This window comes from Streptomyces griseorubiginosus (assembly GCF_001514195.1).
Taxonomy (GTDB): Bacteria; Actinomycetota; Actinomycetes; order Streptomycetales; family Streptomycetaceae; genus Streptomyces; species Streptomyces griseorubiginosus.
In genome coordinates, this window is the sequence record NZ_KQ948745.1 from 57107 (window position 1) to 112619 (window position 55513).

Sequence of the window (55513 nt, forward strand, 5' to 3'; positions counted from 1 at the left end):
ACGGCCTGGCCGTGCGGCGACCGTACGACGTTGGCGGCGAGCTCGCGGACGTAGTCGACCTTCTCCTCGGCGAGGACGGGGACGCCGGCCCGGAAGGGGTCGGCGGCCTCCTCGACGGAGTCCACGACCCACACGCCCTTGCCGTCGTAGCCGCCGCGGACGGTCTTGAGGACGACGGGGAAGCCGTCGCCCTCGGCGCCTTCAGGGAGGCCTTCGCGGGCGAACGCGGCCACGTCGGCCGGGTCGCTCACGATCCGGTGCCGGGGGCACGGCACGCCGATCTCGGTGAGCCTCGCGCGCATCACCCCCTTGTCCTGGGCGTGCACGAGCGCGTCGGGGCCGGGGCGTACGGGGATGCCGTCCGCCTCCAGGGCTCTGAGGTGCTCGGTGGGTACGTGTTCGTGATCGAAGGTGATCACGTCGCAGCCCTTCGCGAACTCGCGGAGCGTGTCGAGGTCGCGATAGTCGCCGATGACGACATCGCTCACCACCTGCGCCGCGGAATCCTGAGGGGTGTCACTGAGGAGCTTGAACCTGATGCCGAGCGGGATGCCTGCTTCGTGTGTCATACGCGCGAGCTGGCCCCCGCCGACCATGCCGACTACCGGGAACGTCACGCCCTCAGGGTATCGGTCGCGCCACGGCGGCCGGATTCCGCGCCTCTTCCGGTCCTCTTACCAGCTTGTTTCCCTGTGTGTGAGTTCATCCACAGGCAACCGGTAGGGGGGATGGTTAGCATGGCTGAGTTGACGAAATCACTCGACTGACCGACCCGACTGGGGGACTGTACAACCATGGGACATGGTTCCTCAGGGCTGCGGAGGGTCGTTCGCGAGGTCGCCAAGTTCGGCGCGGTCGGCGGTGCGGGCCTCCTGGTCAACCTCGCCGTCTTCAACCTCGTCCGGCATCTCACCGACCTTCCGGTGGTCCGCGCGAGCGTCATCGCCACGGTGGTGGCGATCGTCTTCAACTACATCGGGTTCCGGTACTTCACCTACCGTGACCGCGACAAGAGCGGCCGCACCAAGGAACTGACCCTGTTCCTGCTGTTCAGCGCGGTCGGCCTGGTCATCGAGAACGGCATCCTGTACGCCGCGACCTACGGCTTCGGCTGGGACAGCCCGCTCCAGAGCAACATCTTCAAGTTCCTCGGCATCGGCATCGCGACCCTGTTCCGGTTCTGGTCCTACCGCAGCTGGGTCTTCAAGACCCTCCCGGCCCGGGAGGCCGTGGCCAGCGCGGAGTCCTTCCTGGAGGAAGCGGAGAAGGCAGCGGCGAGGAAGCTCCGGCCGCGCCAGCGGGTTCTCTGACGCGCGCTTTCGGGTGCGGGCCGGTGGGGGCGGGGGTTTTGCGCCCACGCGGCGGAGCCGCATATCGACACAGCCCCGCGCCCCTGAGAGCTTCGTCCCCGCACCCGAAGACCCACCGCCGCTCTATCTCACCATCGGCTCGTCGTCGTCCACCAACGACGACCTCAGCGGCGTCCGCGACAGGAACAGCCCGAACACCGGCGGCTGAGCCTGGAGCATCTCCAGACGGCCCCCGTCCGCCTCCGCGAGATCCCGGGCCACCGCGAGACCGATCCCCGTGGAGTTGCGCCCGCTGATCGTGCGCTCGAAGATCCGCGCCCCGAGGTCCGCGGGGACGCCGGGCCCCTCGTCGGTGACCTCGATGACCGCCTGGTTGCCGGTGACCCGCGTCCGCAGCGCCACCGTGCCGCCGCCGTGCATGAGGGAGTTCTCGATCAGCGCGGCCAGGACCTGCGCGACCGCGCCCGGCGTGCCGACCGCCGTGAGGTGCCGTTTGCCCGAGCTGACAATGGCCCGGCCCGCGCTGCGGTAGGCGGGCCGCCACTCCGCGAGCTGCTGCTGGATGACCTCGTCGAGGTCGAAGGTGACGGCGTTGCCGGCGCGCGGGTCACGGGAGTTGGTGAGCAGCCGCTCGACCACGTCCGTCAGCCGCTCCACCTGGGTGAGCGCGACGTTCGCCTCCTCCTTCACCGTGTCCGGGTCGTCGGTGAGGGTGATCTCCTCCAGCCGCATCGACAGGGCGGTGAGCGGCGTGCGGAGCTGGTGCGAGGCGTCCGCGGCCAGCCGCCGTTCCGCCGTGAGCATGCGCGCGATGCGCTCGGCGGAGGAGTCCAGGACGTCGGCGACCCGGTCCAGCTCGGGGACGCCGTAGCGCTTGTGACGGGGGCGCGGGTCGCCGGAGCCGAGGCGTTCGGCGGTCTCGGCGAGGTCGGTGAGCGGCGAGGCGAGCTTGTTGGCCTGGCGGATCGCGAGGAGTACGGCGGCGATCACCGCGAGCAGGGCCACCAGGCCGATGATCAGGAGGGTGCGACCGACCTCGCGGGTCACCGAGGAGCGCGGCTCCTGAACGGTGACCGTCTCGCCCTCCTCGCCCTCCTGCGTGGAGCTGATGACCTCACCGGAGAGCCTGGTGCCGACCTCGATCGGGTCCTTACCGGGGATCCGGATCACGGCGTACCGTTCCTGCGCGACCTGGTCGCGCAGGATCTCCCCGGTCACGTCCTCGGCGGCGAACAGCCGGCTGTCCACGATCCCGGCCAGCCGGATCGCCTCGGAGTCCACCCGCTCCTGAGCGCTGTTGCTGATGGTGCGGGTCTCGACGATGACGAGGGACACGCCGAAGACGGCGATCACCACGAGCACCACGGCGAGCGTGGACTGGATCAGTCGACGGCGCATGTCCTCTTACCTGCTGGTCGAGTGGCCGGGGTTCAGCTCTTCTCGAAGCGGAAGCCCACGCCTCGTACCGTCGCGATGTACCGCGGGTTCGCCGCGTCGTCGCCGAGCTTCTTGCGCAGCCACGAGATGTGCATGTCCAGCGTCTTGGTCGACGACCACCACGTGGTGTCCCAGACCTCGCGCATCAGCTGGTCCCGGGTCACCACCCGGCCGGCGTCCCGCACCAGCACCCGCAGCAGGTCGAACTCCTTCGCGGTGAGCTGGAGTTCCTCGTCGCCCATCCAGGCGCGGTGCGACTCGACGTCGATGCGCACGCCGTGCGTGGCGGGCGGCTGGGCCGGCTCCGCGGCGCCGCGCCGCAGCAGCGCCCGGACCCGGGCGAGCAGCTCGGCGAGGCGGAAGGGCTTGGTGACGTAGTCGTCGGCGCCCGCGTCCAGGCCGACGACGGTGTCCACCTCGTCGGCGCGTGCGGTCAGGATGAGGATGGGTACGGCGTGGCCCTCGGCGCGCAGTCGGCGGGCCACCTCGAGGCCGTCCATGCCGGGCAGACCCAGGTCGAGGACGACCAGGTCGATGCCGCCCTGCATTCCGGCGTCGAGTGCGGTGGGACCGTCCTCGCGCACCTCGACCTCGTACCCTTCCCGGCGCAGGGCGCGGGCCAGCGGCTCCGAAATGGACGCATCGTCCTCGGCGAGCAGTACACGGGTCATGAGCTGATGGTAGACCGCTCATGACAGATGCTGCGGTGTGATCGCAACCCCGTGATTCTTACCTTTCACGATTGTGGGGCGAACCTGTGAGTGTGGGATGGCAATCGTGTAGGGACCTTAGAAACCGGGTGTACGGTTCCACCGGCACCTGTGATTCAGGTCTCAAGTCCTTCCATTTCCGGCACTGTCCTGCCGTATGGTGACTCGAAGCCTGTCGCAACGTGGGGACCTTTGGCGCGCATCCGTCGCCAAAGGTCTCTTTTGTGTGCGGTAATCCCCACCAGCAAGGAACGACCATGGCGTCCAGCCTGACGAAGGACTCGGTGACTCCGGGCACCCCCGGTTCCGACAAAGCCTTCTTCGGCCACCCCCGCGGACTGGCCACTCTCTTCATGACCGAGATGTGGGAGAGGTTCTCCTACTACGGCATGAAGGCCCTGCTCACCGTCTACCTGCTGTCCGGCGGCCCCGACGCCGGCAAGGGCAGCATGGGCGGCGGCCTCGCGATGGACGTGGCGACCACCACCGTGATCGTCTCCGTCTACTCGGCGATGGTCTACCTGCTCGCCATGCCCGGCGGCTGGCTCGGCGACCGCGTCTGGGGCCCCCGCAAGACGGTGGCCATCGCCGCCGTCACGATCATGGCCGGTCACATCACGCTGGCGCTGCCCGGCGGCCAGGCGCCGTTCTTCGCGGGCCTGGCGCTGGTCGCGGCCGGTTCCGGTCTGCTCAAGGCCAACATCTCCACGATGGTCGGCCACCTCTACGACGGCCCGGACGACCCGCGCCGCGACGGCGGCTTCACGATCTTCTACATGGGCATCAACGCCGGTGCCTTCTTCGCCCCGCTGGCCATCGGCACCGTCGGCCAGGAGGTCAGCTGGCACCTCGGCTTCGGCATGGCCGCGGTCGGCATGGCGATCGGCCTGGCCGCGTTCCTGCTCGGCACCCGCAACCTGAGCCCGGTCAGCAGCGTCGTCCCCAAGCCGCTGGCGGCCGAGGAGCGCGCGGCCTGGCTGCGCAAGGGCCTGTTCTGGGTCATCGCCGCGACCGTCTTCTACGGCGTCGTCGGCTTCACCGGCCACTTCACGCTGAACTGGGCGATGATCCCGCTCACCGTCATCGGCCTGGTCGTCCCGGCGGGTGTGCTGCTGCGCATCAAGCGGGACAAGGAGCTGACGAACGACGAGCAGTCGAAGATGTCCGGCTACATCTGGTTCTTCGTCGCGGCCGCCGTGTTCTGGATGATCTACGACCAGGGCGCGTCCACGGTCCAGGCGTTCGGCTCGAACGACCAGAAGACGGCGGACTCCCTGCTCGGCTTCGACTTCCCGACCTCCTGGTACCAGTCGCTGAACCCGCTGTTCATCATGGCGCTGGCCCCGGTCTTCGCCTGGCTGTGGGTGTGGCTGAACCGCAAGGGCAAGGAGCCCAGCACCATCGTGAAGTTCTCGATGGGCCTGGTCCTGATCGGCGTCTCGTTCTTCTTCTTCCTGATCCCGATCGCCATGGCGGCGAACGGCACCGCGGTCAGCCCGATGTGGCTGGTCGGCATCTACTTCATCCAGACCGTGGGTGAGCTGTGCCTCTCCCCGGTGGGTCTGTCGGTGACCACGAAGATGGCTCCCGCGAAGTACGCCTCGCAGATGATGGGTGTCTGGTTCCTCGCGGTGACCGCGGGCGACTCGATCACCAGCCTGCTGTCCAACCCGGCGATCGCCGGGGTCGACCTCAGCGGGACGGCGGCCGTCTTCGGTGAGGCCGCGCTCGCGGCTCTCGCCGGGTTCGCGGTGTGGATGTACCGGCGCAAGGTGAAGACCCTCATGGGGGACGTTCGCTAGTACGTCGGCTTGAACCGACAGGGGCCGCTGCGATCCGGGTGGATGGCGGCGGCCCTGTCGGTTTCCCGTACCGTGCGCGGTTCCCCGCGCCCCTGAGGTCGGCTACCGGGTCCTCCTTCCCGGCATGAAGGTGAACACCGCCCCGCCCAGCAGCACCGCCGTGCCCGCCACCAGGCCCAGTGCCTTGAGGGCCGCGTGGTCGTCCGCGCCTGTGGCCGCCAGGCCGCCGCTGGTGGAGGAGCCGCCGGTGCCCGACGTGCCGCCCAAGCCCGAGGTGCCGCCGGACGCGCCGCCCTCCTGTTTCTCCGTGGTGAGGGTGAGGGAGACCTCGGTCTTGTCGGGCTTGCACGTGGTCGTCGTGCCCAGGGCCTTGATCGTCAGGACGCCCGGGGACAGGGTCGACTCCCCCGTCGCCCCCGGCTTGTAGGTGCCCGTCATGTCGGGGATCGCGATCGGGTCGCCGGACTTGATGGGTGCGGAATTGGTGGGCCCCTCGACGGAGACCGAGCCGGTGTCGGCACCGCCCAGGGTGACCTCCATGGAGGGCTTCACCGAGTCCGCGGGGATGTCGGCCGGGCTGTCCATCGGGGAGTTCTTGAACTGCACGGTGATGCCGTAACTGCCGCCGTCCTTCTTGGCGTTGATCTGGATTTCGGAGGTCGCCTTCTTCTCACCGAGAGGCGACTGGCAGGTGTAGGGGATGGAGACTGCCTTGCCGGTGAAGTCGGTCTGGCCGCCGCCCGAGGACTCCGTGGCGCTCGGGGTCGGGCTCTTCGTGGGTGTCGGGGTGGGGGTGGGAGTCGGGGTGGCGGTGTCCGTCGGGTCCGGTGTCGACGTCCCGTTGCCCTGCGCCACGGTGACCGTCGCCGCCTTCGGGACCGTCTCGGTCGGCGTGCACACCGTGTTGGTGCCCATCGCGTTCACCGTGTAGGCGCCCGGCGTCAGCGTCAGCTCCCCGGCCGCCGTCAGTTTCAGGGTGCCCTTCATGTCGGACAGCACCATGTCGCCGCCCTTGGGGATGGCGGGGTTCTCGCGCGGCCCGGTCATCGCGATGTCGGCGCTCTGCGCACCGGCGGCCTTCAAAGTGCCGGTCGGCTGCACCGAGTTGGCGGGCAGGTCGATGATGTTCGGGTTCTTGGACGCGGCCTGGGTGAACTTCCACACCACGGTGATCTCGTCACCGACCTTCGCCGTGGCGGGGGCGGTGACCTCGACCTTCGTGGTGCCGTTGACGGGGTCGAGGCCGACGCCCGCGGGCGGCACGCAGCGGGTCGCGAACGACACCTCGGCGGCCTGCGCGGGCCCGGCCGCCAGGCCCAGCGCCACGCCCGCCCCGACCAGCGCCAGCGCCGCACCGGCCGCACCCGCTCTTCTCGGCCCGGCGGCCGGTGTGACTCTCCTTCGCATGCTCACGTGGATCCCTCTCTGGTGGGAGTCGCAGGACTCGTGGGAGCCGGAGGACTCGTGGGAGTCGCAGGACTCGTCGGGCTGTCGTCGTGCGGTGCGGAGAGCCGGCCACCGGCCGCGCCCGGATCGGCGTCCGGGGTGAACCACGGCAGGGTGGAGGTGCTGGGAGGAGCCGCGTGCGCGGCCGTGGAGGGCTTGAACCCCGGCAGGTGCAGGGCGAGTTCGGGCAGCCGCACACCGCGGTGCCGGACCCCGCCGGCGGGCCGCGGCCGCACCCGGTCCACGACGGCCATGCCGATGCGGAACAGCGCCGCCGGCACGACCAGGCAGACCAGGATCCAGAACAGCGTCACGCCCCAGGGCCGGCCCACGCCCCAGGGCTGCTCGGCGAGCACCTTGCCGCCGTACTTCAGGGACACCGTGTAGTCGCCGTGCGCGCCGGCCGCGAGCTCGACGGGCAGTTCGATCCGTGCCCTGCCGCCGGGCCTGATGGTGCCGCGCCACTGCTGCTCGTCCCACTGCGGGGCGAACACGCCGTGGGCGGTGCCGACTTGGAAGACCGGGTTCCTGACGTCGGAGGTGCCGACGTTGCCGACGGTGAAGACCAGGGTGCGGGCGGGAGGTGCTCCGAACCAGGTCAGCAGTCCACTGGAGCCGTTCAGGGCGGTGTCGGTGAGGACGGACAACCGCCCGCCTGAGGTGTCCGCAGGCAGCGGCTCCACGGCGTGCCCGGCCACCTGGAAGACCACGTCGGCCTCGGCCTTGGCGCCGGTCACCGTGGCCACGTGCACCACGCAGGGGCAGGGCACCGGCGGTTCGGAGACCGGCAGTTTCCTGCTGAAGCCGCCCTTGGCGTCGGTGGTGACGGCCCGGCCGTCGGCGTTGGCACAGGAGTTGGTGCCGCCGGGTACGCCGCGCGAGGGCACGGCCTGTCCGCAGATCAGGATCATCAGCAGCGTCCGCTCCCGCCAGCCGCTGCCGCTCACGGTGATCGAACCCCCGGTCCCCGCCTGGGACTTGGACAGCTCGACATTCGGCCGGCCGGCCGCGGCGGCGGTCCCGGCGAAAGAGGCGAAAGAGGCGAGAGGGGCGATCAGCAGCGCGAGCACCGCCACCAGCACCGCGGTCCGAAGCTTCCGGTTCACGTCGTCGCTCCCGTCAACTCGGCTTCCGTGCGGGGGGCTTCGGAGGGCGCGCGGCCGGCCGTACGGCGCGTTCGTCGGCGTACGACCCAGCAGGCACCCCCGGCCGCAAGCGCCGCCGCGGTCCCGGCGACCCCGCGCCAGGGCACGAACCGCGCGGACGCGCCGGCGGTGTCGTGGGCGCCGCCCGCCGCGGTGACCGTGAGCCGGACGTCGACCGCGTCCAGGGCGGGCGGATCCGGCCAGGGCTCGGTGAGGTGCAGGCGCGAGCCGGGCGGGAGGGGGACGGGGAGGGTGCGTGGGGGCAGGTCGAGGAGGGGGCCGAGGACGCCGTCGGCGCGTACGGCGACGCGCGGGGTGAGGGGCGTCGTACCGCGGTTGACGACGTCGTAGGTGATGCGGTCGGCGTGCACCGTGACGTGTTCGACGGTCAGGGCGGACAGCTCCGGGGCGGTCGAGCGCAGGTGGACCGGGAGGCTCCGGGTGCCGCCGGTGTCGTCGCGCGCGAGGATCCGGGTGCCGCGGTCGCGGTCGGGGACGGTCACCGTGAAGGGGACGTCGGCGCGGGTGCGGGCCGGGACCCGGACGGAACCGCGGGCGAACGTGGCGCCGGACAGCCGTACGGTGACCGGCCGGCTGCCCCGGTTGGTCACGGACACCGTGTCCTGGACGACCGTCCCGGGCGCGCCCTCGGCGTAGAAGGCGGGCCGGCCGCCGCCCGCGGGCGCGAGGGACCATCCGTCGGCGGCGCGGGCCGCGGGGACGGGCCCCAGCAGGAGCAGCAGGGGCAGGGAGAGGGCCAGGGGCAGCGTGCGGGCGGCGGACGGCATGGGCGGCTCCAGCTGTCGTACGGACTGTCGTACGGATTCAGCGGCGCGCGCGGGCCGTCTGGTGGCGGCGGGTGAGCCAGAGGGTGCCGGCGGCGCCCGCGAGTAGCACGGTGCCGCCGAGGGTGCCCAGGGCGATCGCCGAGTCCTCGGGGCCGGTCTGCGGGAGCGCTCCACCGGAACCGCCGGAGCTGCCGCCGCTCTGGGTGCCGCCGGAGGAGCCGCTGCCGCCGGAGGAGCCGGAGGCGGCGGTGACGTCCAGGGTGAGGGAGGCGCCGGGGCTGTTGGTCGGCGTGCACGTGGTGGTCGTGCCGAGGGCCTTGATGGTGAGCACGCCCGCGGTGAAGGTGACCTTCCCGGACTTCTTCGGGGTGTACGTCCCGGTCAGGTCGTTGATCTTGATGGGAGTGTTGGCGGGGACGACGGCCTGGTTGGCGGGGCCGGTCACATTCATCGTGCCGCTGTCCGCGCCGCCCAGTTTGATGGTGGCGCTCGGGTTCATCGCGCCCTTGCCGAGGTCGACGGGGCTGGACGAGACGCCCTTCTGCCAGGACATGGTGATCCTGTATCCGCCGCCGCTCTTGACGCCCTTGATGTCGATGGGCGAGACGGCGCTCTTGTCGCCGATGGGGGTCTTGCACTGGTAGTTGACGTTCACGACCTCGGCATGGGCAGCGGGGGCGGTCATCAGCACCGCCGAGCCGGCCAGGGCCGCGACGGACGCGAGCGCGGCGGTTCGTTTCGGGTACGACACGGTTCCGCTCCCCTTACTCGTTCCTGACGGCACATCAGATCGGCCGTCAAGGTACGCCGGGGTACCGGAGGAAGGAAGAGAAAGGAAGCGCCGGAACTGTGCGGGAGTGCCGGGTGGACCGGGAGGAGCTGAGCGGAGGATCAGTCGGGTCGGCAGAAGGCGGGTGCGGACCTGAACGCCGACCAGGCCGGGGGCCACCCCGGCAGCCGGGCAAGGCGCGGCGCACGCCAGGCGGCCTGAACGCGACCGTCGCAGCGGCCGGCGCCGTCGGAGAGCCCGAAACGGGGCCTGAACCACCCCTCAAGCCGGCGCGACCCGCGCAGCCGTAGGAGTTCAGCAGAAACGTCGACGCGTCCGACGCGGTAGCCCCGAAACATGCCGCTCGCCGTCCCGCCCCCGCAGGGTCAGGCCGGGGCGCCCAGTTCCGCCCACACCGTCTTGCCGGTCTCGCCGGGGCTGCGGACGACTCCCCAGTCGAGGCAGAGCCGCTGCACGATGAACATCCCGTGGCCGCCGGGCCGCCCGGCCCGGTGCGGTGAGCGGGGAGCCGGCTGACCCGCGCCCTTGTCGGAGACCTCGAGCCTGATGACCTTGCGGTCGCAGGAGATCTGGAGCTGGTCCGGCCCCTCCGCGTGCAGGCAGGCGTTGGTGACCAGCTCCGACACCACGAGCAGGACGTCCTCCGCGGCGGCCCGTTGGTCCGCGCCCGCGGCCGGCAGCCAGCCCCACGCGTACAACGCCTGCCGGGTGAAGTCGCGCGCGAGCGGAACGACCGCACTCTCGCCGTCGAAGCTCAGCCGGCGGACCTGCCGTCCTTGCGGCACCTCGGCGGCAGCCTCGGGCTCCGGGTCACGGTCGCCCGGCGGGTAGGGCCGGGTGGTGCTCATCAGCGCTTCACCTCACCGATTCACCGGTTCACGATTCAAAACGTCACTGCATGGTCGTTCACCGAAAACAGTCAGTACGGATGTCTCCTGCCCGAGCGGACCGGTGGAACACCCCTCTATTCGGGACGTATGTCCCGCACGCCGGGTGTGACACCCGATGAGTGCCGGTCGGAGGAGACGAACGGGCACGAGCGGAGGCCCCGGGGCCGCCGCCCGGCTCGGGTCTCAGTCGCCGGCCCCGTCGGCCAGGGCCTCTTCCAGCGTGTCGTGCACGGTGAAGACCGCGTCGGCCCCCGTGATCTCGAAGACCCGCGCCACGACGGGCAGCATGCCCGCAAGATGTACGCCACCCCCCGCCGCCTCGGCCTTCAGCCGTGCCCCCAGCAGCACATTCAGTCCGGTGGAGTCACAGAACTCCAGCCGTGTGCAGTCGACGACAAGCCGGCTCTTCCCCTTGGCGAGGCAGTCCTCGAGTGGCTCACGCAACAAATCGGCCGTGTGGTGATCCAACTCACCTGCCGGAGTCACGACGGCACTGGAGCCCTCTTGCCGCACCTCAACCAGAAGCCGGCCAGACTGTGCGCTGCCGACCGTCCCGCGGTCCATGCCGTCTCTCTCTCCCGACGTCGTGGCTGCTGATGACGCCCTCGAACACTACGCCTTCTCCACACCCTCCGACACCCGAACAATCACACGCAAACGGACATAACCGCACAGAACACACTTGCGGTCGTGTCGGGAAACCGGGTAGGGCTAGTAGACACACGTACTCGACACGGCCGGCTTTGGAGGCGCCGCACACCGCAGTGCACGAATGGCTCCGGCAGCCTTATGCCGAGAACGATGGAGGACATCATGTCACCCCGGCTCGACGCCTCGCATACCCATCAGGCGACGTCGACATCCCCCCCGGAACATCTGAATCCCATCGAGCAGGACAGCGACGACGACGTGCTCGCCGGGCTTCCGGAGATCCCGCCGTTCGAAGAGGTGGGAGCGATGGACGCGCGAGCCCTCTCCAAGACCCTCTTCGCGCGGCTGGAGTCGCTGGAGGAGGGCACGCACGAGTACTCGTACGTCCGCAACACGCTCGTCGAACTGAACCTCGCCCTGGTCAAGTTCGCCGCCTCCCGGTTCCGCTCCCGCAGTGAACCGATGGAGGACATCATCCAGGTCGGCACCATCGGCCTGATCAAGGCGATCGACCGCTTCGAACTGAGTCGCGGAGTGGAGTTCCCCACATTCGCGATGCCAACCATCGTGGGCGAGATCAAGCGCTTCTTCCGGGACACGTCCTGGTCGGTGCGGGTGCCGCGCCGCCTTCAGGAGCTCCGGCTCGACCTGGCCAAGGCCGGCGACGAACTGGCCCAGAGGCTCGACCGCGCCCCCACCGTGGCCGAGCTCGCCGAGCGCCTCGGACTGTCGAGGGAGGAGGTCGTCGAAGGCATGGCGGCGTCCAACGCGTACACCGCCGCCTCCCTGGACGCCCAGCCCGAGGAGGACGACTCCGAGGGCGCGCTGGCCGACCGGATCGGCTACGAGGACCACGGGCTCGAGGGCATCGAGTACGTCGAGTCCCTGAAGCCGCTGATCGCCGAACTGCCGTCCCGGGACCGCACGATCCTCTCGCTGCGCTTCGTCGCGGGCATGACCCAGTCGGAGATCGGCGACGAGCTCGGGATCTCCCAGATGCACGTGTCACGGCTGCTGTCGCGGACGCTGGTGAAGCTCCGCAAGGGCCTGACCGTCGAGGAGTGACGGGTCGGCGCCACTGACCTGCGCGGGTGCCCGGTGTCCATGGGGACACCGGGCACCGTGCGTTCCGGGCGCGCGTCCGCACGCATGCCGGACGCCCCATAGTTACTTGGAGTAACCCTTTCCCCCAGGGTGCACTTCCCTCACTATGGTCGCTCACAGACTGGCCGGTACGTCAGGAGGAGGGGCGCATGGCGCGGGCCGAGGGGGCGGGGGGCGGCGTACCCGCAGGGGGGCACGGCGGCGCGTCCGACGCCCGTCTCACCGAGCTGCTGCGCGCCGACACGACCACGGCGTACGCGGCCCTGCTGGAGCTCCGCGCCCGCCACCAGCCCGCGGTCCTGGCCTACGCCCGCCTGTGCACGGCCGGGGAGAGCGCGGCCCGGCAGCTGGCCGCGCAGACCTTCACGCTCGCGGCCCGGGAGACGGCCCGCGGGATCGACCCCGGCCTCCCCTGGCGCCACCGCCTCCTGCTGCTCACGGCCCGCTCGGCCGCGCAGTGGGCCGGGGACCAGCGGTCGGCCGGCCTGGACGCGAGCGTCCTGCTGCTCCTGAACGCCTCCGGACCCGACGGTCCTGTACCCCCCGTGCTCACCGCCTTCGAGTCCCTTCCGGCCCGCGTCCAGGGCCTCGTCTGGTACGCCCTGGTGGAGGCCGAGCCGGAGGAGCGCACGGCCGTCCACCTGGGCCTCACCCGCGAGGACGTGGTCTACGGCACGGAGGGCGCCCTGAACGCGCTCGCCCAGGCCTGTCTGCGGTCCCGCCTGGCCGCCTCGGACGATCCCCGCTGCGCGGACTTCCGCCGGCTCATCGAGGAGTCCGTACGTCCGGACAACCCCCGGGACAGCGCCGATCTGCGCGCGCACATGATCCACTGTCCGCACTGCGCGGGCGCCCACGAGGAACAGTGCGCACTGCGCGACACCCCGCGGACGGCCCTGGCGGAGGGGCTGCTGCCGTGGGGCGGGGCGGCGTACGTGCGGGCGGAGCGGGACGCGGGGGCGGGAGTGCGGCCGTCGGAGGCGGGACCGCCCTCGCACGGGTCGGGGGCCGGCGGGTCCCGGTCGCGGGGGTCGGGGGCGGGCGGGTCCCGGTCGGGTCGGCGGGCGATGCCGGGGGCGGTCGCGGGGACCTGGCCGCGGCCGCGGCGGCTCGTGCTGGCGTCGGCGGCACTGGGGGTGGCGTTGGCGCCGCTGCTGCTGTTCCTGGGGGCGCGGGACGGTGATCCGGCCTCGGAAGCGGCAGGCACCGCGCTGCCGGGCCCCTCTCAGGTGACGGTGACCACGACGGTCCCACCGACCCTCGCACCCTCCCCTTCCCTTTCCTCGCCCTCTTCGTCCCCGTCTCCGTCCCTCTCCTCGTCGAGCAGACCGCCTGCCGCGTCCCCGAGCCCGTCCCCGCCCCGCCGAACGAGCCCACCCCCGTTCCGCGCGCCCGGCGGCTCCTACGCCCAGGTGGTGAATCTCGCCACGGCCCGCTGCCTGGACGTCTCCGGCGCCTTCGACGACGGCACGGACGTCGTCACCGCCCCCTGCACCTCGGCCGCCTCCCAGCGCTGGCGTGCCGACACCGCCCGCGGTGTCCTCCAGTCCGCGGCGGACCCCGACTTCTGCCTCGACAGCCGCGGGGACGTCGACAAGGGCCTCGGCATCTGGTCCTGCGACTCCGTGGAGGGCAGCCACGGCGACAACCTGCGCTTCACGGTGGACTCCGACGGCGTGATCCGCCCGGCGATCGCGATCGAGACGGGAGTGACGCCGGGCGGCGGGAACGGGGTCTCGCTGGAGCCGCTGACCGGGGGCACGGAACAGCGGTGGCGGGCGGGGGCGTCGTAACGGCGCAGCGGTGCGCTGAGACCGTCAGGCCACGCGTACGCCCCGTCGCCACACCCCGCTCACCAGGGGCACCCCCGGCCGGTAGGCCAGGTGCACATGGCTGGGGGCGTCCAGGAGGATCAGGTCGGCGTACGCACCGGGGGCCAGCCGCCCGATGTCCTCGCGTCGCAGTGCCGCCGCCCCGCCCGCCGTGGCCGACCAGACCGCCTCGTCCGGGGTCATCCCCATGTCGCGTACCGCGAGGGCGACGCAGAAGGGGACGGAGGAGGTGAAGGAGGAGCCCGGGTTGCAGTCGGTGGACAGGGCCACGGTGACGCCGGCGTCCAGGAGGCGGCGGGCGTCCGGCCACTCGGCGCGCGTGGAGAACTCCGCGCCGGGCAGCAGCGTGGCGACCGTACGGCTGTTCGCCAGGGCGTCCACGTCGGCGTCGGTGAGGTGGGTGCAGTGGTCGGCGCTGGCGGCGTCGAGTTCGACGGCGAGCTGCACGCCGGGGCCGTGGGTGAGCTGGTTGGCGTGGATGCGGGGGTGCAGGCCCTTGGCCCTGCCCGCCGTGAGGATCGCGCGGGCCTGGTCGCCGTCGAAGGCGCCCTTCTCGCAGAAGACGTCGATCCACCGGGCGTACGGGGCGCAGGCGTCCAGCATCTCGCCGGTGACCAGGGCCACGTAGGCCGCCGGGTCGTCGGCGTGGTCGGGCGGGACGATGTGGGCGCCGAGGTAGGTGACCTCGTCGGTGTGCGCGGCGGCGATCCGCAGGGCCCTCGCCTCGTCCTGGACGGTCAGTCCGTAGCCCGACTTGGTCTCGAAGGTCGTGGTGCCCTGGCGCAGGGCCTCGGCGAGGTGGTGGGTGAGGTTGTGTTCGAGTGCGTCGTCGCTCGCCGCCCGCGTCGCCGCCACCGTCGTGCGGATGCCGCCCGCGGTGTAGGGGCGGCCGGACATGCGGGCGTTGAACTCCTCGGTGCGGTCGCCCGCGAAGACGAGGTGGCTGTGGGAGTCGACGAAGCCGGGCAGGACCGCCCTTCCGCCTGCGTCGACCCGATTGTCAGTGGCGGGTGCTTTGCTTTGATCACCGGTCCACACGACGCGGTCGCCCTCGATGGCGACGGCCGCGTCCTGGATCAGTCCGAGGGGGGATCCGTCACCTAGGGAGGGGTCGTTGGTGACCAGGGCGGCGATGTTGGTGATGAGTGTGCTCGCGGTGCTCGCCGAGTGGGCGGGGCTGACGGTCGTCGCGTTGTTCATGGCGTCCTCGGTGGCCTGGTCGGCGGTGGGGGCGGGTTCGCTGCCGGGGTTCCGCGGTGTCATCCGCGCAGGGCGGCGACGGCGTCCGCGAGGGCTTTCGGCACATCCGGCACGAGGGCGTGCGCCCCGTCCCGAACGACGTGCCGACCTGCCACGACCGTGTGCGACACGTCCGCTGCCGACGCGGCGAATACGGCCGTCTCGGCCCCGAGCCGCGGAAGCGGCCCTGCCGTCCTGACCGAGTCGAGGGCGACGGTGGTGAAGTCGGCGAGCGCGCCCGGCTCCAGGATGCCGGCCTCGTCCCAGCCGAGGGCCGCGTGGCCGTCGGCGGAAGCCGCCCGCAGAAGGGCCGCCGCCGTCCAGTGACCCCGGGTGCGGGTGCGCAGGCGCTCGTTCAGCTCCATCGCACGGGCCTCCTCCAGCAGGTCGATCACGGCGTGGCTGTCGGAGCCGAGGGAGAGCGGTGAGCCCTCGTTCTGGAGTGCGACGGCCGGGCCGATGCCGTCCGCGAGGTCCCGCTCGGTGGTCGGGCACATGCAGGTGCCGGTGCCGCTGCCGCCGAGGAGGGAGATGTCCTCGGCGGTGAGGTGGGTGTTGTGGACGCCGGTGGTGCGGGGGCCGAGGACCCCGTGCAGGGCGAGGAGCTGGGTCGGGGTGCAGCCGTGGACCTCGTGGCAGGCCTCGTTCTCGGCGGTCTGCTCGGAGAGATGGACGTGGAGCGGCGCCCCGCGCTCCCCGGCCCAGCCCGCCACGGTCGCCAACTGCTCGGCGGGCACGGCCCGTACGGAGTGGATCGCGGCCCCGATCCGTGCGTGATCCCGTTCCTTGAGAACTGAACAGCGTGCGGCCCATTCCTCGGCCGTGCCGTCGGAGAAGCGGAGCTGGTGGGTGGTGGGCGGCTGTCCGAAGCCTGAGGAGAGATAGGCGGTGTCGAGGAGGGTGATGCGGATGCCGGCTTCGGCGGCGGCCTCGATCAGGGCCTCGCCCATGGCGTTGGGGTCGGCGTAGTGGGTGCCGCCGGGGGCGTGGTGGAGGTAGTGGAACTCGCCGACGCTGGTGATCCCGGCCAGTGCCATCTCGGCGTACACGGCGCGGGCGAGCGCGTGGTACGTCTCGGGGGTCAGCCTGTCGGCGACCGCGTACATGACCTCGCGCCAGGTCCAGAAGGTCCCGGAGCCGACCTGGACGGTGCCGCGCAGGGCCCGGTGGAAGGCGTGCGAGTGGGCGTTGGCCAGGCCCGGCAGGGTCAGTCCGCGCAGGATCTCGGCGCCGGGGGGCGGGACGGCGGTGTCCGTGCGGACGGCGGCGATGCGGCCGTCCCGCACGTCCAGGGCGACACCCGGCTCGACGTGGGTGTCGAGCCAGGCGTGCTCCAGCCAGTAGGTCTTCGGTGTCGTCACCGGCAGGCCAGCCCTTCCAGTACGTCGGCGAGCGCGAGGACCCCGGCCAGGCAGTCGTCCTCGGCGGCGGACTCCGCCGGGGAGTGCGAGACGCCCGTGGGGTTGCGCACGAACAGCATGGCGGTCGGAATGCTCCCGGACAGGATTCCCGCGTCGTGTCCGGCCCCGGTCCCGAGGACGGGCACCTTGAGGTCGGTGTCGGTGCCGAGGATGCGGGCGAGTTCGTCGCGCAGGGCGTGGTCGAACTCGACGACGGGGGTGAAGGACTCCCGGACGATGTCGAGGTCGACGCCGTGGGCGTCGGCGTACTCCCGGGCCGCCTTCTCGATGCCGCCGACCACCTGGTCGAGGCTCTCCTGGTCCGCGGCGCGGGAGTCGAGCCAGCCGCGCACCAGGGAGGGGATGGCGTTGACGCCGTTCGGCTCGACGGAGATCTTGCCGAAGGTGGCGACGGCACCGGCGAGTTCGGCCTCGCGGCGGGCGGCGAGCACCGTCTCGGCGTACGACAGCATGGGGTCGCGCCGGTCCACGAGGCGGGTGGTGCCGGCGTGGTTGGCCTCGCCCCGGAAGTCGAACCGCCAGCGCCCGTGCGGCCAGATGGCGCTGGCGATGCCGACCCGGTCGCCGCTGAGGTCCAGTGCCCGCCCCTGTTCGACGTGCAGTTCGACGAAGGCGCCGATGCGGGCGAGCCGCTCCGGGTCGGCCCCGATGCCGTCGGGGTCGTGTCCGGCGGCCTCCATGGCCCGCGGGAGCGTGACCCCGTCCCCGTCGGTCAGCCGGTGCGCCTGCTCGACGGTGAGCTGCCCGGCGGTGAGCCGGGAGCCGACGCAGGCGAGCCCGAAGCGGGCGCCCTCCTCGTCACCGAAGTTGACGAGGGCGAGGGGCCTCGCGAACTCCGCGCGCCGGGCCCGGAGTTCGTCGAGCGCGGCGAAGGCGGACACGACGCCGAGGGGGCCGTCGAAGGCGCCGCCGTCGGGCACCGAGTCGAGGTGGGATCCGGTGACGACGGCGTCCCCGGCGGTGGGGTCGCCGAGCCAGGCCCACTGGTTGCCGTTCCGGTCGACCTCGTAGGTCAGTCCCCTGGTCTCGGCCTGCTCCTTGAACCAGGCCCGGCATTCGGTGTCGGCCCCGGTCCAGGCGAAGCGCCGGTAGCCGTGGGAGTCGGGGTGGCGGCCGATGGGGAGCAGCTCGCGCCACATGGAGTGGAACGAGCTGCCCTGGGACGTCTCCGTCACGCCGAGTCACCCTCGCGCATCGGGACCCGCACGCCCCGTTCGTCGGCGACGGACTCGGCGATGTCGTAGCCCGCGTCGACGTGCCGGATGACGCCCATGCCGGGGTCGTTGGTCAGGACCCGGCGGACCTTCTCGCCACCCAGCTTGGTGCCGTCGGCGACCGTGACCTGGCCGGCGTGGATCGAGCGGCCCATGCCCACGCCACCGCCGTGGTGGAGGGAGACCCAGGAGGCACCCGAGGCCACGTTCACCATGGCGTTCAGCAGCGGCCAGTCGGCGATGGCGTCGGACCCGTCGAGCATGGCCTCCGTCTCGCGGTACGGGGAGGCCACCGAACCGGCGTCCAGGTGGTCGCGTCCGATCGCCAGCGGCGCGGCCAGCTCACCGCTCGCCACCATGTCGTTGAACCGCTCGCCGGCCTTGTCGCGCTCGCCGTAGCCCAGCCAGCAGATGCGGGCGGGCAGGCCCTGGAAGTGGACGCGCTCACCGGCCATCTTGATCCAGCGGGCGAGGGACTCGTTCTCGGGGAAGAGGTCGAGGATCGCCTTGTCGGTCTTGGCGATGTCGGAGGCCTCGCCGGACAGGGCGGCCCAGCGGAAGGGGCCCTTGCCCTCGCAGAAGAGGGGGCGGATGTAGGCGGGGACGAAGCCGGGGAAGGCGAACGCGCGGTCGTAGCCCGCGAGCTGGGCCTCGCCGCGGATGGAGTTGCCGTAGTCGAAGACCTCCGCACCGGCGTCCATGAAGCCGACCATGGCCTCGACGTGCCGGGCCATGGACTCGCGGGAGCGGGTGGTGAACCCGGCCGGGTCCTTCGCCGCCGCGTCGGCCATGTCCTCGAAGGCGACGCCGACCGGCAGGTAGGACAGCGGGTCGTGGGCCGAGGTCTGGTCGGTGACGATGTCGATGGGGGCGCTCTCGGCGAGCATGCGCGGCAGGAGTTCGGCGGCGTTGCCGAGGAGGCCGATGGAGAGCGGGCGGCGGGCGTCGCGGGCCTCGACCGCCAGCTGGAGGGCGTGCTCCAGGGAGTCGGCCTTCACGTCCAGGTACCGGTGCTCGATGCGCCGTTCGATGGCCCGGGGGTCGCAGTCGATGCAGATCGCGACGCCGTCGTTCATGGTGACGGCGAGCGGCTGGGCGCCGCCCATGCCGCCGAGGCCGGCGGTGAGGGTGATGGTCCCGGCGAGGGTGCCGCCGAACTTCTTCGCGGCGACGGCGGCGAAGGTCTCGTAGGTGCCCTGGAGGATGCCCTGGGTGCCGATGTAGATCCAGGAACCGGCGGTCATCTGGCCGTACATGGTGAGGCCGAGGGCCTCCAGGCGGCGGAACTCCTCCCAGTTGGCCCAGTCGCCGACCAGGTTGGAGTTGGCGATCAGGACGCGCGGGGCCCACTCGTGGGTCTGCATGACGCCGACCGGGCGGCCGGACTGGACCAGCATGGTCTCGTCCTGCTTGAGGGTGCGCAGCGTGCGGACCATGGCGTCGAAGGAGCGCCAGTCACGGGCCGCCTTGCCGGTGCCGCCGTAGACGACGAGCTTGTCGGGGTGCTCGGCGACCTCGGGGTCGAGGTTGTTCTGGAGCATCCGCAGGGCGGCCTCCTGCTGCCATCCCAGGGCGCTCAGTTCCGTACCGCGCGGCGCTCGGACGGGGCGGGGTCCTGACATGGTCTGCCTCCTGGGGGCTGTGCTGCGGATGGCCGGGTACCGGTGAGTGCTGTCGATATTCACATCCTGGCCGCCTGAATAGAACTAGTCAATACGTTCCGGCGTCTGCCTCAGGAGGGAAAGGATGTCTCCTGGACATGCGCACCCTCGAAAGCACTGGCGAGGACGGGAGTCGTGGTGGACGAGTACGGCAACACCGGCGAAGAACGGGCGGCCCGCCGGGACGAGGCGGTGCGCGGGGCCGTGGAGCGGGGCCTGCTGGGCCCGGACGCCCCCATCGTCGGGCTTCTCGACGTCACCGGCATCCGGGAGTCGGCGCGGGAACTGCGGGCGGCCTTCGACGCCGTCACGGCACCCGGCACCCCGGTGCTGCACGCCTTCGCGGTGAAGGCGACCCCGCTGGTGCCGGTGCTGCGGCTGCTGCGCGAGGAGGGCATCGGCGCGGAGGTGGCGAGCCCGGGTGAACTGGCCCTGGCGCGGGCGGCGGGCCTCTCGCCGGCCCGGACCGTGCTGGACTCGCCCGCGAAGACGGCGGCCGAACTGCGGGAGGCCCTGGCGCTGGGGATCGCGGTCAACGCGGACAACCCGCAGGAGCTGGACCGCATCGACGGCCTGGTGCGGTCGGCGGTCAGCCGCTCCCCGCTCGGCATCCGGGTCAACCCGCAGGTCGGCGGCGGTTCCATCGGGGCGACCTCGACGGCCACCGAGACCTCGAAGTTCGGGGTGGCGCTGCGGGACGAGGGGGCGCGCGAGTGGGTGGTGCGCGCCTACCTGGAACGGCCCTGGCTGAGCCGGCTGCACGCGCACACCGGATCGCAGGGCATCCCGCTCGCCCTGATGGTGCGGGGTGTCGAGGAGACGTACGCGCTCGCCGAGGAGATCAACCGGCGGATCGGGCGGCCGCAGATCGACACGATCGACATCGGCGGCGGGCTGCCGGTGAACTTCGCCTCGGAGGCGACTTCACCGACGTACACGGAGTACGCGCGGGCGCTGAAGGCGGGGGTGCCGGGGCTGTTCGACGGGCGGTACGGGCTGGTGACCGAGTTCGGGCGGTCATTGCTGGCCAAGCACGGCACGATCGTGGCGCGGGTGGAGTACGCCAAGAGCGCGGGCGGGCGGCCGGTCGCGGTGACGCACGCGGGCGTGCAGGTCGCGACGCGGACGGTGTACGTGCCGGGGTCGTGGCCGCTCAGGATCGCGGCGTACGACGGCAAGGGGCGGCCGAAGAGCGGGCCCGAGGTGGTGCAGGACGTGGCGGGGCCGGCCTGTTTCGCGGGCGACCTGCTGGCCGAGGGGCGTGCGCTGCCCCTGCTGGACCAGGGGGACTACGCGGCGGCGCTGGACACGGGCGCCTACTACTTCGCGCACCACTACGCCTACAACTCGCTGGCCCGGCCGGGCATCTACGGCTTCGTGCCCGACCCGCAGACGGGCGGCGTCCGCTTCGCGACCGTGCGGGACCCGCAGACCCTCGCCTCGATCGTGGCCGAATCCGGAGGGGCGCACGTCGGGGCGCTCACCACCCTGCACACCCCCGGAAGCCGTTGACGCGCGCCCCACAGGTCGCTGATCAAATAGCCGGTGAAACAAGGCAAGTCGACCCACTCTAGTCACCCCGAGCATGTTCCACCGGAAAATGCCAGATCCCTCACCCCTGGCGCACACGTTGCGTAGTTTCGGCGTCACTCAGCCGAACCCCAGGCGGGAGGGGAGCCACGGTGCAGGGAATCGACGAGTGCCTGCTGGAAGCCATGCGACTGCCGGGTGCGCGGGGCGCCGCGCTGGTCGACTGGACCAGCGGGCTGGCCCTGGGCGCCGTGGGGGAGTCCCCCGGCGGTGACCAGGAGGCGGCCGCGGCCGAGGCCGCCGAACTCGCCCGGCTCGCCGCGGAACAGCGCGCCTTCGCCTCCGGTCCCGACGACACCGGCGCGACCGCCGAGCAGGACGGGGTCCCGCCGGTCGAGGACCTCATCCTCAGCAACCGGGACAGCTACCACGTGCTGCGTTTCGTGGCGACGTCCTTCGACAGCAGCGTCTTCCTGCACCTGTGGCTGGCCCGCGCGGAGGGCAACCTCGCGCTGGCCCGTATCCGGCTGGGCGAGATGGCCGGACGGCTGGTGCTCGGATGACGACGGTGAAGACCACGGCCGCCACCCCACCGCCCCGGCTGCCGGTCCGCGACAAGGCGGCCGCCCTCGGCCGCGGCTGGGGCGGTCTCTCGCCGATGCTGACCCGGCTGGCCGCCGAGCGCGCCACCGGCGTGCTGGTGCGCGAGCGCGGCGCCCTGCACCTCGCCGACGGCAAGGTGGTGCACGCCGAGAGCCCGGCCGCCCCCGGCGCCCACGACCTGCTCGCCGCCCACGGCACCCTCGACGCGGACGCCTGGGCCCGGGCGCTGGCCGAGAGCGCGGCACACGCCGAGGGCCCCGAGCACACCGGCGCCGGGACCGGCACCCGGCGCCGCACCGGCGCGGAGGTGGTGCACCACGCGGGCCGCCGCCTGGTCGAGGACGGACTGCTCGCCCCCGGCGCCCTGGAGCTGTGCCGGCTGACCGCGCTGTACGACGCGGCGTACTTCGCGCTGGCCCCGAGCAGCGCCCCGGGCCGCTTCCGCTACGGCTCCGAGGACGACCTCGGCACCGGCCGCGCGGCCGTCCCGGACACCAGCGGTCCACGCGAAGGCTCCCCCACGGCCCTGGCCACCCCCGGCTCACGAGCGGGCACGCCCACCGGCCCCGGCATTCCGCACCCGATCCCGGTCGCCGACCTGGAGCGGGAGACGCTGCGGCGGCGGGACCTCCTGCACCGCATCTGGCCGGACGCGCTGGTCGACGAGGCCCCGCTGACCCGCGAGTACCACCCCGCGCCCGCCCCGATCCCGGCGCGCAGACAGGCCGTGCTGGCCCTGGTGAACGGCGTCCGCACGGCCTCCGACATCGCCCGCGAGCTGGGCCGTCCGGCGTTCCACACCCTGGTGGACATACGGCGGCTGGTGGCCGCCGGAGCCGTGTCCCCGCGCCCGGTGACGCTCCCGGGCGACCCTCTCTCCGTCCCGCTGCCCGGGCCCGCCGGCACCGGCCCGCCCATGGATCTCACCGGCACCACCGCGCCCGTCGATCCCCACATCACGCTGCTGAAGAGGCTCAGGGATGCGCTGGAGGCCCTTTGAGCGGCAGCGGATCCGCGCCGAGAGGAGAGACCTGATGGCGGCTGCGCAGGACGGCATCCTGGAGGAGCTGCGCCGGCTCCGGGCGCGGGTGCCGCAGCTCACCGGCGCCCTCGCGGCCGACTCCGACGGTCTCGTCCTCGCCCAGGACACCCCGGGCGTCGATCCGGAGACGGTGGCCGCCCTCGCCGGGGCCACCCGGGTGCTCGCCGCCCAGCTGGCCGACGAGACCGGCCAGGGCGATCTGCGCGAACTGCTGGTGCGGGGCCTGTACGGCTACGTCGCCACGTACGCGGCGGGCCCCGGTGCCGTCGTCACGCTGCTCGCCCAGGACCGGGTCAACGTCGGCCGGCTCCATCTGGAGGGCCGCAGGGCGGGGGCCAGGATCGGCGAACTCGTCGACGCCGTGGCCGCCGCCGAACCCACCGAGACCCCTGTGAAGGCGCCCGCGAAGCCCGCTCCGGCCCGTGCCAGAGCGGCCCGCCCGTCCCGGGCCAAGCCCGCGGACACCCGCGCCACGGCCGTCGCACCGACGGCGGCCCGTACCACCACCGAAAGTTGAGAGAACCGAGGAGACACAGTCATGGCCAACACCGAAACCGCACTGAAGGAAGCCCTCGCCTCCATCGAGGGCGCAACCGGCGTCGCACTCGTCGACTACACCAGCGGCATGGCGCTCGGCACCATGGGCGGCAGCAAGGGCTTCGACCTGAACGTGGCCGCCGCCGGCAACACCGACGTGATCCGCGCCAAGATGCGCACGATGGAGCACCTGGGGCTCAAGGGCCAGATCGAGGACATCCTGATCACCCTGACCGACCAGTACCACCTGATCCGCCTGATCAGCGGGCGCGGTGGCAACGGCCTCTTCCTCTACCTGGTCCTGGACGCCAAGCGGGCCAACCTGGCGATGGCCCGCCACCAGCTGCGGTCCATCGAGAACGACCTGGAGGTGTGATCCCGTACCGAGGCCTGTTCTAGACGAGTGCCGCGGTGCGGCGGCGTGCCCCGCCCGGGGCCGCGTCGCCCGCCGCGATACCCGTGCTGCGGTACGCCCTGACCGCCTTGCCGGCCGGGCGGCCGCCGTTCGCGGCGAGCCAGTCGACCCGCACCCACAGCAGCGCGTCCTCGTCCCGCTCCCGCCGCCCGAGCCAGGCAGCCTTGAGCCTCAGGCCCGTACCGCATCCGGCGAGCAGCAGACCGCCCGCGACGGGCACGGCGAAGTTGCTGCCGAGGGCGAGCAGCCAGGCCAGCAGCAGCCACCAGCGGTGCCCGCGGCGCCAGTTGCGCACCCCGACGGCACGGTCCTGGAGCACGTCGTGCTTCCCGGCCCGGACGGCGGCCCGCCCGAGTGCCGTGTACCGCCTGCGGCGTGCGTACGACACCACGGCCGCGGCCACGAGGAACAGCGCCGCTCCGGCCATGACGCCGATCCGCCGGCCCGTGATGCCCGGCACCAGCAGCCCGACCGCCGCCGCGAACACTCCGGCCCACCACAGGGGCGCGGCTCCGGCCCGTACGACGACGGCCACCCGCACCAGTCCCTGACCTCCGCGTGCCACGTCCGTCCTCCCGTCTCCCGTGTGCGGAATCCGCGGGCAGGCTAGCGAGGGAACGTGAGACGAGTCTGAAAAACCGGGTCCGGGCTACTCCACGAACAGCCCCCGCGCCGCCGCCCGCGCGTCGAACTCCTCCAGGCGGGCCTGGGCGTCCGGCAGGTCGTCGCACATCGCCTCCAGCAGGACCCGGCCCAGCAGCATCGGCGCGCAGGCCGTGTCGAAGGCGAGACCGGTGCCGACGGCGGCGGGCAGCAGCAGGTCGGAGACCTTGGCGACGGGGGCGAAGGCGGAGTCGGCGACGGTGACGGTGGTGAGCCCCGCCTCCTTGGCGTAGGTGAGGGTGTCGACGACCTCGCGCGGGTGCCGGGGCAGGGCGAAGCAGAGCAGGGTCGAGGCGCCCGCACGCACGGCGGCGTCGATCCGGTCGTGGATCATGGTGCCGCCCTCGTGGAGCAGCCGTACGTCCGAATGGACCTTGGCCGCGAAGTAGGCGAAGCCGTAGGCCTGGGAGGCGGCGGCCCGCAGGCCGAGGACCGGCAGCGGGCGGGAGGCGGCCAGCAGCCGTCCCGCCTTCCGCACCGGCCGGGGGTCGGCGAGGATCTCCGCGAGGTGCCGGAGGTTCTCGATCTCGGCCTGGACCGCCTGCTGGTACTCGTTGTACGAGTCCGAGGCGGCCGTCTGTTCGGCGGGCGCGACCTCGCGCAGATGGCGGCGCAGGGCGGGGTAGCCGTCGAAGCCGAGCGCGACGGCGAAGCGGGTCACGGAGGGCTGGCTGACCCCGGCCAGTTCGGCCAGCTCGACGCTGGACAGGAACGGCACGTCGGCGGCGCTGCGCACCATGCTGTGCGCGATGCGCCGCTGGGTCGGTGTGAGCCGGTGCCCCTCGAACAGCGCCTGAAGCCGTCCCGCGGGTGTGTCCGCCACACCCGCCGTGCTCGTGTCGCTCATGCTTCGCTCCCCCTCCAGATGTCCGTGAACCGGTCGAGCAGTGCGGCCGCCGCCGTCACGTCGCCCGTGAGCGGCCGGTCGGCCGGGTCCTCCGCCAGCACCGTCTCGGCGAGCTCCAGCGCGCGACCCACCGGGAGCCCCGGCTCGGGCCTCAGGTCACGCTGGCGCAGCGCCCGTACGGCGGCCACGAGTTCGCAGCCGACCACGAGACGGTACGCGCCGCACGCGCGCAGTGTCTGACGGGCGGCGAGCGAGGCGAAGCTGGCCTGTTCCTCGACGCCCCGGGAGAGTACAGCGTGGCCGAGCGAGGCGGGCGCGGAGAAGGCCCGCAGGTCGCCGAGGGCCGCTCCGGCGGCGTACTCCAGGATCATCACGCCGGACGAGGCGGGTTCCTGGTCGGCGAGGAAGGGCCTGAGGCGGGTGAAGGCCGGCTCGTTGAGGGTGGAGAGCCGGGAGGTGGACAGCCGGGCGACCTGGGTCAGGGCGAGCCTGAAGTGGTCCAGGGCGAGGGCGAGTTGGGCCTGGTAGAAGCCGCCGTGGTGGTAGGCGGCCATGTCCTCGGGGGAGATGAGGGGGTTCTCGGCGGCCGCGTTGATCTCGATCGCGAGGACCTCCTCCAGCGCGTCGGCCGCGTCATGGGCGGGGCCGTGGATCTGGGGCAGGCAGCGGAAGCCGTACGGGTCCTGGATCCGGCCGAGCGGCGGGGTGGGCCGGTCCTCGGCGCCGATCAACTCCCGCATCCGCCGCGCCACTTCGGTGGAGCCCCGGTGCCGTCGGGCGGCGTGCACGGGGGCGGCGTACGCCTCGTGGGAGCCGTCCACGGCGAGCAGGGACAGCGCCGCGACGACCTGGGTGGCCTCGACGAGCCCGCGCAGTTCGTGCAGCGCGAGGGCGGCCTGGCCGAGGGTGAGGGCGTTGCTGCTGATGAAGGCGAGGGCGTCGTTGTTGTCCAGGGGCTGGGGCTCGGGGGCGCCGGACGCCGGACGCCGGGGCTCGGGGTGTGGGGCTGCCGAAGGCGAGGCACCCACGACTGCCGCGCCCGCGCCCGCCGCGCCCCGGCCGTCGCCGTCCGCCCAATCCGCACCCTGCCCGCCGGCACCCGTACCGCCACTCTGCGCGCCCCGCCCCCCGGCGCCCGTGCCGCCACTCCCCGCACCCCTCCCGCCGATGCCCGCCCCGCCGCTCCCCGTCTCCCGCCAAGGGTGTTCCCCGGCCAACGCCAGTCCCGCCTGGGCGAGCGCCGCGATGTCCCCGGTGCCGACCGAGCCGAACTCGTTGACGACCGGGTGCGCCCCGTTCTCCAGCGCCTCGCACAGGGCCGTCACCACCGTCGGCCGCAGTCCGGCGCCGCCCGCGAGGAGCTGGTTGGCGCGGACCGCGAGCATCGCGCGAACCTGCCGCGCGGGGAGCTCCTCACCGATCGCTCCGGCGTGACTGCGCAGCAGCCGCAGACCGTGTTCGGCGGCCGCCTCGGTGGGCACGTCCTCGTTCCGGTTGGCGCCGACGCCGGTCGAGCGGCCGTAGACGCGGCCGGTCGCGGCGATCTGCCGGGCGGCGTCCCAGGACTCGGCGACCCGCTTCATCGCGTCGGTCCCGGGCACCGGCCGCGCGCTCCCGTCGGCGAGGCGGACGACGTCCGCGACGCCCAGCCCGATCCCGTCGAGGATCACCAGACCGGTGTGCGCGACGGCGACAGGATCCGGTGCGTCCACGATGCGAGACGACATAGAGCCCAAACCCCTCTCAATGCGGACACTCGATCTTGCCTTCCGGGCATCCGTTACCTCGGATTAACACCGGACCGTTGACAACCTATTCACATACCGAGAACTCTGCATGACGTTATACAGCCGGGCAAGGGACATCTCATGATCCAGTTCGACGCGGTCCACAAGCGCTTCCCCAACGGCACGACAGCAGTGCACGATCTCACCCTCGACATGCCGGAAGGCGGCGTCACGGTCCTCGTCGGATCTTCCGGTTGCGGCAAGACGACCACCCTCAGGATGATCAATCGTATGGTCGAGCCGACCTCCGGCACGATCAAGGTCGGCGGCAAGGACGTCACCGACCAGGACGCGGCCGCACTGCGCCGCTCCATCGGCTACGTCATCCAGCAGTCCGGTCTCTTCCCGCACCGCACGGTGCTGGACAACATCGCCACCGTCCCGCTCCTGCTCGGCCACGGCCGCAGGAAGGCCCGCGCCCGCGCCGCCGAACTCCTGGAGACCGTCGGCCTGACCGCCGAGGCCGGCAAGCGCTACCCGCACCAGCTCTCCGGCGGCCAGCAGCAGCGCGTCGGCGTCGCCCGCGCCCTCGCCGCCGACCCGCCGGTGCTGCTCATGGACGAGCCGTTCGGCGCGGTCGACCCGGTGGTGCGCACCCAGCTCCAGGACGAACTGCTCCGACTCCAGAAGGAGTTGAGCAAGACCATCGTCTTCGTCACCCACGACGTCGACGAGGCCGTACGGCTCGGCGACCGCATCGCGATCTTCCGCACCGGCGGCCACCTCGTCCAGTGCGCCCCGCCCGCCGAGCTCCTCGCCCGCCCCGCCGACGACTTCGTGGCCGACTTCCTCGGCGCCGAACGCGGCCTGAAGCTGCTGTCGCTGAAGACGCTCGCGGCCGTCCCTCAGGGCCCGGCGCCGGAAGGAGACACCTGGAGCCTGGTCTGCGACGAGACGGGCAGGCCCCTGCACTGGGCCTCGCAGCGGACCGAACTCCCCGTACGACCGCTCAGGGACGGCGACTCGCTGCTCGCCGCCCTCGACGAGTCCCTCGCCTCCCCCACCGGCCTGGTCGCCCGGGTCGACGCGGCCGGCGTCCTCACCGGTGTCAGCTCCCGCGACGACATCCACGCGCACGCCGGTCAGGCGCACGCGGACGCCCGGGTGGCCGCATGAGCATCGACTGGTCGTGGATCTCCGGCCACACCGACGACCTGACCTCGCTCACGGTCTCCCACCTCCAGGCCGCCCTGAGCGCGGTCTTCTTCGGACTGCTGATCTCGTTGCCCCTCGCCGTGGTCGCCCACCGGATCCGCCCCCTGCGCGGCTTCCTGCTCGGCTTCTCCAACGTCCTGTTCACGATCCCCTCGATCGCGATCTTCGTGCTCCTGCTGCCGGTCAGCGGTCTGACCCGGACCACCACCGTGATCGGCCTGACCGTCTACACCCTGGTCGTCCTGCTGCGGAACACGGTCGAAGGGCTCGACTCGGTCCCGGCGAAGACCAAGGAAGCGGCGAAGGCGATGGGCACGCGCCCCCTGCGCACGCTCCTGACCGTCGAACTCCCCCTCGCGCTCCCCGTGATCATGGCGGGCGTCCGTATCGCGACCGTCATGTCGATCTCCCTGGTCTCGGTCGCCACCTACATCGGCGACGGCGGCCTCGGCCAGCTCTTCACCGACGGCTTCCAGCGCGACTTCCCGACCCCGGTGATCGTGGGCGTGGTCCTCACGCTCCTGCTCGCCGTGGTCGCGGACGCCCTGCTGGTGGCCCTCCAGTACGTCCTGACCCCGTGGCGGCGGAGGCGAGCCTGACATGTACGAACTCTTCAAGAACCTGGGCACCTGGCTGACCAGCGGCTCCCAGTGGACGGGCACCGACGGCATCGCCCACCGGCTCGCCGAGCACCTCCAGTACTCACTCCTCGCGACCCTCGTGGCGGCCGCGATCGGGCTCCCCCTCGGCCTGCTGATCGGCCACACCGGCAAGGGCGCCTTCGTCGCCATCAACCTGGCGTCCTTCGGCCGCGCCCTGCCCACCGTCGGCCTGGTCGTGCTGGTCTTCCTGGCCGGCGGGCTGTCCATGCTCCCGGTCTACGTCGCCCTCGTCGCCCTCGCGGTCCCGGCGATCGTCACCAACACCTACGCCGGCATGACGGCCGTGGACCCGGACGTGAAGGACGCCGCCCGCGGCCAGGGCATGCGCGGCCACCAGGTCCTGTTCCAGGTCGAGTTGCCCCTCGCGCTCCCCCTGATCATGACCGGCCTGCGCCTGGCACTGATCCAGGTCGTCGCCACCGCGACCATCGCGGCCTACGTCTCCTTCGGCGGCCTCGGCCGCTACGTCTTCGACGGCCTCGCCCAGCGCGATCTCGTGCAGGTGCTCGGCGGGGCGGTGCTGGTCGCCGTGGTCGCCGTCGCCCTCGACCTGCTGCTCTCCGGCCTCCAGCGCTTCCTCTTCCGCCACCGCACCGCCTAAGGACCCTTCCGATGAACCGTCGCACCCTCCTCGGCGCCCTCGCCGGAGCAGCCGTCACCGTGCCCGCCCTCTCCGCCTGCTCCAGCGGCATCACCTCCCTCGACGGCGGCGGCACCACCTCCGGCGGGGGCGGCTCCAGCAAGGGCGGCATCACCATCGGCACCGCCAACTTCACTGAGAACCAGGTGCTGGGCTACCTCTACGCGGCCGTGCTCAAGAAGGCCGGCGTCAAGGTCAAGGTCCGCCCCAACCTCGGCACCCGCGAGATCGTGATCCCCGCGCTCAAGGCGGGCGACATCGACCTGCTGCCCGAGTACCAGGGCGCCCTCCTCAACTACCTGGCCCCCAAGGACGCGTCCGCCGAGCCGGGCACCATGCAGAACGCCCTCACCCTGGCCCTGCCCGCCGGGCTCCAGGTCCTGCCCTACAGCCAGGCCGCCGACTCCGACTGCTTCGCGGTCACGCGGGCGACCGCGAGGAAGTACGGCCTGGTCACCCTCGCCGACCTCGCCAAGCAGAACGGCAAGCTGGTGATCGGCGCGGCCCCCGAGGTGAAGAAGCGCCGGGTGGGCGCGGTCGGGCTGAAGGACGTGTACGGCGTCGAGTTCAAGGAGTTCAAGTCGCTGGACTCCGACGGACCACTGGTCAAGGGCGCAATGAAGAAGGGCGACGTCGACGTGGCGAACCTCTTCACCACCGACACCGACATCGCGGCCAACGGCTGGGTGATCCTCACCGACCCGAAGAACCTCATCCCCAGCCAGCACATCGTCCCCCTCATCGCCGACCGCAAGGCCGACGACACCGTCCGCAAGGCGCTCGCCCGCCTCGGCAACACCCTGACGACCGCCCAGCTCACCGAGCTCAACAGCCAGGTCGACAACGACAAGAAGGACCCGGAGGACGTGGCCGACGCCTACGCGAAGCAGCACGGGCTGGCCTAGGACGATCCCCCGCCGCAACAGGGGGGCTAACCCCAGTGCAGCGGCCGTCGGGCCTGCCTACCGTGGTGCCCATGACCGGAATGGACGCGCGGGACCCCGAACTCAAGAAGGAACTCAACGCCACCCTGCAAGCGCGCAGGGAACTGGGCGAGGAGTACGAGTCCGCGCTGGTCGACTCGTTCCTGGAGAAGGTCGACCAGCGGATCGACGGCGCGGTGGACCGCCGCCTGCGCCGTCAGCTCGCCGAGCAGCAGATGGTGACGGCCCGGGGCGCCCGCTCCCCCAAGCCCACCGACTCCTTCGGCGAACGCTTCGGCTTCGGCATCGTCTCCCTGGTCCTCGCGATCCCGCTGTCGGGGATCGGCGGCGGGGTGGCCCACCTGCCGGGCCTCCTGGTGACCTGGGCAGGCATCGTCGGCGTCAACGCCTTCCAGGCCCTGCGCACCAACCCGGACCTGTTCAGGGGCCGCCGCAACAGGGACAAATCCGACTGGGAGGACTGAGAGGGACGCGCCGCAGGGGGCGCCGCAGGCGCCCTAAGGGGCGCGGGGAACTGCGCGACCAGCCCCCACCGCCCCGCACCCGCCCCACAACGCCCCCACCCGAGCTCTCAGGCGAACAACCTCACACCTGACGCGTAGGCAGCACCATCACCTGCCGCAGATTCACCTGCGCCGGCCGACTGGCAACGTAAGCCACCACATCCGCCAGCTCGTACGGCGACAGCGCACCGAACGCCTCCACCAGCCCCCCGATCGCCTCCTGCCCCTCCGCATCGAGACGCGAGGCGATCTCCGTCTGCGTCACCCCCGGCTCGACGTTGGTCACCCGCACCCCCCGCGGCGAGAACTCGCCCCGCAGCAGCGCCGAGAGATGGGTGACCGCGGCCTTCGTCGCCCCGTACACGGCGAAGCCCGGGAAGCCGGTCAGATGCGCGGCGACGGACGAGATGTTCACGAGGTCCGCGCTCCCGCCCCGCGCCGCCGCCTCCCCGAGGTCCCCGGCGAAGGCCCCGGTGATGCGCAGCACCCCGGTGAGATTGGTGTCGATCATCGCCTGCCACTCGTCGACGGGCGCCTGCTCGATCGGATTCGGGATCATGACACCGGCGTTGTTGACGACCAGGTCGACGGTCCCGTACGCCTCGTGGATCCGCGCCACCGCGGCCTCCACCGACGCGTCGTCCGTGATGTCGGCGACGACGGCCAGCGCCTGCCCGCCGTCGGCCACGATCTTCTCCACGACGGCGTCGAGCCGCTCCGCGCGCCGCGCCAGCAGCGCGACCCTCGCGCCCTCGGCGGCCAGCGTCACGGCAACCGCCTCACCGATCCCGCTCGCGGCTCCGGTGACGACGGCGGTGCGTCCGGCCAGATTCTCGTACGACATGAAAGTGCTCCTCGGAAGGCGGAATTCAGAAGGCGGAAAGCCGAAGGACTGTCAGCCGGGCCTCTCCCCGGCTCGTCCACGACTCTGCGCCGCCCGGGCCGCCGTACCCAGGGATGAGCTTTTCCTGGGTCTGCCAGTACCAGGTTCCGCGCCCGCGCCTCGCTTACGCTCGAACCCATGGACGGGGATCTCGGAGACTTCCTGCGCTCGCGCCGTGCCCGCATCCGGCCCGAGGATGTCGGCCTGCCTTCGTACGGCCGGCGCCGGGTGCCGGGCCTGCGCCGCGAGGAGGTGGCGCAGCTGGCCGGGGTGAGCGTCGACTACTACATCCGCCTGGAGCAGGGCCGGGGTCCTGGGGGCCCCTCCCGGACGAAGTCTGGGGGAGTCTCGGACGCCGTCCTGGACTCCATCGCCCGCGTGCTTCAGCTGGACGCGACCGAGCAGGCCTATCTGCGGACGGTGGCCCGGCCGCCGAAGAAGGAGAGGGACGGCCGCCGCCGCAGCGCGCGGCCGGGCATCCGCGCGGGTGTCCAGCGGCTGCTGGACAGCATGGACCGCACCCCGGCCTTCGTCCTCGGCCCCGCGATGGAGGCGCTGGCCTGGAACGAGCTCGGGGACGCCCTGCACGGGTTCAGCCGGCTGCCCCCGGACCGGCGCAACATCGTCCGGCACCTCTTCCTGGAACCCGAGGGCCGGGACCTCTACCCCGACTGGAACGCGGTCGCCGCCCAGTGCGTGGCCACCCTGCGGCTGAGCGCGGGCACCCACGCCGACCACCGCGAGCTGCGCGACCTCGTCGGCGAACTCTCCCTCAAGAGCGAGGACTTCCGCCGGCTGTGGGCCGACCACCAGGTCAGGGCGTGCATGTACGGCACGAAACGCGTCCGGCACCCGGTCGCGGGCCTGCTGACGCTGCCCTACGAATCGCTGACGCTCCCGGAGACACCGGAGCAGACCCTGGTGGTCTACACACCGGAGCCGGGATCGGAGACCGCGGAGAGGCTGGCGCTGCTGGGCAGTTGGGCCGGTACGAGCGCGTAGTGGGCGCCGTTACGAGGGCCCACTGGCCGGTGCGAGCGCGTAGAAAGTAATGCGCGGGGACCGCCGCACCCCCGTTGACGGGGGGCGGGACGACGGCGGTCCCCGCGAGGGACGTCGACCGGGTCAGGCCAGGTCCACGTCCGGCGTCCATGGAGGTCCGGGAGCCGCTCCGGAGGTCCTTGGACGTTCGGCGCCGGCTGGGGCGGGGAGCCGCTCCCGCCCTGCCGACACCCACTAATCTGCCGGACCCGTGTTAAGCGTGTGCTGCGCGGACGTGACACCCTCGTACCACTTCCACGAAGTCCACCCCTTCGGTAGGAAACCGGAAGTTCGCCTCCGGCACCCGCCGTTCACCGGACGTTTCCCGCTACTTGCCGCCCTTGGCGAGGAAGGCCAGCAGGTCCTGGCGGCTGACGACGCCGGTGGGCTTGCCCTCCACGAGGACGATCGCCGCGTCCGCCGCGCCGAGGACCGACATCAGGTCGCCGACCGGTTCGCCGGAGCCGACCTGGGGCAGCGGCGCCGACATGTGCTTCTCCAGCGGGTCCTGGAGCGAGGCCCGCTGGGTGAACAGCGCGTCGAGCAGTTCGCGTTCGACGACCGAGCCGATGACCTCGGCGGCCATCACGTCGGGGTGGCCGGCGCCGGGCTTGACGATCGGCATCTGCGAGACGCCGTACTCGCGCAGCACCTCGATGGCCTCGCCGACCGTCTCGTCGGGGTGCATGTGCACCAGGGACGGGATGGCGCCGTGCACCTTGTCGTTGAGGACGTCGGCCACGCGGGCGCTGGGGCCCTCGTCCTCCAGGAAGCCGTAGTCGGCCATCCACTCGTCGTTGAAGATCTTCGAGAGGTAGCCGCGCCCGCTGTCCGGGAGCAGGACCACCACGACCCCGTTCTCGTCGAGGCGTTCGGCGACCCGCAGGGCCGCGACGACGGCCATGCCGCAGGAGCCGCCCACCAGGAGGCCCTCCTCCTTGGCGAGGCGGCGGGTCATCTGGAAGGAGTCCTTGTCGGAGACCGGGACGATCTCGTCGGCGACGGTCCGGTCGTAGGCGGTGGGCCAGAAGTCCTCACCGACGCCCTCGACGAGGTACGGCCGCCCGGAGCCGCCGGAGTACACCGAGCCCTCGGGGTCGGCGCCGATCACCTGGACCGCGCCGTCGCTGGCGTCCTTCAGGTAGCGGCCGGTGCCGGAGATGGTGCCGCCGGTGCCGACGCCCGCGACGAAGTGGGTGATCCTCCCCTCCGTCTGCTCCCACAGCTCGGGGCCGGTGGAGTGGTAGTGGGAGAGCGGGTTGTTGGGGTTGGAGTACTGGTCGGGCTTCCACGCGCCGGGCGTCTCACGGACCAGCCGGTCGGAGACGTTGTAGTAGGAGTCCGGGTGCTCCGGGTCCACGGCGGTCGGGCAGACGACGACCTCGGCGCCGTACGCGCGAAGGACGTTGATCTTGTCGGTCGAGACCTTGTCGGGGCACACGAAGATGCACTTGTACCCCTTCTGCTGCGCCACGATGGCGAGCCCGACACCGGTGTTGCCGCTGGTCGGCTCGACGATGGTGCCCCCGGGCTTCAGCGCGCCGCTCTCCTCCGCCGCCTCGATCATGCGCAGGGCGATGCGGTCCTTCACTGAACCGCCGGGGTTGAAGTACTCGACCTTGGCCAGGACGGTCGCCTTGATGCCCTTGGTCACGCTGTTGAGCTTCACCAGCGGGGTGTTGCCGACGAGGCTGATCATCGAGTCGTGGAATTGCACCGTTGTCTCCGGATGCTTGCAAAGAGGTCCTAGTGGTCCAGCCAGCCTATGGCCTGTTCGGGCGCCATGACGGCCGTTCACTCGCTGTGGGGATTGGGCCACGGTCCGTGCGGGGCAAGGAGTGGGTGTAGCGGGTACGACGGAGGTGGCGGCGACGTATGACGAGCATGTCGAGGGCGAGGGTGGCCCGCCGGATCGCGGCCGGCGCCGCCTACGGCGGTGGCGGGATCGGTCTGGTCGGTGCGGCGGCGATGGGTCTGCTGCTGGCGGAGGTGCGGCTGGCCAGACGCCAGGTGGGCAACGGCACGACGCCGCACGTCCCGCAGGCCGACGGCCGGTACGGCCATGGGTACACGGTGGTCGGGGAACCTCCCCTGCGCCTGGTGATGCTGGGCGACTCCACGGCCGCGGGCCAGGGCGTGCACCGAGCGGGCCAGACGCCGGGCGCGCTGCTGGCGTCGGGCCTGGCGGCGGTGGCGGAGCGGCCGGTGGAGCTGCGCAACGTCGCCCTGCCGGGGGCCACCTCGGACGACCTGGACCGCCAGGTGGCGCTGACCCTGTCGGATCCGGCGCGGGTCCCGGACGTGTGCGTGATCATGATCGGCGCGAACGACGTGACGCATCGGATGCCGGCCACGCGCTCGGTGCGCCATCTGTCCTCGGCGGTACGGCGGCTGCGCACGGCCGGTGCCGAGGTGGTGGTCGGCACCTGTCCCGACCTGGGCACGATCGAGCCGGTGCAGCAGCCGTTGCGCTGGTTGGCACGCAGGGCGTCCCGGCAGCTGGCGGCGGCCCAGACGATCGGCGCGGTCGAGCAGGGCGGGCGCACGGTGTCGCTGGGCGATCTGCTGGGCCCGGAGTTCGAGGCGAATCCCCGTGAGCTGTTCGGGCCGGACAACTACCACCCCTCGGCGGAGGGTTACGCGACGGCGGCGATGGCCGTGCTGCCGACGGTCTGCGCGGCCCTGAGCCTGTGGCCGGCCGACGAGGACCGTCCGGACGCGTCCCGCCGCGAGGGCTTCCTGCCGGTGGCCAGGGCGGCGGCGGAGGCCGCGTCGGAGGCCGGTACGGAGGTCGCGGCGGCGCTGCCGACGGGTCCGACCGGGCCGTGGGCACTCCTCAAGCGCAGGCGCAGGCGGCGGGTGCGGGCGACCGAGCCGGCGCCCGCCGTGGACGCGGCACAGCGGGAGGCGGGCTCGTCGAGCGTCTGACCGACGCGGAAAAGCAAGCGCTTAGACATAGGTCACACCGCCACCCCCGTGACCCAGGCCATACGTACGGGTAACTTCCCAAGCAGCCCCGTCCGGAAGAAAACCCCCGCACGCCAATGGAGCCCGTGATGCCCGAAGCCGTGATCGTCTCGACCGCCCGCTCCCCGATCGGCCGCGCCGTCAAGGGCTCGCTCAAGGACCTGCGCCCCGACGACCTCACCGCCACGATCATTCAGGCCGCCCTCGCCAAGGTCCCCGAGCTGGACCCGCGCGACATCGACGACCTGATGCTCGGCTGCGGCCTGCCCGGCGGGGAGCAGGGCTACAACCTGGGCCGGATCGTCGCCGTGCAGATGGGCATGGACCACCTGCCGGGCTGCACGATCACCCGTTACTGTTCCTCCTCGCTCCAGACGAGCCGCATGGCCCTGCACGCCATCAAGGCCGGCGAGGGCGACGTCTTCATCTCGGCCGGTGTCGAGATGGTCTCCCGCTACGCCAAGGGCAGCTCGGACGGCCTGCCGGGCACCACCAACCCGCTCTTCGACGAGGCCCAGGCCCGCACCGCGGCCACCGCCGCCTCCGAGGGCTCCACCTGGCACGACCCGCGCGAGGACGGCCTGCTCCCCGACCCGTACATCGCGATGGGCCAGACCGCGGAGAACCTGGCCCGCGTCAAGGGCGTCACCCGTCAGGACATGGACGAGTTCGGCGTCCGCTCGCAGAACCTCGCCGAGGAGGCCATCAAGAACGGCTTCTGGGAGCGCGAGATCACCCCGGTCACGCTGCCCGACGGCACGGTCGTCAGCAAGGACGACGGCCCCCGCGCCGGCGTCACCCTGGAGGGCGTCCAGGGCCTGAAGCCGGTCTTCCGCCCCGACGGCCTGGTCACGGCCGGCAACTGCTGCCCGCTGAACGACGGTGCCGCCGCGGTCGTGATCATGTCCGACACCAAGGCGCGCGAGCTGGGTCTCACCCCGCTGGCCCGGATCGTCTCGACCGGCGTCTCGGGCCTGTCCCCCGAGATCATGGGCCTCGGCCCGGTCGACGCAAGCAACCAGGCGCTGCGCCGCGCCGGTCTCACCATCGACGACATCGACCTGGTCGAGATCAACGAGGCGTTCGCCGCCCAGGTGATCCCCTCCTACCGCGACCTGAACATCCCGCTGGAGAAGCTGAACGTGAACGGTGGCGCGATCGCCGTCGGCCACCCCTTCGGCATGACCGGCGCCCGCATAACCGGCACGCTCATCAACTCCCTCCAGTTCCACGACAAGCAGTTCGGTCTGGAGACGATGTGCGTGGGCGGCGGCCAGGGCATGGCCATGGTCATCGAGCGCCTCAGCTGACGGAACGTGCCCAACCGGGCACCCAGCGCCACCCTTTGGCCCAGAACCGTGGAAACTCCAAGGTTCTGGGCCGATTTGTGATCCAATCTCCCTCAGGATGTGACCTATATCGCTCCCGCGGGGATTTCCGCAGGTCACACTGTTCCCTCCCTAAACCCCGACCCCAAAGTCCTGTCCGATTCGTGACGTTACGCACTGACAGCTGGATAGTTAGCCCTTCAAGCTGATGTAGGAAGTCGGGGGTCGACTTTGAACCGGGAGTACGTCAGTGAGCGCCATGCCGATCGCCTTGCTGGTCACCACGGCCGCCACCGGCGCCGTGGGCGTCGCCGTCCTGCGCACCCTCATGGTGCTGCGCCGACAGGTCGCCGCCCTGCACACCGAGCTCGCCAGGAACAACAGCGCACCCGTCCGGGGTCTCGTGCCGGCCGCCCGCCCCGCCACCGACGTCGACGAGATACGCGCCGCGGTGGCCGAGGCCCTCGCCGAGGAGCGTGAGCGCGAACTCGCCGAGGCCCGCGCCTTCTGGGCCGCGCAGGAGGCCCGGGACGTCTCCGACGCCCCGTCGCTGCTCGGCCTGCCCGACAGCGAGCTGTTCCTGCCCCGACAGGCGGACTTCGTGGGCCTGGAGCCGGTCTCGGAGCCGTCGGCCGACCTGGACGAGTTCGCGGGAGACTCCCCCGAACTGGCCGCGGCCCGCCGCCGGCACCCGAGCCACCCGGACTTCGTCCCGGTCGGTTCACCCCTCGTGAACGACCATGAGCGCACGGTGGCGACCCTGGAGGACCTCGCGGCCTCCGGCACCGAACTCGCGGACGTCCGCCCCGGCCCGCTCGGCACCCTGGACGTCTACGTCTTCGCCGACGGCACCACGCTGTGCATGACCCCGGGCCACCGCGAGACGGCCGAACGCCTCTCCGCGGCCCTGCGCGCCGGCGAGACCCCGGTGCTGCTGGGCGGCTCGGGCATCTCGGGCGCGTACACGCTGACGTTCGCGTGCGGTGGGGAGAACGTCTACATCCTGGCGGACCGGGTCATAGCCTCGCTTTGAGGCGCCGGGGGCCTGGCCCCACCCAGGGGCGCGGGGCTGTGTCGATATGCGGCTCCGCCGCGTGGGCGCGACCAGCCCCCACCGGGCCCGCGGTCGCCACGCATCCTCAGACCCCCGCCCGCTTCTGCGCCTCCTCCACCAACAGCACAGCCTCAGACACCTGGCCCTCGTCCGAAAGCACGAGGGCCAAGTCGTGTGCCGCCACGGTGATCTGGTCGGCCGCGGCGAACATCCCGGCGTCCGGCATCACCCGGGGTCTCGCCTCCGGCGCCTCGATGACCTGCGCCCGATGGGCCAACTCGCGGGCCAGCCACAGGGCCTCGGCTGCGGCGCCGCGCTGGAGTCGGGACTGCGGCGCGGCCCTGAGCCGGTCGGCGAAATGGTCCACAGCCTGGGTCAGACGCGAGGTATCAGCCACCCGGCAACCGTACGCGTCCCACCGGGACTGTTGCCAACACGCGAACGCTCAGGCACGGTGACCTGAAGGACCGGCTTACATCCCCTGCGCACGGAGGCGCCGATGTCCCAAGTCTTCTCCGAGGAGACCCACCGCAACATGCTCGCCCGCATCCCCCATTGCACCGGTCGTGAAGTCTCCGACTGGCTCCGCACCGTCGACGAAGGCCCGGCCCTCTTCCGCTTCGAGGAAAAGGTCAGCTGGCTCCGCCACGAACACAACCTCGCCTATGGCCACGCGAAGGCCATCATCCACGAGTACGACCTGAGGAGGGCCGCGCGCAGGTACTTCTGAGTCGCGCACATGCCGAAGGGCCCCCGGTCGGAACCGGGGGCCCTTCGCCGTACTGCCGGCAGCGACTAGTCGCTGCTGTTGAGGATCGCGACGAGGCGCAGGAACTCCATGTAGATCCAGACCAGCGTCAGCGTCAGACCGAACGCCGCCAGCCAGGCCTCCTCCTTCGGCGCGCCGTAGGCGATGCCGTCCTCGACCTGCTTGAAGTCGAGGGCGAGGAAGCACGCGCCGAGCAGGACGCCGATGACCCCGAACAGGATGCCGAGGCCGCCGCTGCGGAAGCCGAGGCCGTCACCGCCGCCGAAGACGGCGAACAGCATGTTGACGACCATCAGCAGCAGGAAGCCGAGCGTGGCCGCCATGACGAAGCCGTAGAACCGGCGGTTCACGCGGATCCAGCCGGCCTTGTACGCGACCAGCACCGCGGCGAAGACCGCCAGGGTGCCGATCACGGCCTGCATGGCCGCGCCGCTCGCGATGCGGTTGTCCACGATGCTGGAGATGACGCCGAGGAACACGCCCTCGAACGCGGCGTACGACACGATCAGCGCGGGCGTGGCCTTGCGCTTGAACGACTGGACGAACGCCAGGACCATGCCGATCAGCGCGGCGCCGATGCCGATGCCGTACGAACGGCTGATGTTGGCGTCGTCGACCGGCAGCAGCACCCAGGAGAGCGCGGCCGTGACGATCAGGACGCCGAGGGTGGTGCCGGTGCGCAGGACGACGTCGTCCATCGTCATGCGGCCGGTGGTCACCGGGGTCTGCGGCGGGGCGCCCTGCTGAAGGTCCTGGGCGTAGGGGTTGGTCGCGTACGGGTTGGCCTGCGGCTGCGCGTAGGGGTTGCCCTGCGTGCCCACAGCTGCGCCCCCGGCCTGCGGCGCGGTGTTGAAGCCCGCGTAGCCGTTGTCGCGGCTGAACCCCCGTCGCGAGAAGACCGGGTTGCTGCTCCTCATTTCACTCCTCCATGGCCACCGTGTGTGGACCTTGCCCTCAAGAGTAATGGGTAGGCAAAGGAATGACCCTAGTGCTTGAGGAGGATCTTCCCTCGTTGTCCTGCGCAACACGTGGCCGGGAGGCGTGATTCCCTCAGTCGAAGGGGAAGCCGGTGTACGCCTCGGCGAGGTCGGTCTCGGCGGCCCTCGACCCGGCGATCCGCTCCAGGCGGGCGAGCTGCATCCGGTCCTCGAAGGGAGTGGCGCCGGGCGCCCGGTGCAGCAGGCTCGTCATGTCGTACGAGAACCGTTCGGCCTGCCAGATCCGGCGCAGACAGGTCTCGGAGTAGCGGTCGAGGAGCTCCGCCGAACCGGTGTCCTTCTGGTACGACAGCGCCCTCGCGAAGGTCACGACGTCCCCCACGGCGAGGTTGAGGCCCTTGGCGCCGGTGGGCGGGACGATGTGGGCCGCGTCGCCGGCGAGGAAGAGCCGGCCGTGGCGCATGGGTTCGTGGACGTACGACCGCATGGGCGTGACGGACTTCTGGGTGATCGGTCCCCGGTCGAGCGTCCAGTCGTCGTCGGTCTCGAAGCGGCGCTCCAGCTCGTCCCAGATCTCCTCGTCGGCCCAGCTGTCGGCGTCGGTGCCCTCGGGGACCTGGAGGTAGAGGCGGGAGACGGAGGGGGAGCGCATGGAGAGAAGGGCGAAGCCGCGGTCGTGGCGGGCGTAGACGAGTTCGTCGTGGGAGGGCGGGACGTCGGCGAGGATGCCGAGCCAGGCGTAGGGGTACGTGCGCTCGAAGACACGGGTCAGTTCGGTGGGGATCGCCTTGCGGGCCACTCCCCAGAAGCCGTCGCAGCCGACGACGTACTCGCACTCGAGGACGTCCTCCCGGCCCTCGTGGCGGAAGCGGATGCTCGGGGCGTCGGTGTCGGCGCCCTCCACGGCCAGCGCCTCCGCCTCGAACAGCAGCGGGCCGCCCTCCTTCAGCTGGAGGGCGATGAGGTCCTTGCAGACCTCGGTCTGGGCGTAGACCGTCACGGACCGGCCGCCGGTGAGGGCGGGGAAGTCGACGCGGTGGCGCTTCCTGTCGTAGCGCAGCTCTATGCCGTCGTGCCGCAGTCCCTCCCGGTCCATGCGCTCCCCGGCACCGGCCGCCCGCAGGACGTCGACCGTGCCCTGCTCCAGGATTCCGGCGCGCTGGCGGTGCTCGACGTAGGCGCGGTCGCGGCCCTCCAGGACGACCGAGTCGATGCCGGCGCGGTGGAGGAGCCGGGCCAGGAGGAGGCCGGCGGGGCCGGCTCCGATGATGCCGACGGTGGTGCGCATCGGGCGTTCCCTTCGGGAGACCTTAAGAGTGCGTTCGCCTGGTGAAGTTTATTTCACTTCTGTGGGGCGAGTCTGCGCCGCGGGTCCGGCGCTGTCAATGGTCCTCGCGAGGGGTCCTCACCCGGACGTCCGGCCCACGGGGTCGCCGCGGGCCGGACGTCCGGGGGCGGGTCAGCGGGGCGGCCAGCCGTCCAGGTGGCGCCGCATCGTGACGTCCTGCCGGGCGTCGCCCTTCGGCGCCTTGTCGACGGCGTCCTTGAGGACGGCGTTGACCTCCGCCGCGAGGCCGTCGGCCTGGGTGCGCAGGTCGGTCGCGGGGACCTTGGAACGGGTCAGCGCGTCCAGCCTGCGGTGGATGTCGGCGAGTTGGCGTCGGTGGGCGGAGTCCAGGGTGAGCGGGGTGGGCGTGGAGACGACGAACTGGTAGGCGCCGGCCAGGGTCTGGCAGCCGGTGCAGCTCTTGTTGGCCGCGTCGCTGAGGTTCACGGCGTTCAGCCGGGTCTGCTCACCGGCGAAGGTGACGATCTGGAAGGACAGCGCGACCGAACGGCAGGCGTCGTCGGCGGAGCAGCCCGAGGAGACGGCGTTGGCCTGGTTGCGGACGTTGGCGGCGCTCACCGCGCCGTATTGGCGGATGGTGAACGAGTCCTTCGACTCCGTGTGGTCGAGCTGGTTGGCACGGCTGAACACGTGGTCCGACGCGACGGCGACCTTCGCGGGGCCGTTGCCGGCGGCCTGGGCCGGCACGGCGGTCGCCACACCGGCGACACCGGCGGCGAACAGCCCCACCCGCACGGCACGGCGGGTGAACGGGGTGGCGGCACGCGGTTTTCGATGACTGCTCAAGGGGTCTCCCTGGATGGGTGGATCGGTACGGATGTGGGGGGTGGCGGCGGATGGGGCACGGTCGGGGGCGGGGCGATGGCCTGCGCACCCCTGCCGCGGCTCGGGCGACAGCCCGGCCGTACAGGCGCCGCGGGTCGGGTGCGGGGCGATGGCTGCGCACCCCAGCCGAGGCTCGGGCGACGGCCCGGCCGTTGCAGGCGCTGCGCGTCCTGATGCGGGACCCGCTCGGAACCCCTGGCCGTCGGACACCCGCGGTCCGGCATGCCGGTGCCGGCCGGGGAGACCGTCCCCGACGACGGCACTCCCCTCACGAAGCCCCCTCAGCGGTGCCCGGGTGCGGTGCGCCCGCTCCTCACGACGAGGCCGGCGAACCGCTGGCCGGCGGTGGGGGCGGGCTGTCGGTCGGGGTGGGCTGGGCGCTCTCCGACGGGACCGGGGAGGAGACCGGGGTGGACGGGCCGGATCCCGTGCCCGGCGACGACGGTTCCGGGCCCGTGGACCCGTCCGGTGCCGAGCTCGCCGTACCGCGGGCGGTGCCCCCGGTCGCCACGCCCGGTGCCGTCGCCGACGGGGCCGGCGAGGCGGACGCGGACGCGGCGGCCGAGGTGCCCGCGGACGGGGCGGCGGAGCCCGAGGAGGCGCCCGCCGCCGACGGCGGGACCGCTCCGGGGCCGGTGCCCGACGGGCCGTCCGACGGACCGTCGTCCGCGGTGGACCCGTCGCCGTCGGGAGCCGAGGCCTGCCGGGGCTCCGGCTCCTCCGTCGACACACCGGGCTGGAGGATCGGCGCGATCGGCGGCTTCTTCGGCAGCGGCTGGGGGGTGAGCCCCGAGGTCCACGCGTAGCTCAGGCCCGTCAGCCCGGCGAGGATCACCGCGCACAGCGCCATCCGCAGCGCGGGCCGGCCGTCCGTGGACTTCTTGGCGGCACGGAAGATCCGTCCGCCGATCTTCACGGTGAGATAGACGACCCCGCCCATCGGGATCAGCAGCATCAGACAGCCCAGGACCCCGACGAGGCCCTCGACGATCTTCCCGTCCGCGAGGGCCGACCCGGTGCCGGAGAACTGCTCGACCATGGACCGGACCATCGTGGCGATGATCCTCGGCAGGTTCCACAGCGCGTACGCCAGCTCGCCGACGATCAGCGGGACCATCGTCAGCACCCAGGCCGCCACGACGGTCCGCGCCGACTTCTTCAGCCCGGCGACCTCCTTGCGCGCCGCCCGCCCCTTCCGCCCCGGCACCAGGCCGAGGAGGATCGGCTTGATCTTGCCGTAGAGGTCGGGCACCCCCGCTAGGTCGCCCAGGATGTAGTAGCCGTCGAGACGCACGGCCGGCATCAGCTGTTCGAGGATCTCGAAGTGCCCGAGGTAGACGGCGGCCAGGAAGAACGGCTCACCGGTGGCGAAGTACAGCCCGGCCATGCCGAGCATGAAGACCACGTTGAAGTAGACGCCGCCCAGGTCGGTCCTGATCCGCCCGCCCCGGCCGATCCGGTAGACGTCGGTGACGTCGGTGTACATGGACGGCCAGATGAGGAAGATCCCGCAGCCGATGCAGCCGGGCCGGGCACCGCCGTATCTGCACGCGGAGGCGTGGCCGAACTCGTGGAAGACGAGCGAGGCCACGGTCAGCAGGAAGACGGCCAGGATCAGCACCGGCTGGTCGAGGACCTCCAGGACCGGCTCGATCGCCCCGTAGAAGGCGAACAGCCAGACGTCCATGGCGACGGCCGCGGCCAGCATGACGGCGACCACGACCGGCCGGTGCAGCCACGCGAAGCTCCGGGCGATCTTCGCCGTGCGCCGCTCGTCGAAGATGACCCGGTGCCCCTTGAGGGCGAGCAGCAGGTCCGAGCGCGGGGCGTCGACCTCGTCGCTCTCCTGGCCCTCCGGGACCGTCACGCCGAGCGGTTCGAGCTTCTTCTCCACCAGGTAGCGGATGTTGTCGCCGCTGACCTCGCGGCCGAACCGGGCGCTCACCCGGTGGGCGATCGACTCGGTGTCGCGCACGCCGTCCACGGACGACGCCACGAGGTACAGCAGCCGCGACAGCTGCACGACCTGCCCGTCCCCCCGACGGGCGATGTACTTGGGCTCGGTGAAGCCCGACCCCTGGTACTCGCCGTGCAGCCGCAGTCCCGCGCTCAACCGGGGCACCAACTGCGGTTCCAGGACCGGCAGGCTGCCGGTCGCGACCTGCTCGTAGGTCACCGGCCAGCCGCCGGGCCCGGGCACCGGCCCGGTGTCGTACAGCGTCGGCGTCCCGTCTCCGAGCACTGTCATATGTGGTCTCCCCCCATGTCCTGCCCCCCTCATGGCCGCCGGGGCGGACCGCACCTGTGCGCGGTCCGCCCCGGCGGCCGTCGTCAGCGCAGGGTCACTGCTTGACGGAGATGGACTGCGAGGCCTGCGACTCGGCGGCCGACCACGCGGAGTGGTCGTTGACGGCCGCGGACTGGTTGTCGGCGTGCACGGTCGCGATGTGCTTGGTGACGTTGGTGGTGCGGTTGAAGCTGAACTTCAGCTTGCCCAGGGCCTCACGGCCCGGCAGCAGCTCCGCGGACTCGGTGTCGAGCTCGTGCATGTCCATGCTCATGATGGATGTCCTTCCAGGTGGTGATGGTGAATGAGTGGGTGTGGAGGTGGTGCGCGGGTGCTACTGCGTGACGCTGATGGCCTGCGAGGCGCCGGAGCTCGCCACCGACCCGAGCGAGTGGTCGTTCAGGGCGAGCGAGGAGTTGCTGGCCTGGACGTTGGCGATGTGCTTGGTCACGTTGGTGGTGCGGTTGAAGCTGAACTTCAGCTTCCCGAGGGCCTCGCGACCCGGCAGCAGTTCCGCGGACTCGGCCTCGAGCTCGTGGGCGTCCATCATGATCAGTTCCCCCTCAGGGATGGGCATTTCCGGTCGGACCGAGTCGAGTTCCCCCCGCACTCTGTCCAACTTGGTCGGACGTGCTGTCCAACGAGATTGGACACTAGGGCCTCGCGGGGCCGGTGCGCAACCCGTTCGGGGAATCACTCTTTCGGCGGCGGGTGGGGCCGCCCGTAGAATCGGCTCCGACATGGACGGTTCCGCCGAGCGGCGAGCAGGAAGTGACCCACCCGTGGCCAACGCACTCCAGCAGTTGATCCGTGAGCGCCTGGACCTCAAGGGCTGGTCCTACGGCGAGGTGGCGCGCCGTGGTGGCATTCCGCGCTCCACCGTCCACCACCTGGCGACCACCGACCGGGTCGTCCGCATGCCCCAGTCGACGACCCTGGAGGGACTGTCCAAGGGCCTGGAACTCCCGTTGGACACCGTCCGCCGCGCCGCCGCGGAGGCCTGCGGCATCCACGTGTACGGCACCGAGGACACCGCCGGCCGGCCGGCCGACCCCGAGGTGGATCTCCTGATCGCCAGCGTCCAGAAACTCTCCGCCGACGACCGCCGGCATGTGGCCGCCCTGGTGGAGTCCCTCCTGGACCGCACCCCGAAGCAGTAGCCGACCGGCGGCGTGCCCATGCCGTGCGGCGGCGTGCCGATGCCGTGCGGCGTGCCGATGCCGTGCGGCGTGCCGATGCCGTCGGTCGGCTGCGGGCCGGTGGGGGCTGGTCGCGCAGTTCCCCGCGCCCCCAGGTGGGTGCGGTCACGCGTGCCACCACGGACCCGCGCGACCAGCCCCCACGCGCCCGCAGCCGACCGACCACCCCGCCGGCACGTGACCGTCCGGGAACCGGGTCGCGGCGGTCCCCGATCGGGGATGTTCACTCTTCCGTGCAGTCGGAAAAAGAATTCGACTGTGCCCGAAAGGGCCGCACTCCCCCGCTAGTCTCTCGTCCTGCCCGAGGAGCGAGAGCCGCACGACCCCGGGCTCCCAGGGGGGAATGTGTTGCTTGTGCATGGTGGACCGGCCACGGCCGTGGTCCGCGGGCCCGCCGGTGAATCGGTCGTCCTGCTCGCCGGCGACCTGCCGGACGCACTGACCGACGAGTCGGTCTCCGAACTCATGGAACTGGCCGCCGCCGTCCTGGACGCGGACGAGCTGCCCCTGTTCCGGACCTGCCTGAGAACCCTGCGCCGCGACGGCATGCGCGCGGGCCGCCGGATCGAGATCGACGGCGCCGTATTGACCGTCTACGAAGGCTGACGGCGGGGCCGGCCCACGCGGGAGTCGTCACCGCGTGGGCGGAAAAGTGCCCGGAGCCGGACTTGAACCGGCACGCCCGCGAAGGGGCAGCGAGGTTTAAGCTCGCCGTGTCTGCTTTCCACCATCCGGGCAGGTCATGGGCTCCGCGTTTGAGTCTCTGAGCCTATCGGGACGCATCCCTCGAACAGCGGACGGGCGGACCGATGTTGTCTTATTTTATTGAGGTCTGAGGGTGCATCAGACCATGGAACAGGCCATCCGCACTTGCCAATAGCCTTACGCGGGGCGCCCGCCCGCGCATGCGGAATGACGGAATTTCACCGCCCGAACGAGGACGCTCCACCTGTTCTTCGCGCACGCCCCGAATCAGGGGTCTGCGTCATCCCCAGGTATGACACCGGGCCGCGCGGTCCGTCCGAAGTCTGCCCCCGGAACCAGAACTGCGACTGACTACACGGCCCGCTCCGGCCACCACGATGGAAGACGTCCTTCAACGATGTCGTCCCGCGAGGAGTTCCATCCCGTGACCACCACCCCCGTAGCCGGCCGGACCACCTCCGTGGCCGCACGCGCCACGGAGCTGTCGAAGATCTACGGACAGGGCGAGACCCAGGTGGTCGCCCTGGACCGGGTCACCGTCGAGTTCCGGCAGGCCGAGTTCACCGCGATCATGGGACCCTCCGGTTCCGGCAAGTCCACGCTGATGCACTGCGTGGCCGGGCTGGACACCTTCTCCTCGGGTTCGGTCCGCATCGGCGAGACCGAGCTGGGCTCCCTGAAGGACAAGCAGCTCACCAAGCTGCGGCGGGACAAGATCGGCTTCATCTTCCAGGCGTTCAACCTGCTGCCGACGCTGACCGCGCTGGAGAACATCACCCTCCCGATGGACATCGCGGGCCGCAAGCCGGACAAGGAGTGGCTGGACTCGGTCATCCGGATGGTCGGACTGCGGGACCGTCTCGGCCACCGTCCCGCCCAGCTCTCGGGCGGCCAGCAGCAGCGCGTCGCAGTGGCCCGCGCCCTGGCCTCCAAGCCCGACATCATCTTCGGCGACGAGCCCACCGGAAACCTCGACTCCCGCTCCGGCGCCGAGGTGCTGGGCTTCCTGCGCAACTCCGTGCGGGAGCTCGGGCAGACGGTCGTGATGGTGACCCACGACCCGGTGGCCGCGGCCTACGCGGACCGGGTCGTCTTCCTCGCGGACGGCCGGATCGTCGACGAGATGTACAAGCCGACGGCCGACAACGTGCTTGATTTCATGAAGCAGTTCGACGCGAAGGGCCGCACCAGCTGATGTTCCGCACCGCCCTGCGCAACGTCCTCGCGCACAAGGCCCGACTGCTGATGACCGTGCTCGCCGTGATGCTCGGCGTGGCGTTCGTCTCCGGCACCCTCGTCTTCACCAACACCATCTCCGAGGCCTACCAGAAGAGTTCGGCCAAGGGCTTCGACCAGGTCGACGTGGCCGTCACCGCCGAGTCCGAGAAGGACAAGGGCAACACGATCGGCAAGCGCAACGAGCTGACCCAGGCCCTGCTCGACCAGAGCGCCAAGGTCCCCGGAGCGGCGAACGCCATAGGTGTCGTCAGCGGCTTCACCGCCATCGCCGACAAGGACGGCAAGCTCATCGGCGGCGGTTTCCAGTCGCAGGGCGGCAACTACTACGGCGCCGAGGACCCCCGGTACCCGCTGGCCGAGGGCAAGGCCCCGCACGGCGCGAACCAGGTCGCCATCGACTCTCGGACCGCGAAGCGGGCCGGCTACAAGGTCGGCGACACCGTGCGCCTCTCGGTCGACGGCCCCGTCCTCAAGCCGGTCATCACCGGGATCTTCACCACCGACGACGGCAATGTCGCCGCCGGCGGCAGCCTCGCGCTGTACGACACGGCCACCGCCCAGAAGCTGTTCGGCAAGCCGGGCACGTACGACGAGATCGACGTGAAGGCGGCCGCCGGCACCTCCCAGACCGCGCTGAAGGCGGCGCTGGACAAGGCGCTGCCCGCCGACCGGGTGGAGACCACCACCGGCAGGGAACTCGCCGACGACCAGGCCGAGTTGATCTCCTCCTCGATGTCCGGTCTCAAGCAGGGCCTGCTGGTCTTCGCGGGCATCGCGCTCTTCGTCGGCACCTTCATCATCGCCAACACCTTCACCATGCTGGTCGCCCAGCGCACCAAGGAGCTGGCGCTGCTGCGGGCCGTCGGCGCGTCCCGTCGGCAGGTCACGCGGTCGGTGCTGATCGAGGCGTTCGTGGTCGGTCTGGTGGCCGCGGTGACGGGCCTGGTGGCCGGTATCGGCATCGGCGCCGGGCTCAGGTCCCTGATGGGCACGCTCGGCGCGACCGTCCCGGACGGGCCGCTGATCATCACGCCGGGCACGGTCGGCGCGGCCCTCGCGGTCGGCGTCCTGGTCACCATGCTCGCCGCCTGGCTGCCGGGCCGCAGGGCCGCGAAGATCCCGCCGGTGGCGGCGATGAGCAGCCTGCACGCCAAGGCGACCACCAAGTCGCTGGTGCTGCGCAACACGCTGGGCGCGCTGTTCAGCGGGGCGGGGGTGGCCGTGATCCTGGCGGCCACGACGATGGACGGCTCGGACGGCCAGGCCCCCATGGGGCTCGGCGCGGTCCTGCTGATCATCGGTGTCTTCATCCTCACGCCCCTCCTCTCACGCCCCCTGATCGCGGCCGCGGCCCCGCTGATGCGTGTGTTCGGCATCTCCGGGAAGCTGGCCCGCCAGAACTCGGTGCGCAACCCGCGCCGTACCGCCGCCACCGCGTCCGCGCTGATGATCGGCCTCACCCTGATCACCGGGATGACGGTGATGGCGGGCAGCCTCCAGAAGTCGATCGACAAGATGGCGACGGCGGCCGTCAAGGCGGACTACGTGGTCTCCATGGCGAACGGCAACGAACTCTCCCCGGACGTCGAGAAGAAGCTGGCGAAGGTCGACGGCGTCACCGAGGTCAGCCCGCTGCGCAACGCGGCCTCCCGCATCGACGGCGAGACCGAGTACCTGACCGGCGTGAACGGCTCGGCGATCGGGAAGCTGACCGACCTCAAGGTGGACAACGGCACGTTCAAGGTGGGTGGCACCGACGTCGTCGTGGACAAGGACCGGGCCAAGTCCTTCGGCTGGAGGGCGGGCTCGACCTTCACCGTGCACTACGAGGACGGCAAGGCGCAGCGGCTGACGGTCGCCGGGGTCTACGAGGGCAACGAGCTGATCAGCGGCATCATGCTGGACACCGCCACGCTCTCCCCGCACCTGAGGGACGCCTCGGACATGCAGGTCATGCTGAAGACGTCCGACGGCACCTCCGACGCCACCAAGGACCGCCTGGAGAAGGCCCTCGGCTCCAACCCGGCCATCAAGGTCCAGGACAAGAAGGACCTCTCCGACTCCATCGCGCAGATGTTCACGCTGATGCTGAACATGCTCTACGGCCTGCTGGCCATGGCGGTGCTCGTCGCGGTCCTCGGGGTCATCAACACCCTGGCCATGTCGGTGTTCGAGCGCTCCCAGGAGATCGGCATGCTCCGCGCGATCGGCCTGGACCGCAAGGGCATCAAGCGGATGGTCCGTCTGGAGTCCCTGGTCATCTCCCTGTTCGGCGGGGTGCTCGGCATCGGCCTGGGCGTGTTCTTCGGCTGGGCGGCCGGTGAGCTGCTCGGCGCGCGGATGGCGACGTACGAACTCGTCCTGCCGTGGGCCCGGATGGCGGTCTTCCTGCTGCTCGCGGCGACGGTCGGCATCCTCGCCGCGCTGTGGCCGGCCCGCCGGGCGGCCCGCATGAACATGCTGTCGGCCATCAAGGCGGAGTAGTCGTACGGCTGTCGGGGCCCGTCGCGGAGGGAGCGGCGGGCCCCTTCTGTGTCTGCTCCCGGTCCTGCTTCCCGCTCAGTTCCAGGTGCGGGCGCGCAACGGCAGCCCGGAGGCGCCGGATTCGGGGGTTCTGACGGCCAGGACCTGGTTGACGCCCAGGTGGTTGCGTTCGAAGCCGAGGGCGCAGGCGGCCATGTAGAGGCGCCAGACCCGGGCCCGGCCGGGGCCGGTGAGCCGGACCGCCCGCTGCCACCCGGACTCCAGGTTGGCGACCCAGCGGCGCAGCGTGTGGGCGTAGTGCTCGCGGATCGACTCGACGTCCCGCACCTCGAACCCGGCCCGCTCCAACTGGGTCACGGTGGTGCCGAGGGGGGCGAGTTCGCCGTCGGGGAAGACGTACGCGTCGATGAACTCGTCGAGGTCGTACGCCGATTCGTCGGTCATCGGGCGCCGGGCGATCTGGTGGTTGAGCAGCCGCCCGCCGGGCACCAGCAGCCGGTACAGGTCCTGGGCGTACTCCAGGTACTTCTCCGACCCCACGTGCTCGGCCATCCCGATGGAGGAGATCGCGTCGTACGGCCCGTCGGCCACGTCCCGGTAGTCCTGTACGCGGATCTCGATCCGGTCGGTCAGCCCGGCGTCGGCGACACGCTTGCGGGCGTAGGCGGCCTGCTCCTGCGAGAGGGTGATGCCGACCACGCTCACGCCGTACTCGCGGGCCGCGTGGATCGCCATCGAGCCCCATCCGCAGCCGACGTCGAGGAGCCGCTGCCCCGGCCGGAGCGCGAGCTTGCGGCAGACGAGGTCGAGCTTGTCGTGCTGGGCCTGCTCCAGGGTGGCGTCGGGGTCCGGCCAGTAGGCGCAGGAGTACACCATCGACGGGCCGAGGACGAGCTCGTAGAAGCCGTTGCCGACGTCGTAGTGGTGGCTGATGGCCCGCTGGTCGCTGCGCCGGGTGTGCAGATGGCCGCGGACCCGGCGGATCTCCTCGCGGGGCGGAGCCGGGGGCAGCGGCAGTCCGCCGAGCCGGACGAGGCCGAACAGCGCGGCACGGGTCCGCGCGTCGCGCAGGACCCGGAGGCCCGAGCGGGTGTCGTCGCGCTCCCAGACCAGGCCGGAGAGGAGGGCGAGGGCGCCGTAGAAGTCGCCCTCGATCTCGAGGTCACCGGCGACCCAGGCACGGGCCAGGCCCAGCTCGCCCGGCTTCCACAGGAGCCGGCGTACGGCACGGCGGTTGCGGACGACCAGGGCGGGGGCGTCGGGTGGCCCCGCCGCAGAACCGTCCCAGGCCCGGATCCGAATCGGCAGTTCGGCTTCCAGCAGCTGTTCGAGCAGACTCTTCAGCCGCAGTGCGGCACCCGCCATGACCCACACCTCCGTGACGAGGATCCCGGATTTGTCCACTCGGGTAAACAACCGAATGGTCATGGTCAATCCCGGAAAACACCGAAGGACCTCCCGCACCACGGATGGCGGAAGGTCCTTCGGGGTGGAGGCGACCGGCTCCGGTCACGGGTGACCGGAACGGGGTCAGGAGGCCTTGGCCTCGGTCTTCTTCGGTTCGGCGGCCGGTACGGGGCGAGCGGCCTCGTAGAACTCCTCGCGCGGGTGCTCCATCGCGCCGAGGGAGACGACCTCGCGCTTGAGGAACATGCCGAGGGTCCAGTCGGCGAAGACGCGGACCTTGCGGTTCCAGGTCGGCATGGCCAGACCGTGGTAGCCGCGGTGCATGTACCAGGCGAGACGGCCCTTGACCTTGATCTTCATCTTGCCCATGACGATCATCGCCACGCCCTTGTGCAGGCCGAGACCCGCGACAGCACCCTTGTTGGAGTGGCTGTACTCCTTCTGCGGGAAGCCCCGCATGCCGGAGATCACGTTGTCGCCGAGGACCTTGGCCTGGCGCAGCGCGTGCTGGGCGTTCGGCGGGCACCAGGCGTTCTCGACGCCGGCCTTGCGGGCGGCGACGTCCGGCACCTGGGCGTTGTCGCCGGCGGCCCAGATGTAGTCGGTGCCCTGGACCTGGAGGGTCGGGGCGGTGTCCACGTGGCCGCGCGGGCCCAGCGGGAGGCCGTAGCGGGCCAGGACCGGGTTGGGCTTGACGCCCGCGGTCCACACGATGGTGCTGGAGTCGACCTCGAGGCCGTTCTTCAGGACCACGTGGCCGTCGACGCAGGAGTCCATCGAGGTGGAGAGGTAGATCTCCACGCCCCGGCTCTCCAGGTGCTCCTTGCCGTACTGGCCGAGCTTGGGGCCGACCTCGGGGAGGATCTTGTCGGCGGCGTCGACGAGGATGAACCGCATGTCCTCGCGGGAGACGTTGCTGTAGTACTTGGCCGCGTCGCGGGCCATGTCCTCGACCTCGCCGACGGTCTCCGCGCCGGCGAAACCGCCGCCGATGAAGACGAAGGTGAGCGCCTTGCGGCGGATCTCCTCGTCCTTGGTGGAGTCGGCCTTGTCGAGCTGCTCAAGCACGTGGTTGCGCAGGCCGATGGCCTCCTCGACGCCCTTCATGCCGATGCCCTGCTCGGCGAGGCCGGGGATCGGGAAGGTGCGGGAGACCGCGCCGAGCGCGATCACCAGGTAGTCGAAAGGCAGCTCGTACGCCTCGCCCACGAGGGGGGCGATCGTGGCGACCTTGCGGTCCTGGTCGATGGTGGTGACCCGGCCGGTGAGAACCTCCGCCTTCGGCAGCACGCGTCGCAGCGGGACGACGACGTGGCGCGGGGAGATGTTGCCGGCGGCGGTTTCGGGGAGGAAGGGCTGGTAGGTCATGTACGACCGGGGGTCGACGACCGTGACGGTCGCCTCGCCGTAGCGCATCTTCTTGAGGATGCGCCGAGCTGCGTACAGGCCTACGTACCCACCGCCTACTACGAGGATCCTGGGACGCTCCGTGGTGCTCATGGCATCGAGTATCCACCCGCCCCAGGGGGGTCGCTCGTGCGCCCCTTCACAAGCTCTTGGAGGGGGTGTGTTATCCTCCGCGACCCACGTGATCCACGTCATGGCGCCGGACGGGAACCACGGTATAGGGATCTCCGTTGTCAACGCCGCGTGAGCTGCTTCTCCGTGCCGTAAAGCGGCTCGCGCAGGGCTCTCACAGACCCCTCGCAGACTCCTCCCCCGAGGTCCGCAACCCACCGTTTTGAACGTGTTCACAGGGGTGTTGGGCCCCCGGAAGGGTCAACCGGCCCTCATTCGTCGTCCGACAGGACCCAATTCCTTGTGAAGAACTTCACGAACTTTCCCGGCGCCACGCCGAAGAGGGACCCCGAAGGGCCCCTCTGAGTCGCTCATCCGATGTTCTGCCTGCTCAGCAGAGGTGCCCGGCGGGGCCTACGCGACCGACCACGCGATGCCGTCGAGGATGTCGTGCTCGCTCACGACGACCTCCTCGGCGCCGATCCGCTCCATGATCGACAGCAGGACGAGCGCGCCCGCCGCGATCACGTCCACGCGGCCCGGGTGCATGGAGGGGACGGCCGCGCGCTCGGCGTGGGTGGAGCGCAGCAGCCACTCGGTGATCTCACGGACCCGCTCGTGCGAGATGCGGGAGTGGTGGATGGCCGCCGAGTCGTACTCGGGCAGCTCCTGGGCGATCGCCGACACCGTGGTGACGGACCCGGCGAGCCCCACCAGCGTGCGCGCCTCACGCAACGGCACGGTCTGCTCGGCGAGGTCGAGCGCGGCCTCGATGTCGGCGCGCATGGCGGTGATCTGCGCGGCGGTGGGCGGGTCGCTGACGGCCCCGTCCACGACCAGGTGCCGCTCGGTCATCCGCACACAGCCGACGTCCACGGACCGCGCGGCCCGCACGTGGTCGTCGCCCACGACGAACTCCGTCGAGCCGCCGCCGATGTCCACGACCAGGTAGGGCCGGGCCAGGTGGTCGCTGCCGGTGAGCTCCCTGGTCGCCCCGGTGAAGGAGAACTCGGCCTCCTGGTCCCCGGTGATGACCTCGGGTTCGACACCGAGGATGTCGAGGACGCCCCGCACGAAGTCGTCCCGGTTCTCCGCGTCCCGGGAGGCGGAGGTCGCCACGAACCGCAGCCGCTCGGCCCCGTGCTCCTTGATGACCGCCGCGTACTCCCGGCACGCGGCGAAGGTCCGCTCCAGCGCCTCGGGCGCGAGCCGCCCGGTCCGGTCGACGCCCTGTCCCAGCCGCACGATCGTCATACGGCGGTCCAGATCGACGAGCTCGCCGGTGGCCGGGTCGCAGTCGGCGACGAGGAGGCGGATCGAGTTCGTACCGCAGTCGATGGCGGCGACGCGGGTCACTTGGTGTCCTCCTGCTGCTCGGTGAGGGTCACGCACGCCCCCTTGCGCCACCACTCCGGCAGCATCGCGATCGCCTCGTCGCCCAGCGGGTTCACGCCGGGGCCCGCGGCCAGCGAGTGGCCCACCAGGACGTGCAGGCACTTCACCCGGTCCGGCATGCCACCCGCGCTCGGGAAGCCCTCCAGGACCTCGATGGCGTCCCGGCGGGCGAGGTAGTCCTCGTGCGCGGCCCGGTACGCCTTCGCGAGCTCCGGGTCGGTCTGGAGCCGCTCCGTCATCTCCTTCATGACGCCGTTCGCCTCCAGCGTGCCGATCGCCGAGGCGGCGCGCGGGCACGTCAGGTAGTACGTCGTCGGGAAGGGCGTGCCGTCGGGGAGGCGGGGCGCCGTCTCCACCACGTCCGGCTGACCGCAGGGGCAGCGGTGCGCGATCGCGCGCAGCCCGCGCGGCGGCCGGCCGAGCTGCTGCTTGAAGGCCTCGACGTCCGCGTCGGTCGGCTCGGTGCGCGGAGTGGAGGGCGGAGGCGTTTCCATGCCTGTCTTTCTATCGGTCCATCGGTCGGTTCACTGGTCCGAGGCGTCGGACTTGTCGACGCCGTCCCAGACGTTGGAGTACCAGGGGCGGTCGGCCGCCCCGAGATCGGTGCGGGACTGCTTCGCCGCGTCCGGGTCGACGACGACGAAGCCCGTCTCCCCCGGCAGCACGTAGTGCAGCCGCTGCCGGATCTGCTGCTCCGCGTACGCGTCGTCCTGCCAGCGCGCCTTGAGATCGCGCAGCTTCTCGACCCGCTCGGCGGCCTGTGCCTTCTCCCGCTGGAGATCGGCGATCTCGGCGCGCTGGGAGACGTACTGCCTTATCGGGTACGCCAGCGCCACCACGAGGGTGCACAGCACGAGGGCGAGCAGCGCGGCCCGGCCGGTCAGCCGGGAGCGGCGGGCCTGCCGTTTGGTCTGGGAGCGGTAGACCCTGGCCGCGGTCTGCTCGCCGAGCAGCTTGATCCGTGTCGCGGTGGAGAAACGGTCCCGGTCCTTCACGGCCATCGGCTCTCCGCCTCCCCTTCTACGTGCGTACGTCCCCGCACACGGTACGGGACCGGTACGGGGACGTACGTACGACTGGCTAAGGCTTGACCCCGGAAGGGCCAGCCGGTGGGTCAGCCCTTGAAGCGCGGGAACGCGCTGCGGCCGGCGTAGACCGCGGCGTCGTCGAGGATCTCCTCGATGCGCAGGAGCTGGTTGTACTTGGCGACGCGCTCGGAGCGGGCCGGGGCGCCGGTCTTGATCTGGCCGCAGTTGGTGGCGACGGCGAGGTCGGCGATGGTGACGTCCTCGGTCTCGCCGGAGCGGTGGGACATCATGCACTTGAAGCCACTGCGCTGGGCGAGCTCGACGGCGTCC

54 protein-coding genes and 1 tRNA gene (2 of these 55 cut by a window edge) are annotated in these 55513 nt (G+C 71.5%); 23 read left to right on the forward strand and 32 right to left on the reverse strand.

The window, feature by feature from the left end:
• Positions 1–617, reverse strand: partial view of a 5-(carboxyamino)imidazole ribonucleotide synthase gene (locus AQJ54_RS36945; protein WP_062245193.1) — the 5' portion only. Its footprint begins 544 nt before the window's first position; only the first 617 of its 1161 coding nucleotides appear in the window; its start codon is at positions 615–617; its stop codon lies beyond the left edge, outside the window.
• A gap of 177 nt (positions 618–794) precedes the next feature.
• Between AQJ54_RS36945 and AQJ54_RS36950 the strand changes: the two genes are divergently transcribed.
• On the forward strand, positions 795–1310 hold the full coding sequence (locus tag AQJ54_RS36950) for a GtrA family protein (RefSeq protein WP_062245196.1): 516 nt from the start codon (positions 795–797) through the stop codon (positions 1308–1310).
• Between the two features lie 123 nt (positions 1311–1433).
• Here the strand turns inward: AQJ54_RS36950 and AQJ54_RS36955 are convergent, their stop codons facing one another.
• Together AQJ54_RS36955 and AQJ54_RS36960 are read right to left on the reverse strand one after the other, a co-directional pair.
• Positions 1434–2708, reverse strand: coding sequence for an ATP-binding protein (locus AQJ54_RS36955; protein WP_062029887.1), 1275 nt, complete (start codon positions 2706–2708; stop codon positions 1434–1436).
• Positions 2709–2740: 32 nt separating this feature from the next.
• Positions 2741–3418 carry a response regulator transcription factor gene (locus AQJ54_RS36960; protein ID WP_007382513.1) on the reverse strand — a complete coding sequence of 226 codons (678 nt, stop codon included), beginning with the start codon at positions 3416–3418 and terminating at the stop codon, positions 2741–2743.
• A gap of 296 nt (positions 3419–3714) precedes the next feature.
• Here AQJ54_RS36960 and AQJ54_RS36965 point away from each other — a divergent pair, with 296 nt between their 5' ends.
• Entirely contained in the window at positions 3715–5259 is a 1545-nt protein-coding gene (locus AQJ54_RS36965) for a peptide MFS transporter (protein WP_062245199.1), read from the forward strand.
• A 102-nt stretch (positions 5260–5361) separates the two neighbouring features.
• Here AQJ54_RS36965 and AQJ54_RS36970 read toward each other — a convergent pair whose 3' ends face one another.
• The 6 genes from AQJ54_RS36970 to AQJ54_RS36995 all read right to left on the reverse strand — a co-directional run bounded on the left by AQJ54_RS36970 (position 5362) and on the right by AQJ54_RS36995 (position 10882).
• Complete coding sequence (locus tag AQJ54_RS36970; RefSeq protein ID WP_428843817.1) at positions 5362–6666, reverse strand: hypothetical protein; 1305 nt, start codon at positions 6664–6666, stop codon at positions 5362–5364.
• 2 nt (positions 6667–6668) lie between these two features.
• The gene (locus tag AQJ54_RS36975; RefSeq protein WP_062245201.1) at positions 6669–7811 is read right to left on the reverse strand and encodes a hypothetical protein; all 1143 of its coding nucleotides are present in this window, start codon (positions 7809–7811) and stop codon (positions 6669–6671) included.
• The gene (locus tag AQJ54_RS36980) at positions 7808–8638 is read right to left on the reverse strand and encodes a COG1361 family protein (protein ID WP_062245205.1); all 831 of its coding nucleotides are present in this window, start codon (positions 8636–8638) and stop codon (positions 7808–7810) included. The genes AQJ54_RS36975 and AQJ54_RS36980 overlap by 4 nt, the downstream gene beginning before the upstream one ends.
• Positions 8639–8675: 37 nt before the next feature.
• Complete coding sequence (locus AQJ54_RS36985; RefSeq protein WP_062245208.1) at positions 8676–9389, reverse strand: LPXTG cell wall anchor domain-containing protein; 714 nt, start codon at positions 9387–9389, stop codon at positions 8676–8678.
• A 404-nt stretch (positions 9390–9793) separates the two neighbouring features.
• Complete coding sequence (locus AQJ54_RS36990) at positions 9794–10276, reverse strand: ATP-binding protein (RefSeq protein WP_062029896.1); 483 nt, start codon at positions 10274–10276, stop codon at positions 9794–9796.
• A gap of 225 nt (positions 10277–10501) precedes the next feature.
• Entirely contained in the window at positions 10502–10882 is a 381-nt protein-coding gene (locus AQJ54_RS36995; protein ID WP_062029898.1) for an STAS domain-containing protein, read from the reverse strand.
• Positions 10883–11131: 249 nt separating this feature from the next.
• On the opposite strand from AQJ54_RS36995, the gene AQJ54_RS37000 reads away from it, so the two are divergent.
• Together AQJ54_RS37000 and AQJ54_RS37005 are read left to right on the forward strand one after the other, a co-directional pair.
• Entirely contained in the window at positions 11132–12034 is a 903-nt protein-coding gene (locus AQJ54_RS37000; protein WP_107121224.1) for an RNA polymerase sigma factor SigF, read from the forward strand.
• A gap of 188 nt (positions 12035–12222) precedes the next feature.
• Complete coding sequence (locus AQJ54_RS37005; RefSeq protein ID WP_062245214.1) at positions 12223–13866, forward strand: RICIN domain-containing protein; 1644 nt, start codon at positions 12223–12225, stop codon at positions 13864–13866.
• A gap of 24 nt (positions 13867–13890) precedes the next feature.
• Here the strand turns inward: AQJ54_RS37005 and hutI are convergent, their stop codons facing one another.
• The 4 genes from hutI to hutU are packed head-to-tail and all read right to left on the reverse strand — an operon-like array spanning position 13891 to position 19401.
• Entirely contained in the window at positions 13891–15168 is a 1278-nt protein-coding gene (gene hutI / locus AQJ54_RS37010) for an imidazolonepropionase (RefSeq protein WP_079070185.1), read from the reverse strand.
• Complete coding sequence (locus AQJ54_RS37015; RefSeq protein ID WP_062245217.1) at positions 15165–16505, reverse strand: formimidoylglutamate deiminase; 1341 nt, start codon at positions 16503–16505, stop codon at positions 15165–15167. The genes hutI and AQJ54_RS37015 overlap by 4 nt, the downstream gene beginning before the upstream one ends.
• A complete protein-coding gene (locus tag AQJ54_RS37020) occupies positions 16502–17704 on the reverse strand; it encodes an allantoate amidohydrolase (protein ID WP_107121225.1) in 1203 nt (400 codons plus the stop codon). The genes AQJ54_RS37015 and AQJ54_RS37020 overlap by 4 nt, the downstream gene beginning before the upstream one ends.
• A gap of 32 nt (positions 17705–17736) precedes the next feature.
• The gene (gene hutU / locus AQJ54_RS37025; protein ID WP_062029910.1) at positions 17737–19401 is read right to left on the reverse strand and encodes a urocanate hydratase; all 1665 of its coding nucleotides are present in this window, start codon (positions 19399–19401) and stop codon (positions 17737–17739) included.
• 177 nt (positions 19402–19578) lie between these two features.
• On the opposite strand from hutU, the gene AQJ54_RS37030 reads away from it, so the two are divergent.
• The 5 genes from AQJ54_RS37030 to AQJ54_RS37050 all read left to right on the forward strand — a co-directional run bounded on the left by AQJ54_RS37030 (position 19579) and on the right by AQJ54_RS37050 (position 23528).
• Entirely contained in the window at positions 19579–20952 is a 1374-nt protein-coding gene (locus AQJ54_RS37030; RefSeq protein WP_062245591.1) for a type III PLP-dependent enzyme domain-containing protein, read from the forward strand.
• A 170-nt stretch (positions 20953–21122) separates the two neighbouring features.
• A complete protein-coding gene (locus AQJ54_RS37035) occupies positions 21123–21533 on the forward strand; it encodes a hypothetical protein (protein ID WP_062245223.1) in 411 nt (136 codons plus the stop codon).
• Entirely contained in the window at positions 21530–22573 is a 1044-nt protein-coding gene (locus AQJ54_RS37040; RefSeq protein ID WP_062245226.1) for a hypothetical protein, read from the forward strand. The genes AQJ54_RS37035 and AQJ54_RS37040 overlap by 4 nt, the downstream gene beginning before the upstream one ends.
• A gap of 34 nt (positions 22574–22607) precedes the next feature.
• A complete protein-coding gene (locus tag AQJ54_RS37045) occupies positions 22608–23132 on the forward strand; it encodes a roadblock/LC7 domain-containing protein (protein WP_062245229.1) in 525 nt (174 codons plus the stop codon).
• Positions 23133–23153: 21 nt separating this feature from the next.
• A complete protein-coding gene (locus AQJ54_RS37050; RefSeq protein WP_062029921.1) occupies positions 23154–23528 on the forward strand; it encodes a roadblock/LC7 domain-containing protein in 375 nt (124 codons plus the stop codon).
• A 19-nt stretch (positions 23529–23547) separates the two neighbouring features.
• On the opposite strand, the gene AQJ54_RS37055 is transcribed toward AQJ54_RS37050, so the two are convergent.
• The 3 genes from AQJ54_RS37055 to AQJ54_RS37065 all read right to left on the reverse strand — a co-directional run bounded on the left by AQJ54_RS37055 (position 23548) and on the right by AQJ54_RS37065 (position 26804).
• The gene (locus tag AQJ54_RS37055; protein WP_107121215.1) at positions 23548–24132 is read right to left on the reverse strand and encodes a hypothetical protein; all 585 of its coding nucleotides are present in this window, start codon (positions 24130–24132) and stop codon (positions 23548–23550) included.
• A gap of 84 nt (positions 24133–24216) precedes the next feature.
• Positions 24217–25077 carry a MurR/RpiR family transcriptional regulator gene (locus AQJ54_RS37060; protein ID WP_062245232.1) on the reverse strand — a complete coding sequence of 287 codons (861 nt, stop codon included), beginning with the start codon at positions 25075–25077 and terminating at the stop codon, positions 24217–24219.
• Positions 25074–26804: an aromatic amino acid ammonia-lyase gene (locus AQJ54_RS37065; RefSeq protein WP_062245235.1), complete on the reverse strand. Its 1731-nt coding sequence runs from the start codon at positions 26802–26804 to the stop codon at positions 25074–25076. The genes AQJ54_RS37060 and AQJ54_RS37065 overlap by 4 nt, the downstream gene beginning before the upstream one ends.
• Before the next feature lie 141 nt (positions 26805–26945).
• On the opposite strand from AQJ54_RS37065, the gene AQJ54_RS37070 reads away from it, so the two are divergent.
• From AQJ54_RS37070 to AQJ54_RS37090, 5 genes are all read left to right on the forward strand, one after another.
• Positions 26946–27980, forward strand: coding sequence for an ABC transporter ATP-binding protein (locus tag AQJ54_RS37070; protein ID WP_062245238.1), 1035 nt, complete (start codon positions 26946–26948; stop codon positions 27978–27980).
• Positions 27977–28618, forward strand: a complete 642-nt coding sequence (locus AQJ54_RS37075) for an ABC transporter permease (RefSeq protein WP_062245241.1) — start codon at positions 27977–27979, stop codon at positions 28616–28618. The genes AQJ54_RS37070 and AQJ54_RS37075 overlap by 4 nt, the downstream gene beginning before the upstream one ends.
• A gap of 1 nt (position 28619) precedes the next feature.
• On the forward strand, positions 28620–29282 hold the full coding sequence (locus tag AQJ54_RS37080; RefSeq protein ID WP_062029932.1) for an ABC transporter permease: 663 nt from the start codon (positions 28620–28622) through the stop codon (positions 29280–29282).
• An 11-nt stretch (positions 29283–29293) separates the two neighbouring features.
• Complete coding sequence (locus tag AQJ54_RS37085; protein ID WP_062245244.1) at positions 29294–30226, forward strand: ABC transporter substrate-binding protein; 933 nt, start codon at positions 29294–29296, stop codon at positions 30224–30226.
• A 71-nt stretch (positions 30227–30297) separates the two neighbouring features.
• Complete coding sequence (locus tag AQJ54_RS37090; protein WP_107121216.1) at positions 30298–30729, forward strand: hypothetical protein; 432 nt, start codon at positions 30298–30300, stop codon at positions 30727–30729.
• A gap of 121 nt (positions 30730–30850) precedes the next feature.
• Here the strand turns inward: AQJ54_RS37090 and AQJ54_RS37095 are convergent, their stop codons facing one another.
• Positions 30851–31612: an SDR family oxidoreductase gene (locus AQJ54_RS37095; protein WP_062245247.1), complete on the reverse strand. Its 762-nt coding sequence runs from the start codon at positions 31610–31612 to the stop codon at positions 30851–30853.
• A gap of 177 nt (positions 31613–31789) precedes the next feature.
• On the opposite strand from AQJ54_RS37095, the gene AQJ54_RS37100 reads away from it, so the two are divergent.
• Positions 31790–32653, forward strand: coding sequence for a helix-turn-helix domain-containing protein (locus AQJ54_RS37100; protein WP_062245250.1), 864 nt, complete (start codon positions 31790–31792; stop codon positions 32651–32653).
• 367 nt (positions 32654–33020) lie between these two features.
• On the opposite strand, the gene AQJ54_RS37105 is transcribed toward AQJ54_RS37100, so the two are convergent.
• Positions 33021–34409 (reverse strand): cystathionine beta-synthase, encoded by a 1389-nt coding sequence (locus AQJ54_RS37105; RefSeq protein WP_062029943.1) that lies wholly within the window; start codon positions 34407–34409, stop codon positions 33021–33023.
• 158 nt (positions 34410–34567) lie between these two features.
• Between AQJ54_RS37105 and AQJ54_RS37110 the strand changes: the two genes are divergently transcribed.
• From AQJ54_RS37110 to AQJ54_RS37120, 3 genes are all read left to right on the forward strand, one after another.
• A complete protein-coding gene (locus AQJ54_RS37110; RefSeq protein WP_062245253.1) occupies positions 34568–35620 on the forward strand; it encodes an SGNH/GDSL hydrolase family protein in 1053 nt (350 codons plus the stop codon).
• Between the two features lie 128 nt (positions 35621–35748).
• Positions 35749–36969 (forward strand): acetyl-CoA C-acetyltransferase, encoded by a 1221-nt coding sequence (locus AQJ54_RS37115; protein WP_062029947.1) that lies wholly within the window; start codon positions 35749–35751, stop codon positions 36967–36969.
• A 277-nt stretch (positions 36970–37246) separates the two neighbouring features.
• The gene (locus AQJ54_RS37120) at positions 37247–38020 is read left to right on the forward strand and encodes a hypothetical protein (protein ID WP_174857070.1); all 774 of its coding nucleotides are present in this window, start codon (positions 37247–37249) and stop codon (positions 38018–38020) included.
• 106 nt (positions 38021–38126) lie between these two features.
• Here AQJ54_RS37120 and AQJ54_RS37125 read toward each other — a convergent pair whose 3' ends face one another.
• Entirely contained in the window at positions 38127–38438 is a 312-nt protein-coding gene (locus AQJ54_RS37125) for a hypothetical protein (RefSeq protein ID WP_246091149.1), read from the reverse strand.
• Positions 38439–38540: 102 nt separating this feature from the next.
• Between AQJ54_RS37125 and AQJ54_RS37130 the strand changes: the two genes are divergently transcribed.
• Positions 38541–38771, forward strand: a complete 231-nt coding sequence (locus tag AQJ54_RS37130; protein WP_020137875.1) for a DUF4287 domain-containing protein — start codon at positions 38541–38543, stop codon at positions 38769–38771.
• A 65-nt stretch (positions 38772–38836) separates the two neighbouring features.
• Here the strand turns inward: AQJ54_RS37130 and AQJ54_RS37135 are convergent, their stop codons facing one another.
• The 6 genes from AQJ54_RS37135 to AQJ54_RS37160 form a co-directional block, all read right to left on the reverse strand.
• The gene (locus tag AQJ54_RS37135; protein WP_062245256.1) at positions 38837–39727 is read right to left on the reverse strand and encodes a Bax inhibitor-1/YccA family protein; all 891 of its coding nucleotides are present in this window, start codon (positions 39725–39727) and stop codon (positions 38837–38839) included.
• Between the two features lie 133 nt (positions 39728–39860).
• On the reverse strand, positions 39861–41036 hold the full coding sequence (locus tag AQJ54_RS37140) for a 4-hydroxybenzoate 3-monooxygenase (RefSeq protein ID WP_062245259.1): 1176 nt from the start codon (positions 41034–41036) through the stop codon (positions 39861–39863).
• Between the two features lie 171 nt (positions 41037–41207).
• Positions 41208–41882: a hypothetical protein gene (locus AQJ54_RS37145; protein WP_062245262.1), complete on the reverse strand. Its 675-nt coding sequence runs from the start codon at positions 41880–41882 to the stop codon at positions 41208–41210.
• A 352-nt stretch (positions 41883–42234) separates the two neighbouring features.
• Positions 42235–44169 carry a zinc metalloprotease gene (locus AQJ54_RS37150; RefSeq protein ID WP_062029957.1) on the reverse strand — a complete coding sequence of 645 codons (1935 nt, stop codon included), beginning with the start codon at positions 44167–44169 and terminating at the stop codon, positions 42235–42237.
• A gap of 94 nt (positions 44170–44263) precedes the next feature.
• A complete protein-coding gene (locus AQJ54_RS37155) occupies positions 44264–44482 on the reverse strand; it encodes a hypothetical protein (RefSeq protein WP_020137870.1) in 219 nt (72 codons plus the stop codon).
• 60 nt (positions 44483–44542) lie between these two features.
• Entirely contained in the window at positions 44543–44758 is a 216-nt protein-coding gene (locus tag AQJ54_RS37160) for a hypothetical protein (RefSeq protein WP_243659613.1), read from the reverse strand.
• A 232-nt stretch (positions 44759–44990) separates the two neighbouring features.
• Between AQJ54_RS37160 and AQJ54_RS37165 the strand changes: the two genes are divergently transcribed.
• Both AQJ54_RS37165 and AQJ54_RS37170 read left to right on the forward strand, forming a co-directional pair.
• The gene (locus AQJ54_RS37165; protein ID WP_062029958.1) at positions 44991–45368 is read left to right on the forward strand and encodes a helix-turn-helix domain-containing protein; all 378 of its coding nucleotides are present in this window, start codon (positions 44991–44993) and stop codon (positions 45366–45368) included.
• 384 nt (positions 45369–45752) lie between these two features.
• Complete coding sequence (locus tag AQJ54_RS37170) at positions 45753–46013, forward strand: hypothetical protein (protein WP_246091148.1); 261 nt, start codon at positions 45753–45755, stop codon at positions 46011–46013.
• A gap of 47 nt (positions 46014–46060) precedes the next feature.
• On the opposite strand, the gene AQJ54_RS45855 is transcribed toward AQJ54_RS37170, so the two are convergent.
• A tRNA-Leu gene (locus AQJ54_RS45855) sits at positions 46061–46144 on the reverse strand.
• A 392-nt stretch (positions 46145–46536) separates the two neighbouring features.
• On the opposite strand from AQJ54_RS45855, the gene AQJ54_RS37175 reads away from it, so the two are divergent.
• Positions 46537–47307, forward strand: a complete 771-nt coding sequence (locus tag AQJ54_RS37175; RefSeq protein WP_030325015.1) for an ABC transporter ATP-binding protein — start codon at positions 46537–46539, stop codon at positions 47305–47307.
• The gene (locus AQJ54_RS37180) at positions 47307–49835 is read left to right on the forward strand and encodes an ABC transporter permease (protein ID WP_062245266.1); all 2529 of its coding nucleotides are present in this window, start codon (positions 47307–47309) and stop codon (positions 49833–49835) included. The genes AQJ54_RS37175 and AQJ54_RS37180 overlap by 1 nt, the downstream gene beginning before the upstream one ends.
• A gap of 75 nt (positions 49836–49910) precedes the next feature.
• On the opposite strand, the gene AQJ54_RS37185 is transcribed toward AQJ54_RS37180, so the two are convergent.
• From AQJ54_RS37185 to eno, 6 genes are all read right to left on the reverse strand, one after another.
• Entirely contained in the window at positions 49911–51200 is a 1290-nt protein-coding gene (locus AQJ54_RS37185) for an SAM-dependent methyltransferase (protein WP_107121227.1), read from the reverse strand.
• A 165-nt stretch (positions 51201–51365) separates the two neighbouring features.
• Complete coding sequence (locus AQJ54_RS37190; RefSeq protein ID WP_062029964.1) at positions 51366–52742, reverse strand: NAD(P)/FAD-dependent oxidoreductase; 1377 nt, start codon at positions 52740–52742, stop codon at positions 51366–51368.
• A gap of 432 nt (positions 52743–53174) precedes the next feature.
• Positions 53175–54116: a Ppx/GppA phosphatase family protein gene (locus AQJ54_RS37195; RefSeq protein ID WP_062245272.1), complete on the reverse strand. Its 942-nt coding sequence runs from the start codon at positions 54114–54116 to the stop codon at positions 53175–53177.
• Complete coding sequence (locus AQJ54_RS37200) at positions 54113–54649, reverse strand: DUF501 domain-containing protein (RefSeq protein WP_062029967.1); 537 nt, start codon at positions 54647–54649, stop codon at positions 54113–54115. Before AQJ54_RS37200 ends, AQJ54_RS37195 begins: the two co-directional genes overlap by 4 nt.
• A 30-nt stretch (positions 54650–54679) precedes the next feature.
• A complete protein-coding gene (locus AQJ54_RS37205; RefSeq protein ID WP_062029969.1) occupies positions 54680–55156 on the reverse strand; it encodes an FtsB family cell division protein in 477 nt (158 codons plus the stop codon).
• 113 nt (positions 55157–55269) lie between these two features.
• Positions 55270–55513, reverse strand: the final stretch of a protein-coding gene (eno, locus tag AQJ54_RS37210; RefSeq protein WP_062029974.1) for a phosphopyruvate hydratase. It continues 1043 nt past the right edge of the window; the window shows 244 of its 1287 coding nt (coding positions 1044–1287); its start codon lies beyond the right edge, outside the window; it ends in the stop codon at positions 55270–55272.

Excerpts from the sequence above, each read along its gene's own strand:
- AQJ54_RS37130 (WP_020137875.1), top strand. The coding sequence starts at position 38,541 with ATGTCCCAAGTCTTCTCCGAGGAGACCCACCGCAACATGCTCGCCCGC.
- AQJ54_RS37000 (WP_107121224.1), top strand. The coding sequence starts at position 11,132 with ATGTCACCCCGGCTCGACGCCTCGCATACCCATCAGGCGACGTCGACA.
- AQJ54_RS37185 (WP_107121227.1), bottom strand. The coding sequence starts at position 51,200 with ATGGCGGGTGCCGCACTGCGGCTGAAGAGTCTGCTCGAACAGCTGCTG.
- AQJ54_RS37060 (WP_062245232.1), bottom strand. The coding sequence starts at position 25,077 with ATGAGCGACACGAGCACGGCGGGTGTGGCGGACACACCCGCGGGACGG.
- AQJ54_RS37135 (WP_062245256.1), bottom strand. The coding sequence starts at position 39,727 with ATGAGGAGCAGCAACCCGGTCTTCTCGCGACGGGGGTTCAGCCGCGAC.
- AQJ54_RS36970 (WP_428843817.1), bottom strand. The coding sequence starts at position 6,666 with ATGCGAAGGAGAGTCACACCGGCCGCCGGGCCGAGAAGAGCGGGTGCG.
- AQJ54_RS37110 (WP_062245253.1), top strand. The coding sequence starts at position 34,568 with ATGACGAGCATGTCGAGGGCGAGGGTGGCCCGCCGGATCGCGGCCGGC.
- AQJ54_RS36950 (WP_062245196.1), top strand. The coding sequence starts at position 795 with ATGGGACATGGTTCCTCAGGGCTGCGGAGGGTCGTTCGCGAGGTCGCC.
- AQJ54_RS36965 (WP_062245199.1), top strand. The coding sequence starts at position 3,715 with ATGGCGTCCAGCCTGACGAAGGACTCGGTGACTCCGGGCACCCCCGGT.
- AQJ54_RS37160 (WP_243659613.1), bottom strand. The coding sequence starts at position 44,758 with ATGATGGACGCCCACGAGCTCGAGGCCGAGTCCGCGGAACTGCTGCCG.
- AQJ54_RS37180 (WP_062245266.1), top strand. The coding sequence starts at position 47,307 with ATGTTCCGCACCGCCCTGCGCAACGTCCTCGCGCACAAGGCCCGACTG.
- AQJ54_RS37140 (WP_062245259.1), bottom strand. The coding sequence starts at position 41,036 with ATGCGCACCACCGTCGGCATCATCGGAGCCGGCCCCGCCGGCCTCCTC.
- AQJ54_RS37020 (WP_107121225.1), bottom strand. The coding sequence starts at position 17,704 with ATGTGGCGCGAGCTGCTCCCCATCGGCCGCCACCCCGACTCCCACGGC.
- AQJ54_RS37150 (WP_062029957.1), bottom strand. The coding sequence starts at position 44,169 with ATGACAGTGCTCGGAGACGGGACGCCGACGCTGTACGACACCGGGCCG.
- AQJ54_RS36960 (WP_007382513.1), bottom strand. The coding sequence starts at position 3,418 with ATGACCCGTGTACTGCTCGCCGAGGACGATGCGTCCATTTCGGAGCCG.
- AQJ54_RS37075 (WP_062245241.1), top strand. The coding sequence starts at position 27,977 with ATGAGCATCGACTGGTCGTGGATCTCCGGCCACACCGACGACCTGACC.
- AQJ54_RS37005 (WP_062245214.1), top strand. The coding sequence starts at position 12,223 with ATGGCGCGGGCCGAGGGGGCGGGGGGCGGCGTACCCGCAGGGGGGCAC.
- AQJ54_RS37070 (WP_062245238.1), top strand. The coding sequence starts at position 26,946 with ATGATCCAGTTCGACGCGGTCCACAAGCGCTTCCCCAACGGCACGACA.
- AQJ54_RS37115 (WP_062029947.1), top strand. The coding sequence starts at position 35,749 with ATGCCCGAAGCCGTGATCGTCTCGACCGCCCGCTCCCCGATCGGCCGC.
- hutI (WP_079070185.1), bottom strand. The coding sequence starts at position 15,168 with ATGACACCGCGGAACCCCGGCAGCGAACCCGCCCCCACCGCCGACCAG.
- AQJ54_RS37040 (WP_062245226.1), top strand. The coding sequence starts at position 21,530 with ATGACGACGGTGAAGACCACGGCCGCCACCCCACCGCCCCGGCTGCCG.
- AQJ54_RS37155 (WP_020137870.1), bottom strand. The coding sequence starts at position 44,482 with ATGAGCATGGACATGCACGAGCTCGACACCGAGTCCGCGGAGCTGCTG.
- AQJ54_RS37080 (WP_062029932.1), top strand. The coding sequence starts at position 28,620 with ATGTACGAACTCTTCAAGAACCTGGGCACCTGGCTGACCAGCGGCTCC.
- AQJ54_RS37065 (WP_062245235.1), bottom strand. The coding sequence starts at position 26,804 with ATGTCGTCTCGCATCGTGGACGCACCGGATCCTGTCGCCGTCGCGCAC.
- AQJ54_RS37085 (WP_062245244.1), top strand. The coding sequence starts at position 29,294 with ATGAACCGTCGCACCCTCCTCGGCGCCCTCGCCGGAGCAGCCGTCACC.
- AQJ54_RS37120 (WP_174857070.1), top strand. The coding sequence starts at position 37,247 with ATGCCGATCGCCTTGCTGGTCACCACGGCCGCCACCGGCGCCGTGGGC.
- AQJ54_RS37095 (WP_062245247.1), bottom strand. The coding sequence starts at position 31,612 with ATGTCGTACGAGAATCTGGCCGGACGCACCGCCGTCGTCACCGGAGCC.
- AQJ54_RS36955 (WP_062029887.1), bottom strand. The coding sequence starts at position 2,708 with ATGCGCCGTCGACTGATCCAGTCCACGCTCGCCGTGGTGCTCGTGGTG.
- AQJ54_RS37205 (WP_062029969.1), bottom strand. The coding sequence starts at position 55,156 with ATGGCCGTGAAGGACCGGGACCGTTTCTCCACCGCGACACGGATCAAG.
- AQJ54_RS37090 (WP_107121216.1), top strand. The coding sequence starts at position 30,298 with ATGACCGGAATGGACGCGCGGGACCCCGAACTCAAGAAGGAACTCAAC.
- AQJ54_RS37045 (WP_062245229.1), top strand. The coding sequence starts at position 22,608 with ATGGCGGCTGCGCAGGACGGCATCCTGGAGGAGCTGCGCCGGCTCCGG.
- AQJ54_RS37050 (WP_062029921.1), top strand. The coding sequence starts at position 23,154 with ATGGCCAACACCGAAACCGCACTGAAGGAAGCCCTCGCCTCCATCGAG.
- hutU (WP_062029910.1), bottom strand. The coding sequence starts at position 19,401 with ATGTCAGGACCCCGCCCCGTCCGAGCGCCGCGCGGTACGGAACTGAGC.
- AQJ54_RS37190 (WP_062029964.1), bottom strand. The coding sequence starts at position 52,742 with ATGAGCACCACGGAGCGTCCCAGGATCCTCGTAGTAGGCGGTGGGTAC.
- AQJ54_RS36995 (WP_062029898.1), bottom strand. The coding sequence starts at position 10,882 with ATGGACCGCGGGACGGTCGGCAGCGCACAGTCTGGCCGGCTTCTGGTT.
- AQJ54_RS36980 (WP_062245205.1), bottom strand. The coding sequence starts at position 8,638 with ATGCCGTCCGCCGCCCGCACGCTGCCCCTGGCCCTCTCCCTGCCCCTG.
- AQJ54_RS37200 (WP_062029967.1), bottom strand. The coding sequence starts at position 54,649 with ATGGAAACGCCTCCGCCCTCCACTCCGCGCACCGAGCCGACCGACGCG.
- AQJ54_RS37100 (WP_062245250.1), top strand. The coding sequence starts at position 31,790 with ATGGACGGGGATCTCGGAGACTTCCTGCGCTCGCGCCGTGCCCGCATC.
- AQJ54_RS36990 (WP_062029896.1), bottom strand. The coding sequence starts at position 10,276 with ATGAGCACCACCCGGCCCTACCCGCCGGGCGACCGTGACCCGGAGCCC.